The sequence below is a fragment of the Staphylococcus sp. AntiMn-1 genome (assembly GCF_001663395.1).
Classification (GTDB): Bacteria; Bacillota; Bacilli; order Staphylococcales; family Staphylococcaceae; genus Staphylococcus; species Staphylococcus equorum.
Genome location: NZ_CP012968.1, coordinates 980,414 through 1,038,084 on the forward strand (window position 1 = coordinate 980,414; position 57,671 = coordinate 1,038,084).

General features: G+C 32.6%; 54 protein-coding genes and 2 tRNA genes (2 of these 56 running past the window's edge). 15 read left to right on the forward strand and 41 right to left on the reverse strand.

All coding sequences use genetic code 11. From position 1 onward, the window contains the following. Positions 1-927: the 5' portion of an isochorismate synthase gene (locus AOB58_RS04815; protein ID WP_064783035.1), read on the reverse strand. It extends 426 nt beyond the left edge of the window; the window shows 927 of its 1,353 coding nt (coding positions 1-927); the start codon lies at positions 925-927; its stop codon lies off the left edge, out of view. Between the two features lie 189 nt (positions 928-1,116). Between AOB58_RS04815 and AOB58_RS04820 the strand changes: the two genes are divergently transcribed. Next, positions 1,117-2,055 carry a 1,4-dihydroxy-2-naphthoate polyprenyltransferase gene (locus AOB58_RS04820; protein WP_021339517.1) on the forward strand — a complete coding sequence of 313 codons (939 nt, stop codon included), beginning with the start codon at positions 1,117-1,119 and terminating at the stop codon, positions 2,053-2,055. A 111-nt stretch (positions 2,056-2,166) separates the two neighbouring features. Here AOB58_RS04820 and AOB58_RS04825 read toward each other — a convergent pair whose 3' ends face one another. Next, a complete protein-coding gene (locus tag AOB58_RS04825) occupies positions 2,167-2,724 on the reverse strand; it encodes a GNAT family N-acetyltransferase (protein ID WP_064783036.1) in 558 nt (185 codons plus the stop codon). A 174-nt stretch (positions 2,725-2,898) separates the two neighbouring features. Between AOB58_RS04825 and AOB58_RS04830 the strand changes: the two genes are divergently transcribed. Then, positions 2,899-3,111, forward strand: a complete 213-nt coding sequence (locus AOB58_RS04830; RefSeq protein WP_046465163.1) for a TM2 domain-containing protein — start codon at positions 2,899-2,901, stop codon at positions 3,109-3,111. Positions 3,112-3,461: 350 nt separating this feature from the next. On the opposite strand, the gene AOB58_RS04835 is transcribed toward AOB58_RS04830, so the two are convergent. The 7 genes from AOB58_RS04835 to AOB58_RS04865 form a co-directional block, all read right to left on the reverse strand. Continuing rightward, positions 3,462-3,716, reverse strand: coding sequence for a GlsB/YeaQ/YmgE family stress response membrane protein (locus AOB58_RS04835; protein ID WP_021339514.1), 255 nt, complete (start codon positions 3,714-3,716; stop codon positions 3,462-3,464). Between the two features lie 472 nt (positions 3,717-4,188). Continuing rightward, positions 4,189-4,584, reverse strand: a complete 396-nt coding sequence (arsC, locus tag AOB58_RS04840) for an arsenate reductase (thioredoxin) (protein WP_021339513.1) — start codon at positions 4,582-4,584, stop codon at positions 4,189-4,191. Positions 4,585-4,601: 17 nt separating this feature from the next. Next, positions 4,602-5,894 carry an arsenite efflux transporter membrane subunit ArsB gene (gene arsB, locus AOB58_RS04845; protein ID WP_021339512.1) on the reverse strand — a complete coding sequence of 431 codons (1,293 nt, stop codon included), beginning with the start codon at positions 5,892-5,894 and terminating at the stop codon, positions 4,602-4,604. Beyond that, positions 5,894-6,208, reverse strand: a complete 315-nt coding sequence (locus AOB58_RS04850; RefSeq protein WP_021339511.1) for an ArsR/SmtB family transcription factor — start codon at positions 6,206-6,208, stop codon at positions 5,894-5,896. The genes arsB and AOB58_RS04850 overlap by 1 nt, the downstream gene beginning before the upstream one ends. A 358-nt stretch (positions 6,209-6,566) precedes the next feature. Next, positions 6,567-6,655 (reverse strand) — tRNA-Ser (locus tag AOB58_RS04855). Positions 6,656-6,657: 2 nt separating this feature from the next. After that, positions 6,658-6,732: transfer RNA gene (locus tag AOB58_RS04860), tRNA-Asn, on the reverse strand. 153 nt (positions 6,733-6,885) lie between these two features. Then, on the reverse strand, positions 6,886-7,449 hold the full coding sequence (locus tag AOB58_RS04865; RefSeq protein WP_002508070.1) for a competence protein ComK: 564 nt from the start codon (positions 7,447-7,449) through the stop codon (positions 6,886-6,888). 252 nt (positions 7,450-7,701) lie between these two features. Here AOB58_RS04865 and AOB58_RS04870 point away from each other — a divergent pair, with 252 nt between their 5' ends. Beyond that, positions 7,702-7,920, forward strand: coding sequence for an IDEAL domain-containing protein (locus AOB58_RS04870; RefSeq protein WP_002508071.1), 219 nt, complete (start codon positions 7,702-7,704; stop codon positions 7,918-7,920). A gap of 100 nt (positions 7,921-8,020) precedes the next feature. On the opposite strand, the gene AOB58_RS04875 is transcribed toward AOB58_RS04870, so the two are convergent. Continuing rightward, positions 8,021-9,010 carry a lipoate--protein ligase gene (locus AOB58_RS04875; protein WP_002508072.1) on the reverse strand — a complete coding sequence of 330 codons (990 nt, stop codon included), beginning with the start codon at positions 9,008-9,010 and terminating at the stop codon, positions 8,021-8,023. Positions 9,011-9,210: 200 nt separating this feature from the next. On the opposite strand from AOB58_RS04875, the gene AOB58_RS04880 reads away from it, so the two are divergent. Continuing rightward, positions 9,211-9,396 (forward strand): YkvS family protein, encoded by a 186-nt coding sequence (locus tag AOB58_RS04880; RefSeq protein ID WP_002508073.1) that lies wholly within the window; start codon positions 9,211-9,213, stop codon positions 9,394-9,396. Positions 9,397-9,402: 6 nt separating this feature from the next. Continuing rightward, a complete protein-coding gene (locus tag AOB58_RS04885) occupies positions 9,403-10,005 on the forward strand; it encodes a CPBP family glutamic-type intramembrane protease (protein ID WP_002508074.1) in 603 nt (200 codons plus the stop codon). A 261-nt stretch (positions 10,006-10,266) separates the two neighbouring features. Here AOB58_RS04885 and AOB58_RS04890 read toward each other — a convergent pair whose 3' ends face one another. From AOB58_RS04890 to AOB58_RS04920, 7 genes are all read right to left on the reverse strand, one after another. Beyond that, entirely contained in the window at positions 10,267-11,775 is a 1,509-nt protein-coding gene (locus AOB58_RS04890) for a bifunctional metallophosphatase/5'-nucleotidase (RefSeq protein ID WP_021339510.1), read from the reverse strand. 245 nt (positions 11,776-12,020) lie between these two features. Further along, positions 12,021-13,379 carry a TrkH family potassium uptake protein gene (locus tag AOB58_RS04895; RefSeq protein ID WP_002508076.1) on the reverse strand — a complete coding sequence of 453 codons (1,359 nt, stop codon included), beginning with the start codon at positions 13,377-13,379 and terminating at the stop codon, positions 12,021-12,023. A gap of 18 nt (positions 13,380-13,397) precedes the next feature. Then, positions 13,398-15,179 carry a trypsin-like peptidase domain-containing protein gene (locus tag AOB58_RS04900; RefSeq protein ID WP_064783037.1) on the reverse strand — a complete coding sequence of 594 codons (1,782 nt, stop codon included), beginning with the start codon at positions 15,177-15,179 and terminating at the stop codon, positions 13,398-13,400. Positions 15,180-15,453: 274 nt separating this feature from the next. Then, the gene (locus tag AOB58_RS04905; RefSeq protein ID WP_002508078.1) at positions 15,454-16,257 is read right to left on the reverse strand and encodes a TerC family protein; all 804 of its coding nucleotides are present in this window, start codon (positions 16,255-16,257) and stop codon (positions 15,454-15,456) included. A gap of 353 nt (positions 16,258-16,610) precedes the next feature. Then, positions 16,611-18,173, reverse strand: coding sequence for a peptide chain release factor 3 (locus tag AOB58_RS04910; RefSeq protein WP_021339508.1), 1,563 nt, complete (start codon positions 18,171-18,173; stop codon positions 16,611-16,613). A 12-nt stretch (positions 18,174-18,185) separates the two neighbouring features. Next, complete coding sequence (locus AOB58_RS04915) at positions 18,186-18,425, reverse strand: YueH family protein (RefSeq protein WP_021339507.1); 240 nt, start codon at positions 18,423-18,425, stop codon at positions 18,186-18,188. Next, positions 18,415-19,899 (reverse strand): UDP-N-acetylmuramoyl-L-alanyl-D-glutamate--L-lysine ligase, encoded by a 1,485-nt coding sequence (locus tag AOB58_RS04920; RefSeq protein WP_064783583.1) that lies wholly within the window; start codon positions 19,897-19,899, stop codon positions 18,415-18,417. Before AOB58_RS04920 ends, AOB58_RS04915 begins: the two co-directional genes overlap by 11 nt. Before the next feature lie 431 nt (positions 19,900-20,330). On the opposite strand from AOB58_RS04920, the gene AOB58_RS04925 reads away from it, so the two are divergent. Beyond that, positions 20,331-21,506, forward strand: a complete 1,176-nt coding sequence (locus AOB58_RS04925; RefSeq protein ID WP_064783039.1) for a diglucosyl diacylglycerol synthase — start codon at positions 20,331-20,333, stop codon at positions 21,504-21,506. After that, positions 21,484-22,686: a lipoteichoic acid biosynthesis MFS flippase LtaA gene (gene ltaA, locus AOB58_RS04930; RefSeq protein WP_064783040.1), complete on the forward strand. Its 1,203-nt coding sequence runs from the start codon at positions 21,484-21,486 to the stop codon at positions 22,684-22,686. Before AOB58_RS04925 ends, ltaA begins: the two co-directional genes overlap by 23 nt. Positions 22,687-22,801: 115 nt before the next feature. Here ltaA and AOB58_RS04935 read toward each other — a convergent pair whose 3' ends face one another. From AOB58_RS04935 to AOB58_RS04945, 3 genes are all read right to left on the reverse strand, one after another. Beyond that, complete coding sequence (locus tag AOB58_RS04935) at positions 22,802-23,311, reverse strand: YjcG family protein (protein ID WP_002508084.1); 510 nt, start codon at positions 23,309-23,311, stop codon at positions 22,802-22,804. Positions 23,312-23,396: 85 nt separating this feature from the next. Beyond that, positions 23,397-24,143, reverse strand: coding sequence for an esterase family protein (locus AOB58_RS04940; RefSeq protein WP_021339503.1), 747 nt, complete (start codon positions 24,141-24,143; stop codon positions 23,397-23,399). A 95-nt stretch (positions 24,144-24,238) separates the two neighbouring features. After that, complete coding sequence (locus tag AOB58_RS04945) at positions 24,239-25,810, reverse strand: alanine/glycine:cation symporter family protein (RefSeq protein WP_046465157.1); 1,572 nt, start codon at positions 25,808-25,810, stop codon at positions 24,239-24,241. Between the two features lie 338 nt (positions 25,811-26,148). On the opposite strand from AOB58_RS04945, the gene cozEa reads away from it, so the two are divergent. Continuing rightward, the gene (gene cozEa, locus AOB58_RS04950) at positions 26,149-27,234 is read left to right on the forward strand and encodes a lipoteichoic acid biosynthesis protein CozEa (RefSeq protein ID WP_046465156.1); all 1,086 of its coding nucleotides are present in this window, start codon (positions 26,149-26,151) and stop codon (positions 27,232-27,234) included. 180 nt (positions 27,235-27,414) lie between these two features. Here the strand turns inward: cozEa and fabI are convergent, their stop codons facing one another. From fabI to AOB58_RS04985, 7 genes are all read right to left on the reverse strand, one after another. Then, complete coding sequence (gene fabI / locus AOB58_RS04955; protein WP_046465155.1) at positions 27,415-28,185, reverse strand: enoyl-ACP reductase FabI; 771 nt, start codon at positions 28,183-28,185, stop codon at positions 27,415-27,417. Positions 28,186-28,455: 270 nt separating this feature from the next. After that, a complete protein-coding gene (locus AOB58_RS04960) occupies positions 28,456-30,300 on the reverse strand; it encodes a monovalent cation:proton antiporter family protein (RefSeq protein WP_002508089.1) in 1,845 nt (614 codons plus the stop codon). Between the two features lie 9 nt (positions 30,301-30,309). Then, on the reverse strand, positions 30,310-31,695 hold the full coding sequence (gene mgtE / locus AOB58_RS04965) for a magnesium transporter (RefSeq protein WP_021339500.1): 1,386 nt from the start codon (positions 31,693-31,695) through the stop codon (positions 30,310-30,312). Between the two features lie 27 nt (positions 31,696-31,722). Then, positions 31,723-32,577, reverse strand: coding sequence for an RluA family pseudouridine synthase (locus AOB58_RS04970; RefSeq protein ID WP_064783041.1), 855 nt, complete (start codon positions 32,575-32,577; stop codon positions 31,723-31,725). Then, positions 32,577-33,386 (reverse strand): NAD kinase, encoded by an 810-nt coding sequence (locus tag AOB58_RS04975; protein WP_002508092.1) that lies wholly within the window; start codon positions 33,384-33,386, stop codon positions 32,577-32,579. The genes AOB58_RS04970 and AOB58_RS04975 overlap by 1 nt, the downstream gene beginning before the upstream one ends. Before the next feature lie 11 nt (positions 33,387-33,397). Continuing rightward, the gene (locus AOB58_RS04980; RefSeq protein ID WP_002508093.1) at positions 33,398-34,033 is read right to left on the reverse strand and encodes a GTP diphosphokinase; all 636 of its coding nucleotides are present in this window, start codon (positions 34,031-34,033) and stop codon (positions 33,398-33,400) included. Positions 34,034-34,049: 16 nt separating this feature from the next. Continuing rightward, complete coding sequence (locus AOB58_RS04985; RefSeq protein ID WP_021339499.1) at positions 34,050-34,397, reverse strand: UPF0738 family protein; 348 nt, start codon at positions 34,395-34,397, stop codon at positions 34,050-34,052. Between the two features lie 188 nt (positions 34,398-34,585). Here AOB58_RS04985 and AOB58_RS04990 point away from each other — a divergent pair, with 188 nt between their 5' ends. The 3 genes from AOB58_RS04990 to yjbH all read left to right on the forward strand — a co-directional run bounded on the left by AOB58_RS04990 (position 34,586) and on the right by yjbH (position 36,435). Then, complete coding sequence (locus AOB58_RS04990) at positions 34,586-35,170, forward strand: CYTH domain-containing protein (RefSeq protein WP_046465153.1); 585 nt, start codon at positions 34,586-34,588, stop codon at positions 35,168-35,170. Positions 35,171-35,257: 87 nt separating this feature from the next. Then, a complete protein-coding gene (locus AOB58_RS04995; RefSeq protein WP_002512240.1) occupies positions 35,258-35,629 on the forward strand; it encodes a truncated hemoglobin YjbI in 372 nt (123 codons plus the stop codon). 17 nt (positions 35,630-35,646) lie between these two features. Further along, the gene (gene yjbH, locus AOB58_RS05000; RefSeq protein WP_046465152.1) at positions 35,647-36,435 is read left to right on the forward strand and encodes a protease adaptor protein YjbH; all 789 of its coding nucleotides are present in this window, start codon (positions 35,647-35,649) and stop codon (positions 36,433-36,435) included. A 441-nt stretch (positions 36,436-36,876) separates the two neighbouring features. Here the strand turns inward: yjbH and AOB58_RS05005 are convergent, their stop codons facing one another. From AOB58_RS05005 to spxA, 5 genes are all read right to left on the reverse strand, one after another. Then, a complete protein-coding gene (locus AOB58_RS05005; protein ID WP_046465151.1) occupies positions 36,877-37,491 on the reverse strand; it encodes an NAD(P)-dependent oxidoreductase in 615 nt (204 codons plus the stop codon). Positions 37,492-37,805: 314 nt separating this feature from the next. Then, a complete protein-coding gene (gene pepF, locus AOB58_RS05010) occupies positions 37,806-39,614 on the reverse strand; it encodes an oligoendopeptidase F (protein WP_064783042.1) in 1,809 nt (602 codons plus the stop codon). A 184-nt stretch (positions 39,615-39,798) separates the two neighbouring features. After that, positions 39,799-40,662, reverse strand: coding sequence for a competence protein CoiA (locus AOB58_RS05015; protein ID WP_052730994.1), 864 nt, complete (start codon positions 40,660-40,662; stop codon positions 39,799-39,801). 181 nt (positions 40,663-40,843) lie between these two features. Further along, positions 40,844-41,563 carry an adaptor protein MecA gene (mecA, locus tag AOB58_RS05020; RefSeq protein ID WP_002508101.1) on the reverse strand — a complete coding sequence of 240 codons (720 nt, stop codon included), beginning with the start codon at positions 41,561-41,563 and terminating at the stop codon, positions 40,844-40,846. Between the two features lie 337 nt (positions 41,564-41,900). After that, the gene (spxA, locus tag AOB58_RS05025; protein WP_002483765.1) at positions 41,901-42,296 is read right to left on the reverse strand and encodes a transcriptional regulator SpxA; all 396 of its coding nucleotides are present in this window, start codon (positions 42,294-42,296) and stop codon (positions 41,901-41,903) included. A gap of 304 nt (positions 42,297-42,600) precedes the next feature. Between spxA and trpS the strand changes: the two genes are divergently transcribed. Then, positions 42,601-43,590: a tryptophan--tRNA ligase gene (trpS, locus tag AOB58_RS05030; protein WP_064783043.1), complete on the forward strand. Its 990-nt coding sequence runs from the start codon at positions 42,601-42,603 to the stop codon at positions 43,588-43,590. 276 nt (positions 43,591-43,866) lie between these two features. Here the strand turns inward: trpS and AOB58_RS05035 are convergent, their stop codons facing one another. From AOB58_RS05035 to opp3b, 5 genes are read right to left on the reverse strand one after another with little or no spacing between them, the layout of a single operon-like run. After that, complete coding sequence (locus tag AOB58_RS05035; RefSeq protein WP_046465150.1) at positions 43,867-45,519, reverse strand: peptide ABC transporter substrate-binding protein; 1,653 nt, start codon at positions 45,517-45,519, stop codon at positions 43,867-43,869. 20 nt (positions 45,520-45,539) lie between these two features. After that, complete coding sequence (locus tag AOB58_RS05040) at positions 45,540-46,484, reverse strand: ABC transporter ATP-binding protein (RefSeq protein ID WP_002508104.1); 945 nt, start codon at positions 46,482-46,484, stop codon at positions 45,540-45,542. Further along, entirely contained in the window at positions 46,474-47,556 is a 1,083-nt protein-coding gene (locus AOB58_RS05045) for an ABC transporter ATP-binding protein (protein WP_064783044.1), read from the reverse strand. The genes AOB58_RS05040 and AOB58_RS05045 overlap by 11 nt, the downstream gene beginning before the upstream one ends. A gap of 18 nt (positions 47,557-47,574) precedes the next feature. Continuing rightward, positions 47,575-48,642, reverse strand: a complete 1,068-nt coding sequence (opp3C, locus tag AOB58_RS05050; protein WP_021339490.1) for an oligopeptide ABC transporter permease — start codon at positions 48,640-48,642, stop codon at positions 47,575-47,577. Then, positions 48,642-49,568: an oligopeptide ABC transporter permease gene (gene opp3b, locus AOB58_RS05055; RefSeq protein WP_064783045.1), complete on the reverse strand. Its 927-nt coding sequence runs from the start codon at positions 49,566-49,568 to the stop codon at positions 48,642-48,644. Before opp3b ends, opp3C begins: the two co-directional genes overlap by 1 nt. 244 nt (positions 49,569-49,812) lie before the next feature. Between opp3b and AOB58_RS05060 the strand changes: the two genes are divergently transcribed. Beyond that, positions 49,813-50,187 (forward strand): DUF3899 domain-containing protein, encoded by a 375-nt coding sequence (locus AOB58_RS05060; protein WP_021339488.1) that lies wholly within the window; start codon positions 49,813-49,815, stop codon positions 50,185-50,187. 55 nt (positions 50,188-50,242) lie between these two features. Here AOB58_RS05060 and AOB58_RS05065 read toward each other — a convergent pair whose 3' ends face one another. The 3 genes from AOB58_RS05065 to AOB58_RS05075 form a co-directional block, all read right to left on the reverse strand. After that, a complete protein-coding gene (locus AOB58_RS05065; protein ID WP_021339487.1) occupies positions 50,243-51,475 on the reverse strand; it encodes an MFS transporter in 1,233 nt (410 codons plus the stop codon). A gap of 268 nt (positions 51,476-51,743) precedes the next feature. After that, positions 51,744-52,988: a beta-ketoacyl-ACP synthase II gene (gene fabF / locus AOB58_RS05070; RefSeq protein WP_064783046.1), complete on the reverse strand. Its 1,245-nt coding sequence runs from the start codon at positions 52,986-52,988 to the stop codon at positions 51,744-51,746. Positions 52,989-52,999: 11 nt separating this feature from the next. Further along, the gene (locus AOB58_RS05075; protein WP_002508111.1) at positions 53,000-53,941 is read right to left on the reverse strand and encodes a beta-ketoacyl-ACP synthase III; all 942 of its coding nucleotides are present in this window, start codon (positions 53,939-53,941) and stop codon (positions 53,000-53,002) included. Between the two features lie 227 nt (positions 53,942-54,168). Here AOB58_RS05075 and AOB58_RS05080 point away from each other — a divergent pair, with 227 nt between their 5' ends. After that, a complete protein-coding gene (locus AOB58_RS05080) occupies positions 54,169-54,363 on the forward strand; it encodes a DUF2929 family protein (RefSeq protein WP_002508112.1) in 195 nt (64 codons plus the stop codon). A 104-nt stretch (positions 54,364-54,467) separates the two neighbouring features. Here the strand turns inward: AOB58_RS05080 and clpB are convergent, their stop codons facing one another. Next, entirely contained in the window at positions 54,468-57,077 is a 2,610-nt protein-coding gene (gene clpB / locus AOB58_RS05085; RefSeq protein WP_046465148.1) for an ATP-dependent chaperone ClpB, read from the reverse strand. A gap of 289 nt (positions 57,078-57,366) precedes the next feature. Here clpB and AOB58_RS05090 point away from each other — a divergent pair, with 289 nt between their 5' ends. Further along, on the forward strand, positions 57,367-57,671 hold the 5' portion of the coding sequence (locus AOB58_RS05090) for a nuclear transport factor 2 family protein (protein WP_046465147.1). The gene runs 115 nt beyond the window's last position; 305 of the gene's 420 nt are visible here — the first part of the coding sequence; the start codon lies at positions 57,367-57,369; its stop codon lies beyond the right edge, outside the window.

Sequence of the window (57,671 nt, forward strand, 5' to 3'; positions counted from 1 at the left end):
GTCATTCAATATACTGTCTACGACAAAACGATGTTCATTTAAGTTTTTTTCATCGTTTAAAAATGCATTTATATTTTCATTATCTACATCATCTTGGTGGGTACGTTTAATCGTACCTGCAACTGCTTTGGTAGATAGTATTGCATCATTAATTTCCATTAACTGTTCAGGTGTTTGTGAAAAGAATACACTGTCTTGTGATTCTAATACAAATAAGTAACTATTATGTTCACCTTGTGTTGCTTGGTTTAAGATATAAGGGATGTTTATGTTTTTATCAAACATAATCAATCGTTTTCTTGCAAGCACAATTTTTTTATTTTCGTCTAATATATCTATTGTATCTTTAACTAAATCACGCCACTCATCTTTATAAATATCCTCAATGCGCTTAATTTCACCTTTTTCAAAATTTGGGCTAACATTCTCTTGAGTTAACTTATCTATAATCGATAAAAATGAGTCAATTTCAAATTGATCTGCTTTTACAGTATAGGTAATATACGTGTTTCCTTCTTCCATAGTTACCAATACTTCAGGTAATATAAAATGATTAATACCAAATTCACGCCACTCATCTCCAGATTTATGTGTTGAAAATTGGAATCCACCACATATCTTTAAATGATGTCGTTCTGAATTTGGATGAATTAAATCAATATCACTTTTATATTTTTCCCATTCTCGGAAAATAGATTGTTTACTTTCAAAGTCATTTTTAAATCTTTTAATAGCATGATAGCCAAAGAATGAAGTTTCGTTGTCATTTTTTTTAAAATAAAAACGGTCTCCTGCACTGTCTTCCGTAACATGGAATAATACAGTAGGATCTAATTCATAATTTAATTTTGCTTCTACAGAAACCCAAGTATGATTACTTTCGTATACCGCTTCGACAATTTCACTTTCCTTGACGTCCAAAGTCATCTATTTCACTTCTTTCATTTATCAGTTTGCACTCATTATAATATTGTACCACTTTTCACAATATGTGTATGGTATCTAGCCTATTTCATTTATATAATTTTCACGTTATTTGACCTTTACAAGTTCTTCCATTAAAATAAATTTGATAAAAAATATTTTAATATGAAAGAATTCGAGGTATAAAATTTTATGGCATCTCAATATCAACAATATTCTACTGTCAGAAAATACTGGCACTTAATGAGACCACATACTTTAACCGCTGCTGTGGTACCAGTACTTGTTGGTACTGCTACTGCAAAAATATTCCTACTTGGTAGTGAAGATCATCTAAGTCTTACTTTGCTTTTAGCCATGTTAATCGCTTGTTTATTAATTCAAGCTGCGACAAACATGTTTAATGAATACTATGATTTCAAAAAAGGGTTAGATGACCACACTTCTGTAGGAATCGGTGGTGCAATCGTTCGCAATGGCATGAGTCCTAAGTTAGTCATGAATATAGCCATTGCATTTTATGTCATTGCTGCTTTACTAGGATTATTTATAGCCATCAACAGTTCATTCTGGCTCATACCAATTGGACTCGTGTGTATGGCAATTGGTTATTTATACACGGGTGGACCATTCCCTATTTCTTGGACTCCTTTTGGTGAAGTATTCTCTGGAATTTTCATGGGTATGATTATTATTTTAATTGCATTCTTCATTCAAACAGGTAATTTACAAAGTCTAGTTGTTTGGATCAGTCTTCCGATTGTTATAACAATCGGTTTAATCAATATGGCTAATAACATTCGTGACCGTGTTAAAGATAAAGAAAGTGGTCGTAAGACATTACCTATTTTATTAGGTAAAAATAATTCAATACGCTTCTTAGCATTAATGTACATTGTCGCGTATGCATTAGTTATCTATATTACATTCTTCCAACCTGGTGGTTCAATTTTCTTTTTACTTGCATTACTGTCATTCCCGTTACCTATCAAGGCTGTACGTAGATTCAAAAAGAATGACACGCCAGCAACTATGATGCCAGCAATGGCTGCAACAGGAAAAACGAATACATTCTTCGGTCTACTGTATGCACTAGGTATTTATATTAGTGCTCTGCTCGGTGGTATTTAATATATTTCTCAATTAGCAAGTTTAACCCAGCAATCAAATAAAGTAAGTATTACTTTTTCGATCTTCATACTCATGAAGGTCGATTTTTTGTTTTTTAACAGAGATAAAAACTCAGTCTTTTATATGTACCATGTGGTAATGCATATGACCATATAAATCGAATTCACTTGTAGGTTGGAATCCTAATTTTTTATAAACATGTAACGCCCCATCATTGAGTAAATCACAATTTAAGCTCCATTTTTCATCTGGATACGTTTCTAATACATGTTTAATTAATTTAGTAGCGACACCCTGCCCTCTAAATTCTGGGAATGTAGCAACTGTTTCGATATACCATTCATCATCATTAGCCTCTTTCATTGGCATCGGCGTCCCATAAGCTCTAATGTCTTCATCTAATTCCATATCTAACCAAGCCTTTTCAAGCTCTAACTCTTTGTTACCAGGATATGCAATTAAGCAACCTGCAATGTTACCATCGACTTCGTATATCCAAGTGTTACTATAATGACCTCTATATGGTACATCCACCATACTTTGTTCCATGCTTTTTAGTAATCTTTCTTTATCGGTGTATTCCACTAAATCTATGTCTAATTGACTCCAGATGATATAACATAATTTTGCAATTTCATGCTTATCGGTAGGTTTAGCTTTTCTAATCATTTGTATTCTCCTTATTATGTTTATTTAACTATATTATATATGAATTAAATAAAAAATTCGAAGTAATAATTGGTTTTTACGAGAAATCGTTTTTCATTAATTGTTTTCGATTGTTGAATCGCTTAATATAAGAGATAATTAAGATAAGAACTTTAAAATGAAAGGACTAGACATATGAAAGTAAATAAAGTCATTTACGTTATACTTGCATTTTTACTCGGTTGGTGTGGCATTCATAAATTTTACTCAAATCAACTTTTACAAGGTATTATACATTTAGTGTTCTTTTGGACAGGCATTCCATACGTTATCGCTATCATTAGTGGCATCATTACGATTTTCTTTAACAAAGCAGACGAAAACGGTCTTATTTCTTTTGAAAAATAACCACTTTTTTATTAAAAGATAAAATATTTTCTATTTTCTCCAATATTTCATCTGAAATTGGGTAAAGAAACTATATAGCAAATTATGGAAAGTTGAATTGTAACTTAGGAGGACTAATAATGAAAAATATTATATCACGTGTTTTCAGATCTGTAGTAGTAGGCTTTATTATAAAAGGAATCAGAAATTTAATAAGTAAAAAATAGATTTCATATACATTGAAATTCACGAAAAAATTGAAAAGCTAATCGTTTCTAATTTTAGAAATGATTAGCTTTTATTTTTACAATTACCTTATAGAATTCTTATGATTAACAAAAAACACCCACCAAATGGTGAGTGTTTTTTAATTATTTTCTTTTTCTAATTGCTTTCATAATAAATGAAACAATTAAGATTAATACGATTGACCCGATTAGTGCTGGTAAGATTGGAACGCCACCTAAGACTGGTCCCCATGTACCTAATAATTTACTACCAATAGCTGAACCGATTAAACCTGCAATAATATTACCAATTATTCCACCTGGAATATCTTTACCTAAAATTGCGCCGGCTAACCAACCGATTAAACCGCCTACAATAATCATTATAATAAAGCCCATATATCTCTCTCCTATTTTCTTGATTTATCACAATGCATAGCTTACCACTTTTTTTATTTATATACAACATTGCGAACAATATTTATTTTAAAAACCAAAACAATTTCTTGGTTTTTCCTCAAGCCATCTCTATTTAAATTCGCTATAATAATATTTTATAATGAATTTCTTGTTTTTCATGCAATATCAAAATATATAGTCATACAAAATCTTGAAATAAAATCAAAAATTCATTACATTTATTGCATCATATTACCGATTAAGATTTACTCATATCTAATTATCATAATCTTGTTGTTTATAGTACATTTTTCCCTAACTAGTTATTTAAAATTTTACAAACTATAATTATTAATACACTTTTTCATTTTGGCGTGTAAAAAACCTTCAAAGTTTTCACTTTTAGTGTCTACTTTGAAGGTTTTTATTATTTTTCTGATTTAATTTATGCTCATTTTTAAAATTGAGATAATTATAGTTCTTTAAATCGTTTAATTGTATCGCCTATTTCATCTCTTACGCGTTGAAACTCTGACCATGCTTTACCTGCTGGGTCATCAAAGCCCCAATGTTCTTTTTTCACATTAGGCGGTATAACTGGACAATTATCATCAGCATCACTACAAAGTGTAACAACGAGATCAGACTGTTTTAAAATATTATTATCAATCATATCAGATGTATGATTTGAAATATCAATATTAACTTCTTTCATAGCTTCTATCGCCTTAGAGTTTACACCATGCGTTTCAATACCTGCTGAGTAAACATTCCATTCTTTGCCGAGTATTTCTCTTCCCCAGCCTTCAGCCATTTGACTACGACAAGAATTACCAGTACATATAAAGTAAATTGTTTTTTTATCCATTTATGATTACCTCTCATTTAAAAAATAATTAGTGTTAAATATAAACCTAATAAGGTTACAAATAAAACAGGGATGGTGATAATAACTCCCGTTTTGAAATACACACCCCAAGATATTTTCACTCCTTTTTGAGTTAGCACGTGTAACCAAAGAAGTGTGGCTAAAGAGCCAATGGGTGTTATTTTAGGTCCTAAATCAGACCCAATAACGTTAGCATAAATCATGCCTTCTTTTAATATTCCTGTGGCACTCGATTGACCAATTGCTATAGCATCTATTAATACAGTTGGCATGTTGTTCATAATAGATGAAAGAAATGCAGCTATAAAGCCCATGCCCATGATACTACTAAATAAGCCGTAACTTGAAATATTTGTTAGTACATCACCAAGAAGTGTTGTAATCCCCACATTTTTCAGGCCAAATACGACGAGATACATACCAATAGAGAATAAAACAATATTCCATGGCGCACCTTTAATTACTTGTTTCGTATGAACGGCTTTAGATTTACGCGCTAATAATACAAATATTAAAGCAATCATACCAGCAATAATAGATACTGGAATATTTATAAACTCACTTATTAAATAACCAACGAGTAAGATAGCAAGTACAATCCAAGAGATGTTAAAAAGCTTTTTATCTTTAATCGCTTCTCTTGGTTCTCTAATATTTACTTCGTTAAATTTACCTGGAATAGATTTTCTGAAATAAAGCCATAACACAAGAATACTTGCAATCAACGAAAATATATTAGGTATAATCATTTTACTAAAGTATTCAATAAAACCTATATCGAAATAATCTGCAGAAACTATATTAACTAAATTACTAACAATGAGTGGTAATGAAGTTGTATCTGCAATAAAGCCACTAGCAATGATAAATGGAAATATTGCTTTTTTATCAAAGCCTAAATTACGTACCATAGCTAATACAATAGGGGTAAGTATTAAAGCTGCACCATCATTTGCAAAGAAGGCTGCTACAACTGAACCCAAAAGCATGATAAAGATAAACATTTTCAAGCCATTACCCTTTGATGCTCTAACCATATGTATAGCAGACCACTCAAAGAACCCAATTTCATCTAATATAAGTGAAATAAGAATAACTGCAACAAACGTTAAAGTCGCATTCCAAACGATCCCAGTAACTTCCAGTACATCTGAAAAACTTACAACACCCGTAATTATAGCTACTACAGCACCAATTAATGCAGTAATTCCAATATCTAAACCTTTAGGTTGCCAGATAACAAAAATTAACGTTAATACAAAGATTGTGATTGCTAATATCGTCATCATTAACACTCACCTGACTTCATATTTTTACAAATACATAATTCATTTGTAGTATTTATTAGATTTAAACTTTGATTAATTTGTTCAAATACATCGTGGTTAAGCCGATACATGCGCTTATTCCCCTCTTTTCGTGTAGTAATTAACTCACACTCTACTAATGATTTCATATGATGACTTAAAGTTGGCTGAGAAAATTGAAAATGTTGCAATACATCACATGCACATAACTCACCACAAGAAAGTAAATCCATAATTTCTAATCTACTTGGGTTAGAAAGCACTTTTAATACGTTTGATAATTCTTTATATGACAAGTTCATCTCTCCTCTTATAACTAAATATAATACTATATATATAGACGAGTGTCTATGTACTATTGCTGATTACTTATAATTTTTTTATTAAAAAATTGAGTTTTGATATATTATAGTTGATTCACAGCACTTAACACTTGAGCAATATAAAACATGAAGTTATTACAGGATTAACGAAGCTCTATAACAAGTGGTATCAACTAGCAGTACTTGTAGCAATTCATTATACTTTTTAGCTTTTTGCGGTTACTTACTATCATGATTATTAATTGTGAATTTACAAATTATAAATTCACAAAACAAAAAAATACCGAAATCCTGTTAAGGACTTCGGTATTAAAAAGCTTGTTTTTATTAACGGAAACGGAGAGATTCGAACTCTCGCGCCGCTTGCGCGACCTACACCCTTAGCAGGGGCGCCTCTTCAGCCAACTTGAGTACGTTTCCAATGGCTCCACAGGTAGGACTCGAACCTACGACCGATCGGTTAACAGCCGATAGCTCTACCACTGAGCTACTGTGGAATAATTGATATCTCAATCAAGCACAAATACTATTATATCAACTTCAGAGAATTTTTCAAGTACCTTAATCAAAAAAAATGCGGAATATTTACACTAAATTAATATAATATTCCACATATGACATTTTTACATTTAAATTTCAGAAATGTTTTGCTATTTATTTTCAAATAGAGAATATTTTGCTAATGCTTCATAAATATTTAATTGTGGTTTCGTATAGTCTATAGGAGATTCAGGATCAAAAGTAGCCACCCTAGCTGCTCTATCCATCATATAGTAATAATATATACCATTTAAGTATTGATGATGCATACTGTGTGCTGAAATATTAACAACTATAGTCTGGTTATCGACAAATGTGATTTTACATTTTTTATCTTTTAAAGCTCTTATGGTTTGTACATAATGAATATTGATCCAAGTGTTTTCTTCTTTTCGGTCTGAATGTGTAGGAAAAAAATAAGTAGGAAATAATGGAGTGAATAATATCGGGGGTTTACTATTAATACCTGTAATTCTCATTGTGTCTTCTTTTTTAAATACATAACTGCTACCATAAAATCTACATGAACGATCTATAATCTTATGTGTCCGTTCCTTTACAATATCACGCTCCTCCTTATACTTTAATACACAAGTACCTTCATTTAGTCCTATAGATAAATTACAAGGTTGAAGAGCCATATCACCTTTTTTAATAATGTATTGTTGAATCATAGCTGACGCCTCCTTAAAGCTTATGGTGATACTCAAATAATATAACACAAAGATTTTAAAATCAACTTATTTAATAAAATATTTTATAAATTTTCTACAATTGATTTTTAGTTATTATACTTTTGCATTTTCTTATTTTTTGAAAAGTTGCAAATTACACTTATATTTTCGGAAAAGTCTGACTATTTATTGATTTCAAAAATAAAAGGCTGTATACTATATGTAAATATAGATAGAGGGGCTGTGTTGAAAATGAAAAACAATACAAATGTTAAATACAATTCATTAGAATCTTTTGTGTCAACGATTAATGATTTAGGTATTGAATTAATCATTGATGAGTCGTTAAGAAATGTCCGTAAACAGCAGTTAGAATACCTCATTGACCACGCGCTTAAGAATAAAAACGAGCAGGATTTCAAACGTTATACTGAAGAATACAGAAACCTGGAGGAATTTCTCGTTGGATAATTTAATAGCTTGTTATTTAAAAATAAGGTCTATTCCCTACTTACACCAATAAGTTAGAGAATAGACCTTTTTGAGTTTTATTTTTACTTATAACTCTTGTTTAAGACATTAATCTAATGAGTTCATGGCGATCGATATCACCAAAATAATGATAAATATCGTAGTTTGAAAATGCTTCTTCAATACTATCAAACTCGTGTAACGTACCTTCTAATGCATTTTCAAGTTCTGTTATGTCACCTTCACCGAAGAAATCTCCAAAAATTCTTGCGTGCTCAATACGACCTTGTTTAACATCTAATTTAATTTGAACGAAACCTTTTTCAAACTTCTCTTCTCTTTCAAAGTTATATTTTGGATTTCTACCATAATTCCAATCCCATGTACGATATTTCTCATTACTCAATGCTTCAATATTTTTCCAATCTTCATCAGTAAGTTGATATGTCTCAACTTGATTTGCTTCTCCAAAAATAGTTTTTAAAATAATATCTTTAAAGTTATCAATATTAATAGGTTCTTCAAGAAATTCTGAAATATTTGCGACTCTGCTTCGTACAGATTTAATCCCTTTAGATTTAATTTTTGCAGGATTAACTTTTAATGCGTTCTGAACTTCATCCAATTCACTATTTAACATTAATGTACCATGACTAAACATACGATCTTTCACTTTTACCATAGCATTACCTGAAATTTTGGCGTTACCTACTTGAATATCATTTCTACCAGTCATTTCAGCATCAACACCCAACGATTTTAATGCTTCAACAATTGGCTCTGTAAATTTTTTAAAATTATGGAAGCTGTTACCATCATCATCTGTTATAAAACTGAAATTTAAATTACCTTCATCATGGTAAACAGCACCTCCACCAGATATACGTCTCACAACATCAATATTATGTGCATCAATATATGGTTTGTTAACTTCTTCAATCGTATTTTGGTTTTTACCAATTATAATAGACGGTCTATTCACATAAAATAGAAAATAGCTGTCGTCTTTCGGCATATTTTTTAATACATATTCTTCCATTGCTAAATTTAATGTTGGATCTGTAATATCATTATTACTAATAAACTTCATCTATTGCACTCCTTTTCCCTAGAAATATACCCTTACCTTATTTATGCTATATTTTCTCTAAAAATGCCAATCATTTACATTAAATATGATAAAAAGTTTCAAAATCGGTTTATATCACACAATTTAATGGTTATTTGTTTATTTGTCTTAAGTTTTTTTGTATAATACTATCTAGTTAGCATTTCTAGGGAGGACTAAAAATGACTGTTGCAGAAGTTGGAAATATAGTAGAATTCTATGATGGTTTAAAAGGCCGTGTAGAGAAAATTAATGATAATTCAGTAATTGTAGATTTAACAATTATGGAGAATTTCAATGATTTAGACTTGCCTGAAAAAACTGTTATTAATCATAAGCGATATACAATCGTTGAACAAGAAGGATAGTAAAAAATGAATAGAATTTCAAAGGCTTTAATATGGTTTCTTTTAAGCTTTATTGTATTCCACATCATCCTCTTCATTATGTGGGGGGAAAAACAAGAGTATTGGTATTTATATACTGGCATTATGCTCATAGCTGGTATTAGTTATATCTTTTATCAAAGAGATATAGAATCTAAGAGATTACTTACTTCTTTAGGTGTTGGAATTGTTACTGGTATTGTATTAATTATTATTCAGCTGATTATTGCAGCAATTTCTTCGGATATAAAATATCTTGAATTAATTAAAGAATTAACAAGAACTGGCGTATATTTTAAATGGCAAATGTTAATAACATTAGTCTTTGTTATACCTTGTCATGAACTCTATATGAGAACAGTTTTACAAAAAGAATTGATTAAATTAAACATACCAAGTTGGCTTAGCATTATAATTACGGCGCTTTGCTCAGCTTCATTATTCTACTATCTAGATAATTTATGGATTGTTTTCTTCATCTTTATCGTACAAATTGCACTCTCAATAAGCTACTTTTATACGCGTAGAATTGCTACCACTGTAATAGCACAAATCGTTGCAGTAGTAATTCTATTAATATTCCATGCTTAACTTATTGCGGAACTTTATACGTTTTATTAAAAATTAAAAACTGGAAGGCGCTCATTAAAATAATGAGCGCCTTCCAGTTTTTTGTGCTATATAAAATAAATATATTATAATGCTCATTTTTCCAGTTATTACAACACTGTTGCATACGAGACACTTGACCAACTAGAATAGTCTAGCATGAATTGAAGGCTACATGCTGAGTCTATAGCCCTATCTTATGCAAACGAGGATATAGTAGTATTTATATTACAATCCTTTAGCCTATGTTATTACATTAAAGCTTTGTTTTTGATTTATTTTATACTGCTCATTTTTCAAATTTCTAGATATTAATTCTACCATCGTTATTTTGCCAGTTTCATGAATAACTGCATTTTCTAAATACTGTCTATAATTTCTATAACAATAATCTGTCATACTTACACGATACATATGATTCAGTCTTATGTTTTTTAAATTAACACGATTAAACGGTGCAGCATTCATATCAATTGTGTAATCCACGCCTTGCCAAAACGTACATAATGTTTCATCAATAATTGTTAAACTGAGTTCACCATGGCTAAATTCTATATGTGAATAGCCATACTCTAGAATATCTTTAATCTGCTGTCCTTTTAAAGTTAAATCAACTGGCACGTCAGGATGCGGATACGCTTTATATAATGCTTCATTGGTTATTGTTGCTTCTAAGCCTTCTTCTCCACTGGTAGGTAAATGTACACATGAAATATCATAATCAAACTCTGAGCGAATACCGTCATGTAAAAGTTGCGTGAAAGGATGGGGCTTCGTAATAACGTCTCCTAAACCATTTACTTGAGCAGAAACGGGCGTAACATTTAAAACTTCTTTCCCCCAATGTTCAACAGTTTTTCTATCATAAAATGTTAAGTTTAGTAAATCCTCATCTTCCTTATACTCATTTAAATCAACAATTTGTGACTCAACATCTTCTAATTCATATGAGGTAGTTCTTTGCTTAAAGTTAATTTTTACATGGACTAATTGTTCCGCATTTTGACCAGCTTGTACATACAATGTTTGATCATCTCTACCTATAAAAGTTTGATGTTGATGACCAGTAATCAGTAAATCAATCACGCCTAATGATTGCATAATTTTTTCCGCTTCATTCACGTTTTGTTCGCGTTCATTTGCGGATTTATTCAGTTGGTTTATACCACCATGATATATGACTATGAGAAAATCTGGCATTTCAGTTTCATGAATAAAGCGAATCCATCTTTTAGAAGCCACTAAAGTTTTATCAATTTGTAGCTCATTTTCCATTTCAAAGTGTTCGCGGTTCATCAATCCGTCTGAAGTTAATCCAACAATAGCTATCTTGACGCCTTCTACTTCTTTTATCGTATAAGGTGTAGAGAAATAAGGTTCTCTTGTACGCTTATATTCAATATTCGCCGATAACCATGGAAACCTGGATAAAGAGACCGCTCTTGAAAAGAAGGACAAACCGAATTTAAATTCATTAGGACTAATACCACTTGCATCATATTGCATAGCATTCATCAGCTTTATCATAGGATGACGCTTATATGGCGCAACAACAGCATAATAAAATGCAGCCAATGAACCAGCCAAACTACCGCCACTGTCCAACAAAATAACATGTTCATTTTCTTTTCTCTTCGTTTTAACGTAAGTACCTGCTCTATATATATTAGAACCATGATCTCCGTTTAGAAAATGACTGTGCATATCTGAAGTTGTGATAACATCTATTGTAATTCTCTCGCTTTTTTTCATATGCCTCTCCCCTCATTTCCTTCAGTTTAACATGTTTCTAAATACCCATGATAGCAAAAGGAAATATTACATTCTAAGAATTTTAATAATTTAAGAAGCCTTGCTTAAATCATTTAATTGCCTCTTTTTAGTGCTTTTACATTATTCTATAAAACATTGAAATTAAAAAACCCTCTCTTGCACTGTTTTCACAAGAAAGGGAATAACTTTATAATTAATCATCTTAAAACTATCAAAATGAAGTTTTAGCCAATTTGAATACGTTCTTTCGGATAATGGTATTTGTCTGGCTCTCTACGCCCACCAATCATAATAATAAAACTAATAAGTCCTACACGACCAATAAACATCAGTACCATCAATACGATCTTACTCATCCCACTAATGTCATCAGTAACACCTAATGATAGTCCACATGTACCAAACGCTGACATGACCTCGAAAAATGCTTGTAGAAATGATATTTTGCCATTTTCAACCACAAGTATTGTAATCGTACCTGCAAATGTGAGTATTCCTGCCATTGTAAAAACAGCAAATGAGCGTTGTACATCTGTTGTATGAATTTCACGATTAAATGCTTTAATCGAGGTTTTTTCATTATTATTGCTAAAGTTCAATAAGAATAAGATTAAGATTGCGAAAGTAGTCGTTCTAATACCACCACCTACTGAACTCGGTGAAGAACCTATAAACATTAAGACACTCATAATTACATTCGTACCTTCTCCAAAATTACTTACATCAATGGTTTGTAATCCGGCACTTCTTGTTGTTGCAGATTGGAACAGTGCGTAAAATAACGATTTATGCCACGTCATATTTTGAAAAGCATGGTTATGTTCAAATAATAAAATTATTATTGCGCCGAATACAAACAATACTAAGTAAGTCATTGTTGTAATTTTAGCAAATAATGAAAATCTAAAATTAGGTATTCTATTTTTAATGTATGCTTTTACTTCAATTAATACTGGAAAGCCAATAGATCCTAAAATAATTAAAAACATAACTATAGTCTGAACAAAATAGTCATTAGCATAAGGAATTAACGATTGTCCTGTTATGTCTAAACCGCCGTTTGTCGTTGCAGATACCGCTACAAACATGCCCTGCATAATTGCATATTGCAAATCTGGATTATCTCTATAAAAATAGAATGCTAATAATGACGCTCCAACAAGTTCTATAATTAAAATTGTACGTACAATATCTAGAATCAGTTTAACTGTACCACTCATGGTATCTTTATTATTATCAAGCATAATAAGCTGACGTTCACGCATGCCAATATGTTTTCCTAAAAACACCCATAGCATCGTACCAATGGCCATGACGCCAATACCACCGATATTTAGAATAATCATAATTATGATTTGTCCAAAAGTAGTATATGTCTCAACGATATTAACAGGTGATAAACCAGTCACACTCACGCCTGAAACTGCTACAAACAAAGAATCAATCGGGTCAACATTGATTCCAGATTTGTGAACAAATGGTAAATTAAGTAACAAAAATGCTACGATAATTGCAACAATATAATACATCACTATCCCTTGTTGAGGACTTGATTTTTTTAACAATTGATTGAAAATGGACAACGTTTATTCACCCCAACGCTACTTCAATTTAATCTTGATATCCTTAAGCTTACCATCTCTGTATATTTTAGCTGGTAATGTATCCAAATCATCTTTATGATTAAAAATAATTTGTCTATATCTTAGATTATCTTCTAATTCTTTACCATCTAATTCTACTATTACATCATCTTTTTGCAACCCAGATTTTTCACCTGTTGAATTTTCTTTAACTTCACCAATTAATACACCTGATTTCACATCTTCAGGTAGTTGTAATGATTGACGCATTTCATCATCGATATCGGCAACATTCATGATACGAATACCTGTATTAGGATATTTGACTTCACCTTTAGCTTCAAGTTCTTTTGCTATTGATTCAGCTTGATTTACTGGAATTGCAAATGCAATACCTTCTACATTATCCATATCTATCTTCAACGATGCAATGCCTATTAATTTACCATCTCTATTAACCACGCCACCACCAGAGTTACCAGGGTTTACTGGCGCATCGATTTGAAATGCATCCATTAATACATCATATTGTTCATCTTTATCAATATCTACAGGAATATGACGATTAAGACCTGATACGATTCCTTCTGAAACACTACCTTTAAAATCAACGCCTAGTGGATTCCCTACCACGATAATAGGTTCCCCTAATACTAAAGTGCTTGAATCACCCATTTCGATTGGTTTAACGTCGCTCCCAGACTTAACCTTTGCTTTAACCACTGCAATATCAGAGAATTTATCTGTACCAATAACTTTTCCTATTGAGTAGTCTCCATTACCATATGTAATCTTCTGTTCTTTCTTGTCTCCTACTACATGCGCATTTGTCATGATAAAAATAGAGTCGCCTACTTTTTTGTAGACGACACCTGATCCTAGCTCATTTTCTTTACCTGCTTCTTGTGTCTCTTTCTCTGCAGAAGAATCTTTGTTGCTTGTATCATTCTCAACCGTTACTACTGATTGCGTAGCACTATTAGCGCTCTTCATAGTTGTGGTATATGACTTTTCTTTACCCTTATTACTTTGGAAAATACTATCCTTGTCATTACCGTTTTGATCAACGTTAGCAAATATTGCATTCATCAATGTTAATAATAATATAACTGCAATAACAATAAGTACTTTAGGCCAATGTTCCTTAAAGAAATATTTAATCTTATCAACGTTGCTTAATTGTCCATTTTGATTGGTGTGATTTGGTCCTTGATGTTGAGATGCATGTTTGTTACGCGCTGTTGTTTGCGCTTTTTCTTCTTTTGCATCTACATCATTTTCTTCAACGTATGTTTCAACTCGAGATTGTTGTGCTTCTTCTGAATAAAAGTTATCTTCTTCATCAATTTTTGACGATTGATTTTTTGATAATGTGCTCTGCTCAGTAACCACTGTATCATTTTCTGTATTCTCTCGATGATCATCTGTTTCTTGCTCAGACTTACTTTGAGTATGATAATTAGCATTTTGCTTCTGTGGGTAACTTGAGGACTGTGTGGTATCTGATGACTGTTTATCGCTTGGTATATCTATATTTTCTTTAGAACCACTTTGTTTAGCCATCAAAGCCTGTTGTTGTTGTATCTCTTCTTGTGTTAGCTTTTCGATACGTGCTTTTCGTAAATTTTCTTTCACACGCTCTTCATTATTTTTGGCTAATTTTTGCGCTTTTTCTTTACGCTGTTCTCTGGCCTCATGCTCTAAATGTACACGTTGTTCACGTTCTTCATTATGAAAAAACTCACGTCGTTTACGTCCATATTTTTCTTTAGGAATGACGTGTTTTTTATTTTGAGTCACCTTAATCCCCCTAATCTTACATAAATCTTCACTATCTATTATGACATAATATAATAGATAATTCTTCTTTATTTTCTTTTATAAAAGTAGATACATTCTGATTATAATCACTTTCTTTCTAAATTTCTAACTTTAAATGATTTTCTCAAATATTTTGACACATCCTTGCTCAATTTTAGTAAACGACAATATTAAAATTTATAAATAATACCTTACATGTTTTTACATAAAAAAACTGGAAAACCTCTATGAGCTTTTCCAGTTACTTTAACATTTACTTTTGCTTTTCTTTTTTCTTGTTATTTCTTAATGAAGTTAACCAACCAATAACTACTAACAATATCATGACAGTCCAGAAAATAGATTGCCATAACGTACTATGTGGGAAGTGTTCAGGTAAAACAGCGATTTCTTCATGCGCAAGAACCATGACCACTAATTTAACACCTACCCAACCAACAATAGCAAACGCTGCGCCTTCTAAACCTGGGTATTTGTTTAATAAGTTTACAAACCATGTTGCAGCGAAACGCATAATTACAACGCCCAACATACCACCTATGAACATAACAGCAAACTGACCTAAGTCCATTCCGCCGAAGTGGATGCCAACTGCTGGTAATGTCACTGCAATTGCAAGAGCTGCAAGCATTGAATCAATAGCAAATGCAATATCTGCAAATTCAACTTTTAATACAGTGCCCCAAAATTCTTTAGGGCTTGCGTGAATCTCTCCACCATCTTCATCAAAGTGATGATCATCACCAGCTTCTTGTTCTTCCTTATCTTTCTCTTTAAAGAAGGATATCAAATTGGTTATGGACATATATAGTAGGTATAATGCACCAAGTGCTTGTATCCACCAAAGATTTGCGATAATACTGATTAAGAATAAAGAAATAAAACGGAATACTAATGCACCTAATAAACCATAAAACAAAGCTTTTTTTCGTTGTTCAGGCGGTAAATGTTTAACCATAACTGCCATAACTACGGCATTATCTGCAGCCAATAGTCCTTCTAAAAATACTAGAACAACGAGCACCCATAAATAAGGTAAAATCATACTTGGATCCATCTAGGACAACTCCTTAATTTTTTAAACATAAAAATAGAGACCTAAGCTAAGTTAGTGTATTGCCGCTATTTAATTTAGTTCATTTAGTTTTTATACACTAAAGAACAAATCAATCACGTTATTCACTATTAGCAAAGGTCTCACTCGACAGTTTGTATCTGCCCATTTTACCGGAAGCAATCAAGCTTCGTAATGACGATAAAATGACTATGTTAAAAATATATATAAAGTATTTTCTTTAAGCATATAAATGCATGCTTCATATATATTTTTAATAAAAGTTGAGTTACTCCCCTCTGACTACAAAGTCATAGGTATTCTATTAATATCGTTATTATACACAAAATATAGTTTTATAACAAACCATATAATTTAATTTCTGGAAACTTCTCTTCAAACCATCTCGTTGCAAATTCATTATCAAATAAAAACACATAATTTTCATAAATATCTTTAACTAAAATTGAACGCGAGGTACTCATCTTGTCTTTAACTTCTTCTTCATTTTCTATCCAACGTGCAATTTTCGGACCGACTGCCTCCATGACAACATCGACATTGTATTCATTTTTTAAGCGGTGTTCGAATACTTCAAATTGTAACTGTCCAACTGCCCCAATAAGAATTTGGTTTGTGTGTAGTGCTTTATAATATTGAATCGCACCTTCTTGAACTAATTGTTCAATACCTTTATGAAAGTGCTTTTGTTTCATAACGTTTTTAGCTGAAACTTTCATAAATAACTCTGGCGTAAATTGTGGTAATTCTTGGAAACTGAATTTTTGATTACCACCAACTAACGTGTCACCAATTTGGTAATTACCAGTATCATACAAACCAATAATATCTCCAGCCACCGCATGGTTTACTGTTTCTTTATCATCAGCCATGAATGATGTTGAACGTGTGATTTTTTGTTTTTTCTTGGTACGCTGTAACGTAACATCCATGCCACGTTCAAAGGCACCGCTTACTACACGCATAAAGGCAATACGGTCTCTATGTTTAGGGTCCATGTTCGCTTGGATTTTGAAAATAAATCCTGAAAAATCTAAATCATAAGGTTTTACTTCCACTTCTTCTTTTGTTTGACGACTATGAGGCATTGGTGCATGATCCACATAAGCGTTTAAGAAGTTTTGAACTCCAAAATTAGCTAATGCCGAACCGAAAAATACAGGCGTTAATTCACCATTTAGTAATGCTTCATTATCAAAGTCTTCGCCCGCTTCTTCTACTAGCATCAACTCTTCAATAGCTTGAGAAAACGCGCTATCATTTTTCATTTTATGATCTTCTTCTAATTCAAAATCATCATTTAAATGCAGCGTATTTTCTTCTTCTCTAAAAGGCTCAATTGTATGTGAGTCGCGATCGATAATACCAAAGAAATTTTGTCCCATTCCTATCGGCCAATTCATGGGATATGTTTCAATTTCTAAAGTAGATTCAATTTCATCTAATAATTCAAATGGTTCTTTACCAACACGATCAAGTTTATTAATAAAAGTAAAGATTGGAATACCTCTCATTTTACAAACTTTAAAAAGTTTTAGTGTTTGTGGTTCAATTCCTTTTGCACAGTCAATTACCATTACAGCACTATCTACTGCTAAAAGTGTTCTATATGTGTCTTCTGAAAAATCTTCGTGTCCTGGCGTATCTAGAATGTTGATTTTATAGTGATCATAATCAAATTGCATCACTGAACTTGTAACTGAAATACCACGCTCTTGTTCTACTTTCATCCAGTCACTAGTTGCAAATTTTCCACTTTTTTTACCTTTAACAGTTCCTGCTTCTCTAATCGCACCACCAAATAATAATAACTTTTCAGTTAATGTGGTTTTACCAGCATCAGGATGAGATATAATTGCAAAGGTTTTTCTTGATTCTACTTCTTCCTTTATACTCATTTTTAGTCTCCTTTAATCCTCAAGTATCAATTTGACAATGTCAGTGGCAATCTTAGTTGCTGTAGACTCGTCAAGTAACGTAAACAAGTGTATCACAAGTTCATCATTGATATCATCTTCATTTAATGTTGTATCTATTTCTAATGACCAATTTAATTCTGGCAACGCAATTAAGTATACTTCCGCTTCAGTATTTTCATAAATATATAAATTTGAATGCACATCATTACAATCTATATTGCTAATCTTCAACTGGCCCACCACCAAATTTTTTATATGCCGCTTCTAAACCAATCAAATCATCTCTATGAGGTACTTTTACATGGCCGGGCATAATCTGATACGGCTCCCGCCCTTTCGAAGCTAATACTACTGTATCTCCAGGTTCAGCGATATCAATCGCATGGCGAATTCCTTCTGCACGATCATCAAATTCAATGTAATTTTGATGTGTCGCACCTTGTGCTAGTGCCTGTGTTAACACTTTAGGCTCATCGTTTGCTGGATTATCTGGTGTGAAAACCACGTAGTCCGCACGGCATGCAATACGTCCCATTTCAGGTGCTTTGCTCATATCTCGTTCTCCTGCCAAACCACATAAGAAAATTAATTTTTGTGAAGTAAAGGGTTGAACTGCATCAATTAATTTATCCATACCATCTGCTGTATGTGCATAATCAATAATCAAATCAATTGGTAACGTTTCGTCTAATACTTCGAGTCTGCCTTCGACTGGTTCTAAATTTTCAACTGCTTTTACAATTTCACTTAGATTAACGCCCTTACTCCAAACAGCAATCATTGCTGCCATAATATTAGAAACATTAAAAAGCCCGACATATGGTGATTTCACATAAAAATTACCCTCTGGCGTTACAAAATTAAAACTCGCACCCTGTAATGATTCATTTATATTTTCAGCCATAAATTGTGCTTTGTTATTAATGCCGTAAGTAAATGCTTCAAATGGTGATACTGACGCAAGATATTCAGAAAATCCATCATCTTGATTTAACACAACAAACTTTTCTTGAGACAAATCTTGGCCAAGTTGGCTAAATAATAGTGATTTTGCATGGCCATATGCTTCCATCGTACCGTGAAAATCTAAATGGTCTTGTGTTAAATTTGAAAAAATTGCCACATCAAAGTTAACACCACTTAAGCGTCCCAATGATAACCCATGACTTGAAACTTCTAAAGTCATAGCTTCAGCTTTCTTTTCAACAGCTTCATTGATTTTTTTAGTTAAAGCTACAGTTTCTGGTGTAGTATTAGAGCCTTTTGATTTTTCTTCATTAATCTGAAAACCATTTGTTCCTAAGTAAGCACTACCTTTACCTAATTTTCTATAGATATGGTGTATCATTGTAGCAATTGACGTCTTACCATTTGTTCCTGTAACACCATAAGTGACAAGCTGTTTACTTGGATAATTAAATAACTTGTTTGCTAATAGACTTGCTACGCGTAAAGTATCAGGTACTATGATTTGTGTCACATTACCGTCTAATTCTTGCGCTTGACTTACGACGACGATTTGGCAGCCTTGGTTTACTACGTCTTGACAGAATTTGTGACTATCAACAGTATAACCTTTCGATGCTACAAAAACGCTACCTTGTTGTGCAGTACGAGAATCAGTTGTGATATCTGTTACATCTCTCTCTAACGTACCGACAACTTGTTTTACTCTTATTTTTTCAAATAACAAATTTGCATCCAACATTTATCGCTCCTTTATTTCCAATACTTCTATTATACACGTTTTTCTTTGATTTTATAGAATCTATTATCTAGATTATAATAATTTCTTCCTATTATATATGTGCTTTTATAACAGGAAAATCACATGATTTTTTTGAGTTTAAATTAGCTTTGAATTCCTTTGTTAAATTTATGTAACTAATTTGTTAATGCTTTCTATATATTCACTTAATTTTTACTTTTCAAGCATACATTTATATTAAGCGTGGTAATGTATTAATATACAATGACTTGATTTACTGCATACATATTTCTGAATTCAGTATGAATCATTTCATATCAGTATGTAAAATGATATAATCTTCAGTAATTATGTTTTTTCTTTCGCATGTCAAAGAAATGCGTTAAACTTAGCATGAGCTAAATTTATACTATTGGAGGGTGGCTTAAATGGTTACTCAAAATAAAAAAATACTAATCCTTACTGGATCCTTTGGTAATGGTCATTTACAGGTTACTCAAAGTGTAGTGAACCAGTTTAACGAAATGAATCTAGACAATTTAACAGTTATTGAACATGATTTGTTTTTAGAAGCTCACCCAATACTGACTTCTATATGTAAAAAGTGGTACATTAACAGTTTTAAATATTTCAGAAATATGTACAAAGCATTTTACTATAGTCGTCCCGACCAATTAGACAAATGTTTCTATAAATACTATGGACTTAATAAATTAATAAATTTACTGTTAAAGGAAAAGCCTGATTTAATCTTGCTTACTTTCCCAACACCAGTAATGTCTGTTTTAACAGAACAATTTGATATGAACATTCCTATTGCAACTGTGATGACAGATTATAGAATGCAAAAGAACTGGATAACTCCTCATTCTCAAAGATATTATCTAGCTACAGAAGATTTAAAAGATGAGTTTGCTAGCATAGGTATTCCTAAATCCCAAATAAAAGTTACAGGAATCCCTATCGCAGATAAATTCGAAGAGGAAATTGATAAAACATCGTGGCTACGCCAAAATAATTTAGCCCCTGACAAACCAACAATACTCATGTCTGCAGGTGCCTTTGGTGTATCAAAAGGTTTCGATCAAATGATACAAGAAATATTAAACCGAAGTCCTCACTCTCAAGTCGTAATGATTTGTGGTAAAAATAAAGAATTGAAACGTACGTTATCTGCACAATTTAAAAATTACGACAACGTACTTATCGTAGGCTATACTAAGCATATGAATGAATGGATGGCTTCAAGCCAATTGATGATTACTAAACCAGGCGGCATCACAATATCCGAAGCCTTGACACGTCAAACACCTATGATTTTCTTAAATCCTGCTCCAGGTCAAGAGTTAGAGAATGCAAATTACTTTGAAGAAAAAGGATTTGGTTTGATTGCTGATACACCTGAAGAAGCAATTCAACAGGTGGCAACATTAACAAATACACCATCAAAAATAGCAGAAATGACTCAGTCAATGAATGAATCTCGAATTCCATATTCAACCTACAAGTTGTGTAATGACTTGTTAAATTTACTAGATCATTCATCTCGCTATGAAGAAGTTTACGGAAAGGTTCCTTTATATGCAAAGCTCTTCGTTAAATAAAGATAATTATCATTCAAGTAAAAACTTTATAATATTGTTAGTAATTTTGTTCTTAATGGAATTTGCCCGAGGCATGTATATATTAAGTTACTTAGCATTACTTCCAACAGCAACCTCAATTGCGGTAGGTATTACATCTATCGCTATTTCTGCTCATTTTATAGCTGATGCAACAACCAACTTCGTGATTGGTTTTTTACTTAAACGATTAGGCACGAAACTCGTACTCACATTAGGCTTCCTACTTGCATTCGGAAGCTTGTTCTTAGTCATTTGGTTCCCGACTTCTCCGATTGTTCTAATTATCAGTGCAGTACTACTTGGTATAGCTGTTAGTCCTATTTGGGTTATTATGCTTGCAAGTGTCGATGAGAAAAATCGTGGCAAACAAATGGGATATGTTTATTTTTCATGGCTCCTCGGTTTACTTGTGGGTATGGTGGGCATGAATCTTATCTTCAAGTTCCATCCGACGAAATTTGCATTTATGATGGCGTTAGTAGTACTAATTGCTTGGATTTTATATTACTTCGTGAAGATAAGACTTACGAATTATAATACTCGACCAGTTAAACAACAATTAGGTCAAATCGTAGATGTGACAAAACGTCATTTAATTTTATTCCCAGGTATTTTATTACAAGGTGCTTCTATCACAGCATTAGTTCCTATCCTACCTACATATGCAACAAAAGTTGTCGGTGTATCTACAGTAGAATATACTATGGCACTTGTATTTGGCGGTATTGGTTGTGCAATCTCAATGCTCTTCTTATCAAAAGTCATTGATAAACATGGCACATTATTTATGTACTGCGTCATTTTTGGTGGTTTTATATTATATACGATAATGATATTTGGTCTATCACTGATTACAGATATTGCACTTGTATGGATATTGGCAATCTTTATTGGTCTGATGTATGGTATATTACTACCTGTATGGAACACATTTATGGCAAGCCATATACATATAGATGAACAAGAAGAGACTTGGGGCGTATTTAACAGTGTACAAGGATTTGGTTCAATGATTGGTCCGCTTGTCGGTGGCTTAATCACCCAATTCACAGCTTCTGTAAATAATACGTTTTATTTCTCAGCATTATTATTCTTATTCTTAGCTATATTCTATGGCATATACTTTATTAGAAATAAAAAATATCACCTTAACTCATAACATATTCACAAAGATTATAATCACAAAATAAGGAGTCACTAACAATTTGTTAGTGACTCCTCTTTAATTCCATTTTTTATCGTAAGCAATCATAGATGCTACTAATGGGCATTATTTAAGCTAAGTTAAAGTTATCTAATACTTTCCATTTTTCATCTTTCTCATCGTAATAAACTAAAGAAAGTTGTTCAATTGTTTCTTTATAATCAATACCCGCTAATTTCAATTGTCCATAAATATCTTCGAACTCTTGGCTTGTTAGTCCTTGCGCAATTGTGAAATGTGGTACAAATGAGTGATCTGGCACGCCATGAAAATCACCATTGTTAAATTTGTAGAATAATTTTTCTAAAGTTTCAGTTTTTTCAACTTTAAAATAAATGACATTGGTAATCGGCGCGAAGTTCGATGCTTTTGTTGCATGAACATCAACTGCTGGTATACCCTCAAGTCTAGATTTAATTGTCTCTTTGACAGATTCTAAATCGCTATCGTTTATTTTAAATTGCCCCTTAATCGTGATATGCGGCATAATTGACGCATAGTGAGCATCATAACGCTTACGATATGCATTCACTTCATCTTGAAACGCTTTTGACGGAATTAATGCTAATCCTAAAATCATTTAAATTCCTCCTTTGTTTAACATAACTACATTATATCAAATTTCTGAAAAATTCGTTACTTTAAACTAAATTTTATTCAGATTATTAAAATGAAATATTATCTGACAAAAAATACTTTAGCAAATCATCGAGTAAATGCTTCCATGATTTCCATCTATGGCCGCCTTCAAACTCTATGTAATGATGCGTGAAGTTATTTGCTTCAATAATGGATTTCAGTTCACGGTTAGGCGTTAGAAAATCTGCACGTTTACCGTTTGTTGGTAACTCAAAGTCTTCTTCTTCTAAACCAACAGCATGCCATATTGTTAACTGTTCTTGAAATTGACATCGTTCAATTAAAGTCTGAATCACTTCATCATGTTGTGGACTTAATAAACCGACTTGACTAAAAATTCTTGGATAAGATAAAGCAGTCATTAAGGCTACGCTTCCAGCTAAACTATCTCCAAGTAATATACGCGCATTACCTACTTTATATGTAGGAAACGTTCGATCAATGAAAGGTAAAATTTCGTTCGCTACCGCTTTAACTGTTAAATGCGTACGCGCTCCTTGTGGATGAAATTCAGCACGGCGTTTATCAACGTCTTCATAATGAAAGCCAACGAAGATTGCTTTTTCAATTTCATTCGTTTCACGTAGATTTTCATAACTTCTATGAATTCTTCCAAAACTAAAAAAATCTAAACCATCAAAACAAAATACAACTTTATACTTAAATAATTCTGAAAAATCTTTTGGTAAGTAAATAGATAGTGTGACATCTCTTTCTAATAATTCGCTAGGAAAACTAATTTTATTAATTCTTCCTGGTTGAAAATCATACATAAATAATGCGCCCCCTAGTAGTCTTAATGACATTGTACCAAGAGACGCATTATTTTAAAATATTTCAACTTAATTTTTATAAATTGAATACTGAGTTATTCCTCAAAATTTTCTTCTTTTAGGCGTTTAGGATAATCTTTGTGCCAGAAGACAGCATTAGGTAATTTCTTAGGATCTGGTTTATAAATTGCTTTTTTACCTGATCCAAGGTCGTTCTTCTGTTTCTCATAATCTTTCAAAGCGTTAATTGCAGGCTTATGCAATATCCAAATAGCAATGATATTTAGCCAAGCCATCATACCTACACCTAAATCACCCATCATCCACGCTAAGTCAGCAGTTTTAACTGCACCATACACTGTAGCTGCAATGAGAACAGTTCTAGTGATATTAATATAAACAAAAGTCATTTTTTTCGAACTTTTTCTAGTTAGATACGTAATATTGGTTTCAGCAATATAGTAATATGCCAATATTGTTGTAAAGGCAAAGAAGAATAGTGCAATCGCAATGAAGTATGACCCTATTCCTGAGAATGCAGGATCGAATTGATAACCACTTCCTTGGAAAGCTTTATCAATACCAGCTTGCGCGTACATTGCTGTACCAGAGTAATCTTTATCTCCATTCGACGTCTCTACAAAAACACCATTATCTTTAATCAAACTGGATTTACCGTCTGACATGTCAGCATTACCAGTGACATTATATGTACCTGAAAGTAAAATTATTAAACCTGTTGCCGTACACACAAAAAGTGTATCAATATATACTGAGAATGATTGTACTAGACCTTGTTTAGCTGGATGAGATACTTCTGCTGCAGACGCAGCATGTGGCCCCGTCCCTTGACCTGCTTCATTGGAATATAGACCTCTTTTAACACCAATTTCAATCATTGCCCCAACGATCCCACCAAATGCTGCTTCAAACCCAAACGCAGATTTGAATATTAAAGCAAATAGCGCAGGAACTTGTTCAATATTAATAAATATAATAACAACTGCCATTAAAATATATAAAATTGCCATAAACGGAACAACTGCTGTTGCAGCGTTTGCAATCCATTTAATACCACCGAAAATAATTAAAGCAATTAATACTGCCAAAATTGTTGCGACTATCCATGGATCAAAACTAAACGCATTTTTCATTGAACTAGAAATTGCGTTGGATTGAACACCTGGTAATAATAAACCTACTGAAATTACTGTTACTACAGCAAAGATTAAACCATAAATTTTACCGAGTTTACCTTTGATACCATATTCGATATAGAATGCTGGTCCACCTCGGTATTGCCCCTTTTCTTCCCTTTTATAAATCTGACCGAGTGTAGATTCAATAAATGCACTACCAGCTCCTAAAAATGCTGATGCCCACATCCAGAATATTGCACCAGGACCACCAATGAATATGGCAGTTGACACCCCTACAATATTACCAGTACCTACACGACCTGCTAATGATAGTGCAATCGCTTGGAAACTGGATATACCTGTAGGTGATTTCTCCCCTTGAAACATTAGACGTATCATTTCTTTAAAATGTCTAACTTGGAAAAAGCGTAACATAAATGAAAATAATACCCCCGTAAGTAACAAACCATAGACTAAAGGCTTGCTCCATACAATATCATACAACCACGTAAGTAAACTCTCTAACATAACGTATCCCCCTTGTTGTACCATTATGTATAATGATATTTTTTATCATTATACACATATAAAATATTCCGCGCAACGCATTTCATAAGTTATCTTTTTCACAAATTATATATTTTCGATTGTGAATTAATAATAAAAATTTTTAATGACTTAAATTCTCCATCGAAATAATTTTACACTATTTAATGCATTATGTGACTTTACTTAATATTCTATAAAGTTATTTGAATCGATTTAATTATTCATCGAATTGACATCAATTTTTATCTTTTGTTCTGTAGCTATTTGAGATATACTGAATAGTACTTCAAATACGATTTTTTAGGAGGAAAAGTCCTATGCTTAATAAGGTTTGGTTTAGAACAGGTGTTGCCTTGCTCATCCTGTTTTTACTTATCAAATTAGTAATGGAAGTCCATAGTGTATTCACACCATTTATTGTTATTATTCAATCGGTATTGTTACCACTGTTACTTAGCGGCTTCTTATTCTATGTCTGTTTACCTTTTCAAAAAATTCTTGAAAAATACAAAGTTCCACGTTGGGGTAGTATAACAATTATCTTGATTGCGTTAGTTATTATTATAAGCAGCTTTGTAGGTTATATTGCACCGCTGATAATAGATCAAATTTCAAAATTAATTAAACAAATCCCAGCTCTACAAAATGAAATTCAAAGCATTGTTAATTTTGCTTTAGATCAAATGGAAAGATTACCAGCAGATGTAACAGACAGAATTAATAATATGATTAAATCAATGAGCGATGGTGCTACTAGTATATTATCTAATTCATTAGGGTTTGTGACATCATTTATTTCTACTATGTTTCTACTTATCATGGTGCCATTCTTCCTAATTTATATGCTAAAAGACCACGAAAGATTCATTCCTTTTATTGCAAGATTATTTAAAGGGGATAGAAAAGTATTCGTAGTTGAATTATTAAAAGACTTAAATGAAACAGTTAAATCTTATATTCAAGGTCAAGTAACTGTAAGTATTATTTTAGGTATCATTTTATATATTGGTTATTCTATACTAGGACTTAACTATACATTATTACTTGTTATGTTTGCCTGTCTTGCCAATATGATTCCGTTCTTAGGCCCTTGGATGGCATTTGTACCAGCTGGAATCATTGGCATTATACAAAGTCCAACAATATTTATTTGGGTCTGTATCATTACACTGATTGCACAACAGCTAGAAGGAAATGTCATTACGCCAAATGTTATGGGTAAATCTTTAAACATCCATCCATTAACAGTCATTGTTGTAATTTTAGCAGCAGGTAACCTTGGTGGTTTTGTACTCATTCTTGTAGCAGTGCCACTATATGCTATTATTAAATCTATCGTCCGTAATGTATTCCGGTATAGACAACAACTTATTGAAGCAGCTAATAGTGATGTCAAAGATTAGCTCGTTTATAAAATCAAAAATCCATTATTATTTAACAAAAAAAGCTGAAAGATTCTTTTAATGTAAAAGACCTTTCAGCTTTTTAGTTTTCCATCAATGTACCATTTTCATAGTTTAAAAAAACACCTCTAACGTGCAATGTTAATTTCTACACATTGCATGTTAGAGGTGTTTTGATTATTATTTAACGATATGATAACCACTGTCAACATGAATGTTTTCACCAGTTACTCCACTAGAGAAATCACTTAATAAGTATGCTGCAGTTTTACCTACTTCTTCTTGATCAACATTACGTTTTAATGGTGCGCGTTCTTTTATCTCATTTAAAATCGTATTGAATCCGCCTACACCTTTTGCACTTAAAGTACGTATTGGTCCTGCTGAGATTGCATTTACACGAATATTGTCTTCACCTAAATCTAATGCTAAATAACGGACATTTGCTTCTAAACTTGCTTTAGCTACACCCATAACATTATAATTTTGAACAGCAAATTCTCCACCTAAGTAAGTTGTAGCTACGATACTACCACCTTCAGGCATCAATTTTTTAGCTTCACGTGACACGATTGTTAATGAGTACGAACTTATGTCTTGCGCTAATAAAAAACCATCGCGAGAAGTATCTATGAAACGACCACGTAAATCTTCCATGTTTGCAAAAGCGATTGAGTGATAAACACCATTAATGTTTCCGACTTCTTCGCCAATTTTCGCAAAACCGTCAACAACATCTTCATCTTTTTGAACATCAATTTGGTACATATGATGTGTTTCTTGATTCAGTTGTGCTACTAATTTTTCCAACTCTTTTTTACTTCTATCTTTACGATATGTAAATACTAAATTTGCACCTAATTCATCTAATACTTTAGCTACTCCAAATCCGATACTACGTTTATTAGCAATACCCATAATGACAAACGTTTTATTTTTTAAATTAAACATGAGAATAACTCCTTTATTTAAGTTTTCATTTTAAACCGATTCGAGAAATCATCAGAAAGCTTTGGCTCATTGGCTCGATTCCAATTCCAATATCCTTTATTTTAACATTGGTTTAATTGTTTAAACAGTTTTTTTGCTATATATAATTTATTTAATAAATATCTACACCTTCTAATGAATAAAAGATATTTTCAACCTATGTATAAAAGTAAGGCGTCAGAGGTATCAAAACATAAAAAACACTTTTTCAACTTAACGCTATACTCTTTACTAATAATAAAATTCTAATTCACGTTTCAATTCATCCACATATTCTTTAGACCCAGTTACAATCACTCTATCTCTATAACGTAATTGTGTATCACCATGAGGTACGATAGACTCATTATTTCTAATGATACGTACAAAGATAATATCACCATCGAATGGGAAATTACGTAATTGAATTTGGTCATATTGATGATTTAACATTGCAATTTCATATAATGAAGTTTCAACATTACTTAAAAGATTAAGCATGTTTGGTGTTTCAATTAGACCTTTCAGTAATATCTTGTTACTCAAATAGCTACTGAATACTTCTATGCCTTCTCTTTGTAGTTCAATATCACTAGAACTTGATTCTAACCTACAAATCACTCGTTTAACGCCACGTTCTTTAGCCATTAAAGCAACTTTTCGGTTTATATCATCATCATTAGTTGAACAGACTACAATATTTCTTTCAAATAATCCTAAACGTTCCAACAATTCTTCTTCATAATCTGCAATTTCAACCATAGAAATTGCATCAGAAAGCTTGCGTTTATCACTTAAATCATTTCTATAATAAAGTGAAACTTGATAAAGTTGTGAAGTTAAATTTTGAGCGATAGGTATTGTTAATTGATTTTTACCGATTAAGCTAACTTCAATTTGTCTTGTTGCTTCATCTGGCATTGGGAACATCTTTTTAAAGACAATAGGTACAAATACACATGTAATAACTGCACTTAGTATTAAAATACCTGATATTTCACTAGAAATAGTACCTAATTGTTCAGCAATTTTCGCCGATGCGATTACTAAAGACAATGTTGAAGTTAGTAGAAAGGCCGAAGAAATTGTAGTTTTCATATCAAACCATCTACGTATATAAAACACAGGAACTAATTTCGAAATTAAAAATGCTAATATTAAAAAGGGTATTATTAATAATAACGAAGGTTCTTTAATTAACTCTGGAATATTTAAATCTACCCCTACCATTATAAAAAATATAGGAATAAAGAAACCATAACCAAATGAGTCTAACTTCTCTACCATATCTTCATCTGGACCTAAGAGTGATACAACGACACCAGCTAAAAATGCCCCAAGTATATTTTCAGCTCCTACGCCTTCTGCTAAAGCTACTAACAAAATAATCAATGCAAAGACTGCACGTATTCCAATTTGTGTCGTACCATCCATCAACATTTGTAGGAACTGCGCTTTCTTGAAGATGCCTCCTAAGAAATAAAAGATTAGCGTAAATACTACTAAACTACCAATTAACCAAAGTGATGTACTACCAGAAGCATGTATCGCACCATAACCTGTAAGTAATATCATTGTCACTAAATCTGCTAATACAGCAACAAGTAAGATAAATTGTCCTATTGTAGTACGCATAATGTTCATTTCTTTTAAAGTTGGTACTACTACACCTAATGAAATTGTTGAAATAATAATTACCATAAGTAAGACATCATCAATTAAACCAAACCATTTAAACATATAAGCAAATACAATTGAAATAATCATAATAGCCATAAATACAATAACTGCTAATTGTAAATGCCCAGGTTCTTGTTTTTTAGATTTTTCTTCTTGTGCAGTCGAACTTTTATCTTTTTTAAATGCTTTAAAATCTATTTCTAAACCACTTAAAAACATTAAAAAGATAAATCCTAAAGTGGATAAAATATTAAGCATCGCATCGCGTTCTACTAAATTTAAAAATGAGTGACCAATGACGATCCCCATTAATATTTCAGCAACTACGACAGGTAAAAAACTAACACGTAGTCTATTGACTAAAATTGGTGTTAAAAATGCCGCTAATACAACGACAACAAGCGATAGAAATTCCATATAACCCTCCTACGTTAAATAAGCCATAAATGACGTTGCTAAACCAAAATAAATTAACATACTTACAATATCGTTAATTGTTGTAATAAAAGGTCCACTCGCCACTGCGGGGTCGATTTTCAGTTTATCCATAACTAACGGAATCATTGAGCCTACTAATGTACCGACTGTCATTGCTATCGTCAAACTAGCGCCAACAATCACTGCTAATATTGGTTGACCATAAAGTATTATTATAATTAAAAATAGCAATATTGAGCAAATTAAACCACTTAAAAATCCGCTTCCTGTTTCTCTCAATGCTACTTTGAATTTACTTTGCTCGTAAATTTCACCAGTTGAAATATTACGCACAGAAACGGCAAGCGATTGCGTTCCAGAATTACCTGACATCCCACTTATAATGGGAATAAAGGCAGCTAATAATGCCACTTGCGATAAAGTATCTTCAAAAGAGCCTAAAATTGTGGCAGTAATCATACCTAGAAATGTTAATATGATTAACCAAGGCAAGCGTTTTCTAGCTGTTTTTATAATGGAATCATTGGTTGCATCAACATCTGACACACCAGCTAAGCGTGAGTAGTCTTCGCTAGCTTCTTCATCCATAACATCTAAAATATCATCGATAGTAATAATACCAAGTAAATGATCTTGATAATCTACTACAGGCATAGCAATAAAATCATAATCTCGCATTTTTTGAGCAACATCTTCTTGATCATCTGCCGCATTTGCACTGATTACACGTTCACTCATAATATCTTCTATATATGCATCATTTTCAGCCACAATCAAGTCTCTTAACGAAAGTACACCAGCGAGTTGTTTATTATCATTCACTGTAAAAATAACATAAATTGTTTCGGCATCTGGTGCTTGTTCTTTTACATGCATCATTGCTTCTTTAACTGGCATTGTCGCTTTTAAAGAAATATACTCTGTCGTCATGATACCACCAGCAGTATCTTCTTCGTAGTGTAGTAATGCTTTGATTTCTTTAGCATCTTCACGTTTCATTAATGTGAGCAAGCTAACAATTTTTTGCTTAGATAACTTATTCATTATATCTACAGCATTATCATAAGACATGTCTTCTAGCACTTTACTCGCATATTCGGCATCCATAGTGTCAAAAAGTGATTCATATTCATCTTCGTCAATTTCTAATTGCTCAAAGAAATCAGCTACTTCTTCTGGTGATAATACTTCAAATATTCTTTGTCGAATTTCTTCATCACTGTCTTCAAAGTATTCACTTTGTTCATATGTATGCATCGCTAAGAATTCTTTTCTGAATTCATCGATATGATTTTCAAACAACAATTTATCTAGCAATGCTTGATCATATACTTGTTCATCTTCTAAAGTGATTGAATCCTTTTCATTAGCCAATGGCCCCACCTCCATGAATGTTAAAAATTATATCATATTAAATATAGATTCTATTGCGCTATAATCATCATTTATTTCAAGCTTTTTATACGTAATTGGATGAATAAAAGATACACGTACACAGCGTAATAATTGATGTGTATATATTGGATGCTTTTCTCCGTATAAATCATCGCCCACGATTGGATGTCCTATATGTTGAAAATGCACACGTATTTGATGTGTCCTACCAGTTAATAAATGTACTTCACTCAAACTATAATCTTCAGAATATTGAAGGCATTTAAAACGTGTTCTCGCTTCTTTACCCTTCACATTGACTTGGCGTTGAATAATACTAGATGGATCCCTTGCAATAGGTGCATCAATTAAGCCTTCACTTTTCAAATTACCATGGCATATACATAAATATCGCTTATCAACCTGTGTTTGAGACATTAGATGATGTATGAATCCATGTTTGGTAAAAACAACGATGCCAGATGTATTCCGATCTATCCGAGTAACGATATGAGGGGTAATTGAGAGGGATGACTGCTTAAAATATCCTAATACTTGTTCGACTAAACTCAAATGTTTATGATCTCTCGAGGGTGCACAATTTTGAAGTGCAGGTTTCGATACAACAAGTAAATATTCATCTTCATATAAGATATTCAATCTATCCGTAAATGGCAGCAAATTCGAACTTGGCGTTTCTTGCCCTAAATGAACTTGAAGCACATCGCCAATTTCCAACTGCTTTCTGACTGTAACTGGCTGTCCGTTAACAACTAAAGCGCCATTATGTTTAATGGCGCTTATAGTCCGCTTAGAATAGTGATTTTTTTGTAAAAATGTTCTTACCAATTCTGGAATTTCAATATCATATGTGAATTTCATTACTCATCTTCCTCACTAGAGATAAAGGAGTCATGTACTCTTTTCCAGAAAGGAAATGGTCTAAATCTAGCAAACCTTACTTTTTCATTTGCTACTCTAAATTGTATAGCATTAACATTTTTATGTTTAATACTCACATGATCAATAGTAGTTAATATCGTGTCATGGTTTACAGGTGTTATCAAACACGTATGGTGTTTCGGCAATACTAAAGGCGAACCTACAGTTCTAAACACTCTATTATTAATTGATGCAATTTCTGCAATTTGCATTGCTTCTAGAGATGGATGAATTAATGCGCCACCTAGGGCTTTGTTATATGCCGTTGAACCTGATGGTGTAGATACACATAAACCATCACCTCTAAATCGTTCAAATTGATTACCTCGTATATTCACATCGACCACTAAAGTAGATCCATTTTCTGTTTTCATAGTTGCTTCGTTTAAAGCTAAATATCTTGTTTCGTAACCATTATCGTTATAACGCACAATAATTTCTAACAAAGGATATTCTATGACTTGGAATTCTGAATTATTAATTTCAATAATTAACTTTTCTACTTCATGTGGTAACCAATCCGCATAAAATCCTAAATGACCAGTATGTACCCCTACAAACGCACAGCGAGATAACATGTGACTATATTGATGGAAAGCTTGTAACAATGTCCCATCACCACCCACTGATATAACTATCTCTGGGTTGTCTGGGTCTTCAACCATTTGAAAATCTTTCATATGGTTAATCATTTTATGTTTCAGTGCATTCGATTTTGAATCACCTTTAGATAATATCGTATAACGCATGATTACACCCCCTAGTCATTATTGTGTTTCTTAGAGCGTTTTTTAGAATAATATTTTTGGGCTTCTTGAATTTCTTCTTTGATTTCCGACATTTCTTCATCAAGTAAAAACGCTGCTTCTGCTGCCCGTTCAAGGCGATGTTGAATCTCAGGTGGGTAATCTCCATCATATTTATAACGTAATGTATGTTCAACAGTGGCCCAAAAGTTCATGGCTAGCGTTCTGATTTGAATTTCTGCTAATATTTTCTTTTCTCCCTTTAGTGTTTCAATAGGATATTCAATAATAACATGGAATGAACGGTAACCACTTTGTTTGGTATTACTAATGTAATCTCGTTCTTCCACAACTTTAAAATCTTCACGTTGTCTTAATAAATTAACTACTACTTCAATGTCATCAACAAATTGACACATTAAGCGTAATCCTGCGATATCATACATTTCTTCATGTAATCGATCAAACGAAATTTGACGCTTATTTGCTTTATCAATAATGCTAGTCATTGGTTTGACACGGCCGGTTACGAATTCAATTGGCGAAGCATTGTCTTCTACTTCGTATTGTTTTCTAAGGCCTTTTAATTTAATTTTCAATTCGTCCACTGCTTGTTTATATGGAGATAAAAATTGATCCCATTGATTCATAATGCCTCACTCCGCTTCACTCTAATTCGAAAGTATCTTCTACAACGGAAACAAACTCTTTACCATAATTTAAATTACCTTGTATGTTATCCAATATGTAATTAAATTCCCTTTCGAACTGCTGTAATTCTAATTTATCATTTATTATTATTTTCTTACCTTTATTTTCATGTAGCATAGACCAAGTTTCTTGAACAAAAATTAAATATGAATACGATTGTCCATCATCCAAGATGTATGCAAAACTATAATTATCACTGTCAACAAGCATTTGTCCTGCTTCTTCCAGACCTTCTGTAGACGCTTCTGTATAACAATTAATACTATCTTCTGTTACTTTAATTTCATTTACATAAATACGCATGCTTGTTCCTCCTTATTCTCCATCATTTTAACATAATTCTATCGTACATAACACGTTACAAGTCTAATGTTATGACAACAATTTAGCATAATACCTGAAGTATTTTTAATTTTAAAATGCAGTTCAATTTAAATTATGTCGTAAGTGTTTTAAAATAAATCATTATATGCTTAAAAGGAGTGTTTCTCGTGGCAACTAACAATGAAATTGAATTCAAACAATTATTATCTCAATCACAGTACCAATCTATATATAATAAGTATTTCCCAGAGATGCAACCCTTCAGTCAGACAAACTATTATATAGATACTGAGCAATTTGATTTACGCTCGCATAAGTCTGCATTGAGAATACGTGTAAAAGATGATTACTATGAAATGACCTTAAAGATACCTGCCGAAGTTGGCTTGATGGAATATAATTTTGAAACACATGTTATACCCGAACTAAATAAAGAATTAGTCGCGAATGATTTACCATTAGAAATCACCGAACAATTAAATAAAATGAATGTTGACGTTAATCAGCTTGTGATTCTTGGTGCTTTGACTACTTCACGTTTAGAAAAAGAAGTTCAAGGCAATTTACTCGTCTTAGATAAAAGTGACTATTTAAATTATCAAGACTATGAATTGGAATATGAAGTTGAAGATTATGATGATGGTTTAATTCAATTTAAAATGATTCTTGAAGCATTCGACATTAAACATGAAACACCCGAAAATAAAGTTCAAAGATTTTTCAATCGTAAATCAAATTTGAACAATAACTAATTGTACGCAAGTTTAAAAAGTCGAATTACTTCCAAATGTAAATATTCGTGTTATATTAGTTATATATTAAGAGAATATGGTGATAAAATGGCACAGACACCTTACGAAATCATTGGACATGACGCATTATATAAGATGATTGACCATTTCTATTTCTTAGTGGAAAAAGACGACAGAATTAACCATTTGTTTCCTGGAGATTTTCAAGAAACAAGTAGAAAACAAAAACAATTCTTGACTCAATTTTTAGGTGGACCAAGCCTTTATTCAGAAGAACATGGTCATCCAATGTTAAAAAGACGTCATATGGAGTTTATAATAACAAACAACGAACGCGACGCATGGCTTGAAAATATGTATAGTGCTATTCAGCATGCAGATTTCCAAGCGGGTGTCGGCGATTATTTGTATGAAAGATTACGTTTAACAGCGAATCATATGGTTAATACCGAAAACTAATTGTAGGTGAAATGTACATGACTGAAGAATTAAAATTAATACATGCTAATAGTCGTGAAGATGCGAATCTTTCACCTGTGAGTAAGATAGAAATTTATTCTTTTTTCGACCCATTCAGTAAAGATTGCTTTAAATTGTCAGCAATTCTCTCCAAATTGCGTATAGAGTATAAGCAATATATCAGTATAAGACATATATTAAATCCATCTTTACGTGTCTTAACTAAATGCCAAGCGCAAAGCACATCGGACTTAGATAATATTGCGCTCGCATATAAGGCTGCTGAACTTCAAGGACGCTTACGTGCAGAACGTTTTATACACCTTGTACAAAATGAAATTATACCAAAACGAGATATAATCACTGAATCAATGGTCAATAATTGCATAAGTAACGCAGGATTAGATTACGAAGTCTTTAAAGAAGATTTGCATAGTAGCTATTTAAAAGAAAGCTTACAAGTAGACTTGCATATTGCACGAGAAATGGAGATTGAAGAAGCACCTTCACTCGTATTCTTTAACGAAGACGTTCACGAAGAAGGTTTGAAAGTTGAAGGTCTATATCCTTATCACATCTATACGTATATCATAAATGAACTAATTGGAACACCTATTGAAAAAAAATTACCGCCTACACTAGAAGGTTATATACAACAACAGCAATTAGTTACTAAAGAAGAGTTACTTACCATTTATGAATGGCCTGAAAAATTAATGAATAAAGAGCTTAAAAAATTAGCAATGCAACAAAAGATAGAAAAACTTAAATCTCCAGATGGAAAATTTTGGAGATCTAAAATTTGAATGTGCAATAAACAGATAACCACATTTTTTAATAAATAAAAAGATAGCCTTTAGGGCTATCTCATAATGCCAACAAAGTCTCAGGCTTTGTTGGCATTTTTTTGTGCATGCTTTTCGCTAGCGCAGCTTTACTCTATAATCTTCTTCTAGTGCTTTTCCGCAAGTATCGGTCCAAATCACCATTTATATTTCAGGAGTGGGACATACCACATGTCTCGACCTCAATTTTTATATTGGCAGTGGTTGACTGAATTCAAAATGCGCTTATATCAAGCTTTTAAAGAACTGCTACTTCATTTTTGAAGACAAGTAGTTCTTATGCAAGAGATTAAGTTCTTTTATTCCATTTTCTAGTCAGCTGAGCGAGGCTGGGACAGAAATTTTATTAGAAAATTTAAATTTCTGTCCCACTCTCATCTCACTATAGTTTTCATTATTATTTTATTTCGCAAATACAGCAAAACGTTGTTGGATGTGTTGTGCTTCTAATACTTCATCTACCATTGCTTGAGCAAAATCTGCATAACTTACTTTTGAACCAATAACTTCGTCTGCACTCAATTTATATTCTCCAGTTTTCTCACCATCATATTGAAAATCTGGCGCTGGACAAACAAATGTCCATTTTACATCTTTTCGTTTTTGTATTTCTTCTAGTGTTTTGATTTGTGCTTGGCTAATCTTTTTAAATTGTTCAGGAAAATCCGGTGAGTCTATCAACTTCAGCGTATGTGCTTCATCTACATATAAACTACCTGCCCCGCCAATAATTAACAAACGCTTGTTGCTGTTGCTTACTAAATCACCTAGATGTTTCATTGATTTACTATGTTCATCTAATTTATTTTCATCAGATTGTCCAAAAGCATCGATAACTACGTCAAATTCTGCAATATCAGCCGTTGTTAAATCGAACAAATTTTTTTGAATCACTTGATCTGTTACTGTTTTATTTGAACTTCTTACAATAGCAGTAACATCTAATCCTCTATCGTAAGCTTCTTTCGTAATGAGTTGCCCTGCTTTACCATTTGCTGCTATAACTGCTAATTTCATATATTCAACCTCTTCCTTGTATTAATTTTAAGTACAAGTTAATTTTATAGTTTTACTTTTTTAAAGTCAAACGAATAGTTATTCATATTTTTGAATTTAATTAAAAAAGGGTATAAAAAAACGCCGTGTCTGATTACACGGCGCTAAACAAAGGGGATGGGAGAAATTTTCTCACTTCAAACAAAGGGGTATGTTTGTTATGTGATTAATTTCATGTTTATAATATAACACGCTAAAATGCGTCTTTCAACCTTTTAGATTAAATAAAATCACTTTGTCACAAACTTGTCATATTGAAAACGAATACATTCATACTAAGCTTTCATAAGCTTTTCAAAAGCGTCTAATTTTTGTTCAAATACTTGGCAAGCTTGTTCAATTGGTTCAGGAGTTGTCATATCTACACCTGCATTTTTAAGTATTTCAATTGGGTAATCTGAGCTGCCTTTTTTCAAGAATTCCTTAATATATCTATCTACTGCTGGTTGGCCTTCAGTCAAAATTTGACGACTTAAACTTTGAGCCGCACTATATCCTGTTGCATATTGATACACATAATAATTCATATAGAAGTGAGGTATTCTTGACCATTCTTTACTAATATCTTCATCTGTTTCAACAGAATCACCAAAATATTGTCTATTCAGTTCTGCGTATTCTTCATTCATACGGTTTGCTGTAAGTGGCTCTCCTGCTTCTTCGATTTGATGAATCTTATGCTCAAATTCAGCAAACATTGTTTGTCTAAATAACGTTGCACGGAAACGTTCAAGCTCTTGATTAAGTAATAATAGTCTACGTTCATCATCTAAATGTTTGTCCATATAGTCGCTTAACAATGCCTCATTACATGTAGAAGCTACTTCTGCTACAAATATTGTATAACCACTTGAATTGGCTGGTTGGTTTTGACGACTGAAATAACTATGTGCAGAGTGTCCAAATTCATGCACTAATGTATATAAATCGCTCACTGTATTAGACCAATTTAATAATATAAAAGGATTAGTTAAATGCGCACCTGAAGAATAACCACCTGAACGTTTCCCTTTATTTTCGTATACGTCTACCCAACGATGATTTAACCCTTCTTCAACAACTTTCATATACTCTTCTCCCATAGGTTGTAAAGCTTTTACCATCCAATCTTTAGCTTCTTCATATGGCATTTCAAATTTCACATCTTTAACTAAAGGTGTATAAAGATCGTACATCTTCATATCTTCTAATCCTAATAAGTCTTTACGTAATTTCGTATAGCGATGTAATAATGGTAAGTAGTTATGCACAGTTTTAACTAAATTATCATATACTTCTTCTGGTATATGATTATTACTTAATGCTGCTGCTCTTGCAGTTTCATAATTATGTGTTTTGGCATTAAACACATTCTTTTTCACTTCACCAGCTAAAGTTGCGCTTAATGTATTGTTATAAGCACCATAGGCTTTATATAAATTTTCAAATGCAGATTTACGTAAAATACGATCATCTGATTCTAAACATTTTATAAACGTGCCTTGAGTTAATGAATGATGATTACCATCTTTATCAATGGCATCCTCGAATTCTAAATCAGCGTTACTAAACATACCATATACATTATCTGCTGTTGATAAGGCATCTTGTGCTTCAGTAAGTAATTTTTCTTTATCTGCACTTAAAACATGAGGTCGTTTTTCATTAATCAATTTCAAATCAAATGCGTAACGTTTTAAATCATCATTAGATTCAATAAAATTTTGGATTTGTGCTTCATCAATTTGTAAAATTTCTGGAACTAAGAAACTCCATCCAGAACTAAATTTAATAATAAGTTGATGCGCACGTGATTCGTACCCAGTGTACTTATCATTTGCAGTGTCTTGATCTTGTTTTAGATGTGCATATACATATACTTTTTCTAATTGAGAACCTAGTTCATCTTCTAAAGCTAACGCGTTATAAAGTGTTTCTGCACTATCAGCTAAATGACCTCTAAATTGTTCTTCTTGTCCTATGTTATTTTCCACTTCTTTAAATGCTGCTTCAAAAGCTTCATCTGATTCGAAAATAGTAGTTAAGTCCCACGTATATTCAGGGTACTTACGTTCTTGTTCTTCTCTTGTTAATTGTTCAGTCATAATATTAAGTAAACCTCCTATAAAGTTCATTATTATAATTTTCTCACGTAACAATCATTTTTGCACGTTATTAAGTCCAATGCTATAATTCAATTGTTGAAATTTTCTAACCATTTCACTAGCAATTTCTTCCTTATTAATATCACCTATATAAAATTCATTATACTCAATTAGTTTTATAAAATCACTTAAATTGTAAATGCGCTAGCATAAATAGAAGTTGTAATTGCCAATATACCGGATGAGATTTCACATATAATTGCTCTGGGAAAATTATGCCAAGGTGTTTACTTATCCATGCTTCTGATAATTGTAATTGGTACATAACGCTAAGGCTCGGCTCGAGTACCGAACGCCTATTACGACAATGCTTCAAGTATTTAGTAATTGCAGTTTCACTTAATTTTAAAGTTAAATTGTTATGTTGAATATTTACGTGAGTCGAAGTATGTATCAAAGTATCATTTGAAACAACCTCCCTTATCGCAACATAACGTTTGCCTCCTAGATATTGTAAAATCTTATATCTGTACAGTTGTTGGGTGTAACTATTCCAAGCAAATAAATGGCGCTCTTTCAAATTAATATAAGTCCGTTCATAAGTTGTAAGCATTAAAATTTGTGTTACCTTATCATAACTTGGATTATTAATAATCCACACAACATCTAGTCCACATTTTTGTAAGGATATACTGCGTTTTTTTATATTTAATATCGTAATTCGTGAAAATTGTATTTCAATTGCTACACTGTGATTTATGATCAAATCAGGATATTGATAACATCTTGTTATATAAGGTTCTATGGCAACATCATAATTATATTTTTCAAACCATTGAGCAAGCTGGTATTTAAGTCGATAGTGTTCATAAGTTTCTCCTTTATTGCATGTAAGCCCCCTTTCACTTACATGGGCAAAATGAGGTGCAATGAACTGGCCCTTTTTAAATATAACCTTATTATGACAATGCGGACACGTATATTGATGCCCTTTATGAGCAATCTTTGCTGATATGATTTGGTTACTTTCATTTTTTGCACATAACAAAATTTTATCACCTCATTTTATTACACTGTTACTAACGCATAATTACTTTTAAAATATAGTAATAATAGAAACTTACTTATATACCTCTAACAATTGAACATTAAATAAAAAAGAGTACACAAAAAGACCTACTGAAAATTAAATTTCAATAGGCCTCAATTTTAAATTCAAAACATTTACATTATTCTGTCGCACTTGGGAAATAACGACGTACTTGTGACGCAACATTATGACTCATAATAATTTTTGCATAGTCGTTTAAATATACTTCTGATTTGTCAGTAGGATATGCGAATTCAAGTAATTGACTATAACTATCATTAATTGATTCTTGATCCACTGTTTCATCAAAATGAACAGCATAGTAGTATATATTATTAAAACTGTATAATAAATCTTCAAAGTCATCTATTGATTGATTATTGTGATGTGCATAATCAATCACTTCTTCTAAATCGTTAAATCTAACAATCACTGTACGTGTGCTTTGTTGTTTATGGTCGTTATTATCTTGGTTGTGGTTGCTTTCTTTTTGTTGTTGACGTTGTTCAAATAAATCTTCTAAACTATCATCTTGATCAAACGTCTGTGATAATAAATCATTTACTTGATAATCAAGTTGTTCGTTATCACCATTCTCTGACATATTAATAAGATCTTCATTTTTAGATTTAGATATTGTTACTTCAACACCTTTTTCAAAAGCATGTACTTGTATCCATAAAGGTCCTTCAACTACAAAATCTTCTTCTTCGTTGATTTCTTCCATCATGTTCCAAAAGAACTCTTCACCACGCTTACGATTTGTCCATAAATCCTCACGTTTAAAACCTCTAGCCTCTATATCACTATATGTTATAAATAATTTAACAGTAGTATCGTCAACACGCTCTATTCTCATATCATCTCACTCCTTACAGTCGATGAATAGTAATCATTATTGTATTAGAACGTAGTAATAATTACAATTGATTTGTTTCATTGATTTTTACTATTTCCTAATTGGTCTCTTATATTAACACATACCCTAACATAAGCCAAAAAAACAGCACTAATTACCAAGTGCTGTTTCGCATTTATCATTCTTTAATCAAATGACCAATTGTTTATAATAGTATTGAAATATAAAACAATCGGTTCGTTTGACTTCACTCTGAGTCTATTTGTTATGCTAAATATAATAAAGCCATAAAGCAACATCATAAACATGCTACTTTATGGCCAATATTGTAATTTTTTTAGTCAACCATACGTTGCGCTTCTTGTAATTGGAACGTACGTACTTTTCTTGGTAAGAAACGTCTGATTTCGTCTTCGTTATAACCAACTTGTAAACGTTTTTCGTCTAAAATAATTGGACGACGTAATAAACCAGGGTTATCTTGAATAATTGAATATAAATCTTGAAGCGGTAATGCGTCTATATCAACGTTTAACTTTTGGTAAGTCTTAGAACGTGTAGATATAATTTCATCTGTTCCGTCTTCAGTCATTTTTAAAATTTGTTTGATTTCGTCAATTGTTAAGTGTTCTGAAAAAATGTTACGCTCCGTATACGGAATGTCATGTTCTTGTAACCATGCTTTCGCTTTACGGCAAGATGTGCAACTTGGTGAAGTAAATAATGTTACCATACATCTCACTCTCCTATTTTTCATGAATTTAAATTCATTAGATTTCAATATTTATATGATTAAGAAACTTTTAAGTAAACTTCGTCTTCCTTAACCTTACAATCAAAGTATACCCTTTCAACATTAAAATTAAATGAGAATTCTTTAATTTTTATCAAAAAATTTAAAATAAAACCATTTCTCAATAAATTCAGGTAGAAATATTGATATGTCTATAGTTTAACATAAATTACAAATGATTGAAATACTGTTATAATGTAGGTAATATATATTAAATTAAATTTTAGAAGGTAGGCATCTAAAAATGGAAACATTATTTTCAGGTATCCAGCCCAGTGGTATTCCAACACTTGGTAATTACATTGGTGCATTGAAACAATTTAGTGAAGTCCAAGACGACTACAATTGTTTCTTCTGCATCGTGGATCAGCACGCAATTACTGTTCCACAAGATCGTTTGAAGTTACGTAAACAAACAAGACAGCTTGCAGCGATTTATTTAGCTTCTGGTATCGACCCAGATAAATCCACACTATTCATACAATCAGAAGTACCAGCGCATATACAGGCGAGTTGGATGCTCACTACGATCTCTTCTATTGGAGAATTGGAACGTATGACACAATTTAAAGATAAAGCTACTAAACAAACTGAAGGCGTTCCAGCAGGTTTACTTACATATCCACCGTTAATGGCTGCAGACATCATAATCTATAACACGAATATTGTCCCTGTGGGCGACGATCAAAAGCAACATATAGAATTAACTAGAAATTTAGTAGATAGATTTAATTCTCGCTTTAACGATATTTTAATCAAACCCGAAATACGCATACCAAAAGTTGGTGGCCGTGTCATGAGTTTACAGGATCCGACTAGAAAAATGAGTAAAAGTGATGACAATCAAAAGAACTTCATTTCCTTACTTGACCAACCAAATACTGCAGCTAAAAAAATCAAAAGTGCAGTAACTGATTCAGATGGTATTATAAAATTTGATAGAGATAACAAACCAGGTATTTCTAATTTATTATCCATTTATTCTAGTTTAACGGATGAATCTCTAGAATCATTACAACTTAAATATAAAGACTCTAATTATGGTGTGTTTAAATCAGATTTAGCAGAAATCGTAAAAACATTCTTAACAGATTTCCAAGAAAAATATGAGTACTATTTTAATTCAGATGAATTAGATACTATTTTAGATAATGGTAGAGATAAAGCACAAAAAGTTTCTTTCAAAACATTGAAGAAAATGGAAAAAGCTATGGGCTTAGGTCGTAAAAGATAATTATAACGGGCACATTCTATTTGATTAGAATATGTCATAATGCCAACAAAGTCAGTGACTTTGTTGGCATTATTTGTGCTTGCTATCCGCAATCACAATCTCATCCTGTAGTCTTCAGCTAATGCTTTAAATAAATGTATAACTAATGGAAATAGAAATGTTGCCTTGATTTCAAATAAGTACGTACTAGTAAACTTTTAGTTTAATATGAAAGCAAACAGCACACCAACCTTATGTTGATGTGCTGTTTATAATATTTATTTTATTGTTAAAATTCTATTCTTTCTTTTCACCAGTTTCTCTATCAATACTCTTATCTATTCTTACATTTTTCAGAGATGTATCTCCTCCAATTTGGTGATAGATTAAGCCTTTAACTTGTGGATTTGTTAAATGCGCTTCCCCTTTTTGATATATCGGTGCAACTGGTGCATCTTCCAACATCATTTCTTCTGCTTTCTTCATAGCAGCATTACGTTCTTCCGGTTTTTTCAATAATTTGCCATTAGCATCTTCAATTAATTGATCATATTCTTTACTACCCCAGCCAGTATTATTCTGAGCAGCACCTGTTGTCATAATACTTAAGAATGTTAATGGGTCTGGGTAGTCTGGTCCCCAACCAGATAATGAGGCTTCGTGTGTTTCAGAGGACTCTTGATTCAAACGTTGTTTAAATGGTAATTGTTTAATTTTCATTGTGACACCAGGCAACGTTTTTTCTACTTGAGCTTTAATATATTCTGCTGAAATTTTTGAACTTGGTGTATCTTCAGTATTCATCGTGAATGTCAGATCTTTTATACCTAAATCTTTTTTAGCTTTTTCATAATGTTCTTTAGCAGCTTCTGGGTTATATGATAATGGCGAATCAATCGTTTCCGCAAAATCTTTACCATCAGGTGTTTCTGCTGTTAATTTAGATGTGAAACCATCTGTTGCTTCCGAACCATCATTTTTAACAGCATTTACATAGCCTTCTTTATTAATTGCTTGTGAAATTGCAAGTCTCATATCTTTATTCTTAAATGCTGGTACAGTTTTTTGGTTTAATTTGATATAAAATGTACTTGCTAATAAGCGTTTTTTCAAACCTGCATTATCTTCATATTTATCAACCTGGTCAGCAGTAATGACAGTATCATCAACAGAGCCTGTATCATATAATGACGCCCCTGCTTGTTGGTCTTTCAATACTTTATAATTTACACGATCTAAATGAACCGCTTCTTTATCCCAATAATCTTCATTTTTTACCAGTTGAATTTTATCTTCAACCCTCCATTGTTCTATTTTGAAAGGTCCATTAAACACTGTTTTATCAGCTGTAGTACCATATTGCTGACCATGTTTTTTAACAACTTTTTCATTTTGTGGCATAAATGTACCAAAAGCGAACATTTCATTAATATACGGAATTGGTTTGTTTAATTCTACTTTTAATGTATGATCATCAACTGCTTTAACGCCTAATTCATCCACATCTTTTTTACCCATATTAATATCTTCCGCATTTTTCAAATCGTACATAATATAGGCATATTCAGATGCTGTTTCAGGATTAACTACTCGTTTCCATGCAAACTCGAAGTCATGCGCAGTAACTGGATCTCCATTTGACCATTTAGCATCTTTACGCAATTCAATCGTTAATGTTTTACCGCCATTGCTTTCTTTAGGCATTTCCTTTGCCACACCTGGTTGCGCTTTATCATCTTTATCTAATGTATACAGCCCTTCATAAATTTGGTTATACATATCAAATGACACTGTATCTGTTGCCAATGCTGAATCCAGTGACGTAATATCTTGAGATAACACTTTTCTAAATACTTGTCCTTTATCTGAATATATACCTTCAGCACTACCACAGCCTGCTAATACTACTGTCAGCGCAATGAGTATCGTAAATAACTTAAACTTTTTCATCATAATCCCCCTTTCCCCTTTTATACAGACGGTTCCTGTGTTTCAGATTGCAGTTTTTCCGCTTCTTCATCTGTTGTAAATACATAATGGTTTGGTCGTACTTCGTGCAATGAACGCTTGTCATTGTTCTCTGCATCTTCTTTAAAAACGGTTCTCTTTCTCACTCTTTCACTTTCAGGATCTGGCTGAGGTACAGCTGAAAGTAAAGATTTGGTATAAGGATGCATAGGATGATGATAAATCTCATCAGCACTACCTAACTCAACGATTTTTCCGAAATGCATCACTGCAATTCTGTCAGAAATGTATTTCACCATCGAAAGGTCATGGGCGATGAATAAGAATGTAATGCCACGCTCTTTCTGTAATTTTAATAACAAGTTTACAACTTGCGCTTGGATAGAAACGTCTAATGCAGAAATCGGTTCATCAGCAATAATAAACTCTGGTTGTACTGCTAATGCACGTGCAATGCCGATACGTTGGCGTTGTCCACCAGAAAATTCATGTGGGTAACGGTTCGCATGCTCTTTACTTAGACCTACTGTTTCCAATAAATCATAAACACGTTTCTTACGATCTTTAACCCCAGAAGCAAGTTTATGTATATCAATACCTTCAGCTACGATATCCATAACTTTTAAACGTGGATTTAATGATGCATAGGGATCTTGGAAAATCATTTGTATTTTTTTATTAAATTTCAATGAGTCTTTACGATTTTTTATCTTTTGAATATCTACGCCTTCATATAGTATTTCTCCATCTGTAATATCATTCAATTTAATAATGGCTTTACCTGTAGTTGATTTACCACAGCCTGATTCTCCTACTAAACCAAATGTTTCCCCTTTAAATACATCGAAGGAAATGTTTTCGATGGCTCTAACTTCATTTCGCTTACCTTCATTAAAATATTGTTTTAAGTTTTTCACTTGTAATAGCACATCTTTATTATTTTCCATCGAACGACACCCTTTCTACTTGTTGAGGTTTATCGTAATTATTTGGCATTTCACGTAAACGTTTCTGCACCATTTTTGGCGGCTCAATATAAGGTGAACGTTCGTCCAACAACCACGATTTCACAAAATGTGTAGGTGATACTTGAAACCAAGGTGGTGGCGTCTTAAAGTCTATATCTAATGCAAATTGGCTACGCTCTGCAAAAGCATCTCCTTTAGGTGGGTGTAATAAATCTGGCGGTGTCCCTGGTATAGCTAGCAATTCTGTTTCTGAACCTGTAGTTAAATCTGGCATTGATGATAATAATCCCCAAGTGTATGGATGTTTAGGATCATAGAATATTTCATCTACATCTCCTGTCTCTATCATCTGACCACCATACATTACTGCCACACGATCTGCGATATTCGCAACCACACCTAAATCATGTGTGATGAATATAATTGATGTACTAATTTTATCTTGAAGCTCTTTCATCAACTCTAATATTTGTGCCTGCATCGTTACATCTAAAGCGGTTGTTGGTTCATCGGCAATCAATACTTTCGGTTCACATGCTAGTGCTGTTGCAATAACGATTCTTTGTCTTTGTCCACCTGAAAATTGGTGTGGATAGGCAGTGAAACGTTTTTCTGCATTTGGTAAACCTACTAAATTTAGTATCTCTAAAGCACGTTTTTTCGCATCTGTTTTGTTATAATTTCTATGCTTCATCAAAGGTTCCATAACTTGCTTACCAATCTTCATCGTTGGATTTAAAGAAGTCATTGGATCTTGGAAGATCATAGATATATCTTTACCTCTAAGTTTGACTAATTCTTGTTCTGATTTCTTTGCTAAATCTTCTCCTAAGAAATTAATTTCACCTTTTTTAATTCTACCTGCATCACCTTGAAATAATTTGGTGATTGCTTTTGTTGTGACTGATTTCCCCGAACCAGATTCACCGACAATTGCGAGTGTTTCACCTTTATCGACAAAGAAATCAATACCTCTAACTGCTTGCACTTCCCCAGCATCGATATCAAAGGAAACATGCAAATTATTCACTTCTAATACTCGTTCTGACATAAATGTTGCCCCCTTTTATTATCTGCGCATTTTAGGATCAAATGCATCGCGTAATCCATCACTAAATAAGTAGAAGAATAAAATTAATAAACTTAATACTACTGCTGGTATAAATAATTCATGCGGGTGAATTAACAGCATTGCTCTACCTTCATTTACTAACGAACCTAACGACGTCTTAGGTGCCGGTACACCAATACCAATGAAGCTTAAGAACGCTTCGAAGAATATGGCATTAGGTACTGTAAACATAGAAGTTACTACGATAACGCCAAGTGTATTAGGTAAAATATGTTTGAATATTAATTTTAATTTTGATGCACCTAATGTTGTAGATGCTAAGACAAATTCTTGTGTTTTTAATTTTAAGAATTCACCACGTACTACACGACTCATACCAATCCAACCCGTAAGTGCCATGGCTAAAATGATGGTCCAAATAGATGGCTCGAAAATTAATACGAATAAGATAACCACGATCAGTGTAGGTATCGAAGCAACAACTTCTATAATACGCTGCATGACATTATCTATCCGTCCTCCAAAGAATCCAGATATTGCACCATAAACAACACCTATAAATATATCTAGCAAAGCTGCTACCACACCAATGAATAATGATACTTGCGCACCTTGCCAAGTTCTTGACCATAAATCTCTACCTAATTGATCTGTACCAAACCAAAAGTTTTCTGTAACGCCTGCTTCTTTATAAGCATCGACACCTTTTGCGCCTTCACCATCAAATGGCAAAAATGGTATTTGATCTAGCACAGGTATTTTAGCTGGTAAGTTACGTCTATCTACATCTTGTTCTGCATAATCATGTGAACTTAATAATGGCCCAATTAATGCTAGTAGTACGATAAGGATTAAGCCAATCATCCCAACTACGGCCAATTTATTTTGTTTCAATTGCTTCCATGCATCTTGCCAAAAGTTTTTACTTTCTCTTTGCATTTCCGGTTCTTTTTCAATATCATTCTTACTTCTAATAAAATCAGATGCCGGTATACCTTCTGAAGTATGCGTCATAACTGCATTTGAATGATCATCTGTTAATTTTTCGTCTCTTTTATCAGCCATTATTTTTTACCCCCTTGTATACGGATACGCGGATCAATTAAACCGTATAAAATATCTACAATGAAAATGGAGACAATAAACAATGTACTGAATAAAATTGTTGTCGCCATGATAACTGGGAAGTCATTCGTAGTGATTGATCTCACGAATTGATCCCCTAATCCTGGCACACCGAAAATATTTTCAATTGTCAAAGTACCAGTTAAGATACTTGCTAACATCGGTACAATAATCGTAATAACCGGTATCAATGCATTTCGTAATGCGTGACCAAATAGTACTCTCATTGTTGAATTACCTTTTGCACGTGCTAACAAGATATAATCCGAACTTAAAACTTCTATCATCTCTGCTCTTATGTATCTTGCCACTGTTGCTAATACTGCTGCCGATAGTGCTAATGATGGCAGTATCGCGGTCGATATTCCTTCCCAACCTGCAACTGGTAACCATTGTAATCTAACTGCAAATACGTATTGTAGCAATACTGCTAAAACGAATGATGGTACTGATACTGCAATAACCGAAATGACGGTGGCTGTATAGTCGACCCAACTGTTTTGCCGTACTGCTGCTATAACTCCTAAAATCAACCCTAATATCACACCAATAACCATAGCTGTCAGTCCCATTTCAAGCGATGGTAATAATCTTGGTTTTATTAAGTCCCATACAGGTTGGTTATCATATTGGAATGAGTTACCAAAATCCCCCGTAATGACATTCTTTAAATAACTTGCATACTGTACAGGTACAGGTTCATTCAAACCATACTTTTCATTTAAAATTTGCTTCTGCTCTTCATTTAATTTTTCATCATTAAATGGTGAACCTGGCATAAGCTTCATTAAGAAAAATGTAATCGTAATGATTATGAATAATGATAAAATCATATATCCCAAACGCTTTAAAACATACTTAAGCATATTTTATCCCCCTTTAAATTCAGAATTAACATTCCCTTTGAAATATTCAGAATATTTATTAACATTATACTTTTACTTTACGTGTAAAGCAATATTGTTTTGCTTTACATTATTAAAGAATTTATTAACAATTTATTTTATAATCTTATACAAGTGTTGATATAATTGAATTTATAGAAGTTTATATTCATTTTTTAGTTATATTAAGTTACAATAAATTTATTGTATAATTGGAGGAGTTAATATGAAACGCATAACAAGTTTACTGATTTGGATACTTTTTACACCTTTACTTACTTTGTTAGTTTGGCTATTTGCTTCACATACATTAGTCCTATACATCAATACCTTTTTCTATATTTCCATTTCATTAGCTATCTTCTTTTTCATTATTATTGTTGTCCAAGAAGGTATTTTAGATCCTACAAGCTATGGTTTTAGAAGATTAAAATACCAACTTACTAACAAAAAACATAAAGACACACTCGAAAATGACGAGTTTTTCAAACCTACGCAAGCAAAAAAAGAAAATTATTTTGTTACGCCATGGGTTAAAATTGCATTTGCTTGTAATTTATTTTATTTATTACTCTCTATCGTAATTTCTTTTGCAATATAAAAGACTGCATTAGATATTGTTTATTTTTCAACAATACTCTAATACAGTCTTTTTATTATCTTGTTTCTATATTGGGATTAAAGAATAATGCATAGTAAAGTAAGACGAAACCAATTAATACAACTGCAGCAACATAGACTGACATCATCCATGGCAGTAAAAATGCCCCCAAAATCAATCCGAATCTAGATAATACATTGGCTCCATAATAAGATACCATGCCAAATGTAGAATAGGTACTGCGCTTGTCATCAGGTATCATTAAAAAGCGCTGCGCATTTTGAATCGGTGAATAAATTAATTCTCCTAACGTGGCAATGATTGCAAATAAACACAATATCCAAAATGCACTGGCTGACGTCAATACACTATAACCTATCGTATATAACACTATACCGATGATAAAGACAGTTTTTTTAGAAGTTTGCGCTATAAGTCGATTCACTGTAAAAGTTAACGTCGCTACCACAATCGTATTGATAATCATAATGACAGTAAACATTCTGACACCATCTATGTAAAATCCTAAAAAATGAAAAGCTTCAAACTCATCTTTTAATCTAACTACGACATATGAATTTAAACTGAGTTCTGCCATAAAAACTAACATCATTCCTAAATTAAAAATCATATAGTATTTATCTTTAAGTACAACATGATAACTATTCACAAAATGTTTAAAGCGAGATGTTAGTTCTTCTTTCTTATTATAAATTTGTGCTACGTCATAATATTTTTCAAATAAATACCAACTCACTAACATAGCGAAGAAAAACATAATAAATAATAAATGCTTATGACCTAAGTATAGTAATGCACCTAACATCATCCCTATGGCCGTACTAATATTAAACATCCAATAATTGACTTGATATACATATTCCCTTACCTCTTCGTATATCGCATCCATGATGGCCGCATCAAAAATAGGTTGACTCGCCGCAAATAAAATTTCAAAAATAAATACTGTAGCACAAAAAATAATTAAACCGATACCATCCATAGTTACAGTTATACTTAATATAATTAAGCATATAGCATATAAGAAATGTATGTAATTAACGACTTTCTTCCTATTATAATTGTCGCCTAAGTATCCACCTAGAAAAGACACAAAAAAACTAACTACAATATTTGTGATTAAAAAAGCGCCAGCAAAAATTGCATTTGTTTTGCTCGTTAAATATAAAGCCATAAAGGGTAAAATCGCTTGACTCGCTACATTCAAGATGAAATCTGCTATTAATCTTGTTTTCAAAGTGGTTGATAACGTCATAAATTTTTTCAAATTTCATCCCTCCTGACTGCTAAATTATTCCCATTATACATGAATCGTTTGTTCTGTACACACAATTTTCAAAATTAATATTTTATCATTATAAAGTTAATAAAAATAAAATTGTAGTCTAAGTACAAACTTAGAATGTGTATTAACACTGAAAAAATAAAACCTCAACCTAAAAAACAGCCGAAATCTTAATTTCGGCTGTTTTCATTAATTTATATTCGTCTTAGACATATTCATTTTAAATCTTTTTAAATAAAAGTTTATAGATTTAGTCAGCGAACTTTTTTAATACGATTACAGCATTATGTCCACCGAAGCCTAAACTATTACTCATCGCATAATTAATTTCTAAGTCTTCCGCTTTATTTGGTACAATATCAAGATCACATTCTGGATCTGGAGAGTCTGCATGAATTGTTGGCGCAATACGACTATCTCTAATAGAAAGCGCAGAGAATATTGCTTCTAATCCACCTGTAGCACCTAGTAAATGACCTGTCATCGATTTCGTCGAACTTATCTTTAATGATGCAGCAGCTTCTCCAAACGTATTTTTAATTGCTTGGATTTCTGTTAAATCTCCAACTGGTGTACTTGTACCGTGTGCATTAAGATATTGTACTTCCTTAGCCTCTATACCAGCATCATCTAAAGCAGCCTGCATTGCACGCGAACCGCCTTCGCCTTCTGGTGAAGGTGCAGTAATATGATGTGCGTCGCCACTAGAACCATAACCTACAACTTCAGCATAGATTTCTGCCCCACGCGCTAGAGCGGAATCAAGAGATTCAAGAACTACGATACCAGCGCCTTCGCCCATAATAAAACCATCACGACCTTCTTGGAATGGTCTACAAGCTGTTTCTTTATCGTCATTTGTAGATAAAGCGCGACTTGCACTAAAACCTGCTAATGCCATATGCGTTATAGGTGCCTCAGCTCCGCCTGAAATCATTGCGTCTGCATCTCCACGTTGTATAACTTTGAATGCTTCACCAATTGAATTCGTACCTGTCGCACATGCAGTCACTGTCGCACCATTAGGGCCTTTAGCACCTAAATCAATTGATACTTGCCCTGCTGCCATATCTAGAATAAGCATTGGTACAAAGAAAGGACTCACGCGTCTAGGACCACGGTTTAATAATTGGCTATGTGAAATTTCAAATGTTTCCATACCGCCAATACCAGACCCAATCCATACACCTATTCTATTAGCAGTATTTTCGTTAATGACTAATTTAGCATCTTGTACTGCTTCTCTAGCTGCAACCACTGCGTATTGTGTAAAACGATCCATACGTCGCGCTTCTTTTTTAGGCATGTGGTCTTCAATATTAAAATCTTTTAGCTCACTCGCTAAATGAACATTATAATCTGTTGTATCTACACGTGTAATGGTATCAATACCGCTTACACCGTTTAGAGCATTATTCCATGATGTTTTTGCATCGTTACCAAGAGGTGATAATGCTCCAATTCCTGTAATTACAACACGTTGTTCTTTGGTCATATTTTATCCTCCTATTTTCCCCATCTTAATGTTACAGCGCCCCATGTAAGACCGCCGCCAAATCCTACTAGTACTAGGACATCATCATCTTTAATCTTGCCATTTTCTAATTCTTGAGAAATACTTAACGGAATAGAAGCCGCTGACGTATTACCATATTTATCTACTGAAACACTCATTTTTTCTTTTGGAATGCCTAAGCGTTCTCGCGCTGATTCCATAATTCTTATATTTGCTTGATGTGGTACAAACAAGTCTACATCTTCAGGTGTTAAATTTGCTTTAGCTACTGCATTGTTAGACGCTTCGCCCATGATTCTTACGGCAAACTTAAATACTTCACGTCCATTCATAGATATTTTTCCATTTTCAGGATTTAAATATAGATATTTACCACCTGAACCATCTGAACCTAATTCGTAGCTTAAAATACCACGGCCTTCAGATACTTCTCCAATGACAACTGCGCCAGCACCATCACCAAATAAAATTGCAGTTGAGCGGTCTGTAAAATCAGTGATTTTAGATAATTTATCTGCACCAACAACAAGTATGTTTTTGTAGTCGCCTGATTGAACAAATTGCTTGGCATTTATCATGGCATACATAAAACCACTACATGCTGCAAGTTGGTCCATTGATGCAACTTTACCAATGCCTAATTTTTCTTGTAATATGTTAGCAACTGTAGGAAACGGAAAATCTCCAGTTGATGTTGCAACGATAATCATATCAATTTCTGATGCTTCGATATTCGCATCTTCTATCGCTTTTAAACTTGCATGATAAGCTAAATCTGAAGTTTCTTCATCTTCATCCGCCCATCTTCTTTCTTTAATGCCAGTCATTTGTGAAATCCATTTATCTGAAGTTTCTAAAAATGATTCAAAATAGGTATTGTCTACAACATTTTTAGGTGTGTATGCACCAAAACCTTTAATACCCACGTCCATGGTTGTACACCTTCTTATTTTTAATTTTAATACCAGGTATTAATTTAACATAATACACATTTCAAATACAAGAACAACACCTAACATATAATATGTTTTACAGATTAATTATAATTTAAAGCTACTGTTATAACAATGTAAAACTATGAATCTAACTTTGCTACTATACAAATAGCGCTTTCTTATTTATAATGAACCTATATATATTATATTGGAGGCATTACATAATGAAATACCTCGCAACTTTATTTTGGTCTATTGTCTTATTGCAAATGATTAATTTTGTGCTTAATAGTTTAGCAGGCGGTGGCGAGCTTAATCTCATCACACCTATTGTAGGCGCGATATTTTTCACTATTATTATTGTATTATTTGAAATGGTTATTAAAGGCAATAATGATGATACAAAGGAACAACATTAGAACACGTCTATAATTAGACGCGAAAAAAAATGCCAACAAAGTCAGAGACTTTGTTGGCATTTTTTGTACTAATTTTTAAAATTAAGTGTTTACTTATCAAACTCTTATTCATTGTTTGGTTTGATTTCTTCAAATATCAAACCATCATCCATTAAGTCTATGTTTACTTTTGTACCTTCTGTTAAGTTTTCTTTAATCATTTTGCGTGCCAGTGGTGTTTCAATTTGTCTTTGCACAAAACGTTTCAATGGTCTAGCACCAAATTGTGGTTCATAAGCTTCTTCACCTAGCCATGCTTTTGCTTTATCAGACACATCAATTGAGAGTCTTTGTGACATAAGTCTGATGTTTAATTGCGTTAATATTTTATCTACAATTAAACTCATATCGCCAATTGTTAATGGTTTAAAGAGTACAATATCATCCATACGGTTGATAATTTCAGGTTTGAAATATTGATTCAAGCTATTCATTACAGCTTTTTCAGTTGCATCAGTAATGACACCTGCATCTTTAACATTTTCTAATAGTACTTGAGAACCTATATTACTTGTCATAATAATAATTGTATTTTTAAAATCAACTTCTCGACCTTTAGAATCCGTTAAACGACCTTCTTCTAATATTTGTAAAAGCACATTAAATACATCTGAATGTGCCTTTTCAATTTCATCTAACAATATCACTGAATATGGATTACGGCGAACTGCCTCTGTTAATTGTCCACCTTCATCATGGCCTACATAACCTGGAGGTGCACCGATTAAGCGTGAAACTGAGTGTTTTTCCATATATTCACTCATATCGATACGAATCATATGTTTTTCAGAATCAAATAACGTTGATGCTAATGATTTAGCAAGTTCTGTTTTACCTACACCTGTTGGACCTAAGAATAAGAAACTACCAATGGGTCTATTGGGATCTTTAATACCCGCACGTGCTCTTACAACAGCGTCTGCAACTAAATCTACCGCTTTATCTTGTCCTACTACACGCTCATGTAAAATATCAGATAGATTTAATAATTTTTCTCTTTCAGTTTCAACAAGTTTAGATACTGGTATACCTGTCCAAGAACTAACAATATCGCCAATTTCTTCATCTGTAACAATTTCGCGAATGATGCGATCATTATCACCATTTTGTTCGTTTTGGAACGCATCTTCAAGTTCACGTAATTCTTTTTCTAATTCTGGAATTTTACCATGTTGTAATTCCGCTGCTTTTTCTAAATCATAATTATTTTCAGCATCTTCTAATGCTTTTCTACTTTCATCTAATTCTGTACGTTTTTCTTGTAGTTTTGCTATTTTACCTTTTTCTTCTTCAACACGAGATTGTATTGCATTTTGTTTTTCTTTTTCATTAGATAATTCTTGTTGCAATTCTTGTAAACGCTGTTTACTTAAATTATCAGATTCATTTTTTAAGGCGCTTTCCTCAATTTCTAATTGCATTACACGTCTATTGACTTGATCTAGTTCAGTAGGATTGGAACCCATCTCAGTGCGGATCGTTGCACACGCTTGATCCACTAAATCAATCGCTTTATCAGGTAAGAAACGATCTGTAATATAGCGATCTGATAATTCTGCAGCAGCTACGATTGCTTTATCTTGTATACGGACACCATGATACACTTCGTAACGTTCTTTTAGTCCACGTAAAATTGAAATTGTGTCTTCTACATCAGGTTCAGATACATTTACTTTTTGGAAACGACGTTCTAATGCCGAATCTTTTTCAATATATTCTCTATATTCATTCAATGTTGTTGCACCAATACAATGTAATTCGCCACGTGCAAGCATAGGTTTCAACATATTCCCAGCGTCCATAGCACCTTCTGTTTTACCTGCACCAACAAGCATATGAATTTCATCAATAAATAATAAAATTCTGCCATCTGAATCTTTCACTTCTTTTAATACTGCTTTCAAACGTTCTTCAAATTCACCACGATATTTAGCACCTGCTACAAGTGCACTTAAATCTAATTCGAAAATTGTTTTATCTAGTAAAGATTCAGGTACGTCTTTACGCACAATACGTTGAGCTAGTCCTTCAACAATTGCTGTTTTACCAACGCCAGGTTCACCTATCAATACTGGATTATTTTTTGTTTTTCTACTTAAAATTCTGACTGTATTTCTAATTTCTTCGTCACGACCTATGACTGGATCCATATTCCCTTTACGTACTTCTTCAACTAGATCGCGACCATATTTTTCTAATGCTTCATAATTTGATTCTGGATTTTGTGACGTCACGTGATTACCTCCTCTTATTTTTTTAATAATTTCTTCGATGACTTCTTTTTTGTTACCGACAAACTGTTTTGTTGTTTCATCAATTTCCATGGCAGAAACTATAAGATGTTCCATAGATATATATTCATCTTCATAGGAATTCATATAAAATTCTGCTTTATTTAAAAGTTCGTTTGCTTTAGGGCTGATGTATTGCCCATATTGAATGTTTTCTCCTTGAACCGATGGATAATTTTTTAATTTTTCATTATATGCATTAACAAGTTGTTCTGTATTAATATTTGCTCTTTCTAGAACACTTTTAAATAGGCTTTCATTTTCTTCAAGTGCTGCTTTAAGCACAGCTTCAATTTCTATATTTTGGTTCTCATTTTCTTTTGCCAATTCAACTGCTTTTTGTAAAGCACCTTGAACTGCATAGGTCATTTGATTAATATCCAAAATGATTCACCTCACCATTAAAAGTTTGATCAAAATAAATCAAGTTTGACTTTGACTTTCTTTGACCTTAATTTAATTATAGTCTTTTCCATTTAAATAATCAACAAATTAGTCTACATTTTAAAATTTATTTCACCTATTTATAAGTCAATGTCTATCAGTCTTTTGCCCATTTTTCACTACGCTTAAACACTGTTTTTCCCGCTTTTAAATAGCGTGGTAAAAACTTGATTAAAAAGTATATTCTGCTAGACTTCTTGTAACTTTACAATAAAGGAAGTGTCCAAAAATGACTGAAGAAATCAAAGTGCCTGTCCCACCTTTCAATGCACAGAGCGCCTTACAAAAAGTGAAAATGGCAGAAACTACATGGAATACTAGAGATCCAGAAAAAGTATGCTTAGCATATACAGAAGATTCAGTTTGGCGAAACCGTAGTGAATTTTTCGAAGGTCGTGAGCAAATTAAAGCATTTCTTTATAGAAAATGGGATAAAGAACTAGATTATAAATTAATGAAAGAATTGTGGTGCTATACTGACAACCGTATATCTGTTAGATTTGAATACGAATGGCGAGATGCAAGTACAAATCA

What these genes read in the sequence shown, in the direction of transcription:
- AOB58_RS04820 (WP_021339517.1), top strand. Translation starts at nt 1,117, where the DNA reads ATGGCATCTCAATATCAACAATATTCTACTGTCAGAAAATACTGGCAC.
- AOB58_RS04825 (WP_064783036.1), bottom strand. Translation starts at nt 2,724, where the DNA reads ATGATTAGAAAAGCTAAACCTACCGATAAGCATGAAATTGCAAAATTA.
- AOB58_RS04830 (WP_046465163.1), top strand. Translation starts at nt 2,899, where the DNA reads ATGAAAGTAAATAAAGTCATTTACGTTATACTTGCATTTTTACTCGGT.
- AOB58_RS04835 (WP_021339514.1), bottom strand. Translation starts at nt 3,716, where the DNA reads ATGGGCTTTATTATAATGATTATTGTAGGCGGTTTAATCGGTTGGTTA.
- arsC (WP_021339513.1), bottom strand. Translation starts at nt 4,584, where the DNA reads ATGGATAAAAAAACAATTTACTTTATATGTACTGGTAATTCTTGTCGT.
- arsB (WP_021339512.1), bottom strand. Translation starts at nt 5,894, where the DNA reads ATGATGACGATATTAGCAATCACAATCTTTGTATTAACGTTAATTTTT.
- AOB58_RS04865 (WP_002508070.1), bottom strand. Translation starts at nt 7,449, where the DNA reads ATGATTCAACAATACATTATTAAAAAAGGTGATATGGCTCTTCAACCT.
- AOB58_RS04870 (WP_002508071.1), top strand. Translation starts at nt 7,702, where the DNA reads ATGAAAAACAATACAAATGTTAAATACAATTCATTAGAATCTTTTGTG.
- AOB58_RS04875 (WP_002508072.1), bottom strand. Translation starts at nt 9,010, where the DNA reads ATGAAGTTTATTAGTAATAATGATATTACAGATCCAACATTAAATTTA.
- AOB58_RS04880 (WP_002508073.1), top strand. Translation starts at nt 9,211, where the DNA reads ATGACTGTTGCAGAAGTTGGAAATATAGTAGAATTCTATGATGGTTTA.
- AOB58_RS04885 (WP_002508074.1), top strand. Translation starts at nt 9,403, where the DNA reads ATGAATAGAATTTCAAAGGCTTTAATATGGTTTCTTTTAAGCTTTATT.
- AOB58_RS04890 (WP_021339510.1), bottom strand. Translation starts at nt 11,775, where the DNA reads ATGAAAAAAAGCGAGAGAATTACAATAGATGTTATCACAACTTCAGAT.
- AOB58_RS04905 (WP_002508078.1), bottom strand. Translation starts at nt 16,257, where the DNA reads ATGGATCCAAGTATGATTTTACCTTATTTATGGGTGCTCGTTGTTCTA.
- AOB58_RS04910 (WP_021339508.1), bottom strand. Translation starts at nt 18,173, where the DNA reads ATGAGTATAAAGGAAGAAGTAGAATCAAGAAAAACCTTTGCAATTATA.
- AOB58_RS04925 (WP_064783039.1), top strand. Translation starts at nt 20,331, where the DNA reads ATGGTTACTCAAAATAAAAAAATACTAATCCTTACTGGATCCTTTGGT.
- ltaA (WP_064783040.1), top strand. Translation starts at nt 21,484, where the DNA reads ATGCAAAGCTCTTCGTTAAATAAAGATAATTATCATTCAAGTAAAAAC.
- AOB58_RS04935 (WP_002508084.1), bottom strand. Translation starts at nt 23,311, where the DNA reads ATGATTTTAGGATTAGCATTAATTCCGTCAAAAGCGTTTCAAGATGAA.
- AOB58_RS04940 (WP_021339503.1), bottom strand. Translation starts at nt 24,143, where the DNA reads ATGTATGATTTTCAACCAGGAAGAATTAATAAAATTAGTTTTCCTAGC.
- AOB58_RS04945 (WP_046465157.1), bottom strand. Translation starts at nt 25,810, where the DNA reads ATGTTAGAGAGTTTACTTACGTGGTTGTATGATATTGTATGGAGCAAG.
- cozEa (WP_046465156.1), top strand. Translation starts at nt 26,149, where the DNA reads ATGCTTAATAAGGTTTGGTTTAGAACAGGTGTTGCCTTGCTCATCCTG.
- fabI (WP_046465155.1), bottom strand. Translation starts at nt 28,185, where the DNA reads ATGTTTAATTTAAAAAATAAAACGTTTGTCATTATGGGTATTGCTAAT.
- AOB58_RS04960 (WP_002508089.1), bottom strand. Translation starts at nt 30,300, where the DNA reads ATGGAATTTCTATCGCTTGTTGTCGTTGTATTAGCGGCATTTTTAACA.
- AOB58_RS04970 (WP_064783041.1), bottom strand. Translation starts at nt 32,577, where the DNA reads ATGAAATTCACATATGATATTGAAATTCCAGAATTGGTAAGAACATTT.
- AOB58_RS04975 (WP_002508092.1), bottom strand. Translation starts at nt 33,386, where the DNA reads ATGCGTTATACGATATTATCTAAAGGTGATTCAAAATCGAATGCACTG.
- AOB58_RS04980 (WP_002508093.1), bottom strand. Translation starts at nt 34,033, where the DNA reads ATGAATCAATGGGATCAATTTTTATCTCCATATAAACAAGCAGTGGAC.
- AOB58_RS04985 (WP_021339499.1), bottom strand. Translation starts at nt 34,397, where the DNA reads ATGCGTATTTATGTAAATGAAATTAAAGTAACAGAAGATAGTATTAAT.
- AOB58_RS04995 (WP_002512240.1), top strand. Translation starts at nt 35,258, where the DNA reads ATGGCACAGACACCTTACGAAATCATTGGACATGACGCATTATATAAG.
- yjbH (WP_046465152.1), top strand. Translation starts at nt 35,647, where the DNA reads ATGACTGAAGAATTAAAATTAATACATGCTAATAGTCGTGAAGATGCG.
- AOB58_RS05005 (WP_046465151.1), bottom strand. Translation starts at nt 37,491, where the DNA reads ATGAAATTAGCAGTTATAGCAGCAAATGGTAAAGCAGGGCAACTCATT.
- pepF (WP_064783042.1), bottom strand. Translation starts at nt 39,614, where the DNA reads ATGACTGAACAATTAACAAGAGAAGAACAAGAACGTAAGTACCCTGAA.
- mecA (WP_002508101.1), bottom strand. Translation starts at nt 41,563, where the DNA reads ATGAGAATAGAGCGTGTTGACGATACTACTGTTAAATTATTTATAACA.
- spxA (WP_002483765.1), bottom strand. Translation starts at nt 42,296, where the DNA reads ATGGTAACATTATTTACTTCACCAAGTTGCACATCTTGCCGTAAAGCG.
- trpS (WP_064783043.1), top strand. Translation starts at nt 42,601, where the DNA reads ATGGAAACATTATTTTCAGGTATCCAGCCCAGTGGTATTCCAACACTT.
- AOB58_RS05035 (WP_046465150.1), bottom strand. Translation starts at nt 45,519, where the DNA reads ATGAAAAAGTTTAAGTTATTTACGATACTCATTGCGCTGACAGTAGTA.
- AOB58_RS05040 (WP_002508104.1), bottom strand. Translation starts at nt 46,484, where the DNA reads ATGGAAAATAATAAAGATGTGCTATTACAAGTGAAAAACTTAAAACAA.
- AOB58_RS05045 (WP_064783044.1), bottom strand. Translation starts at nt 47,556, where the DNA reads ATGTCAGAACGAGTATTAGAAGTGAATAATTTGCATGTTTCCTTTGAT.
- opp3C (WP_021339490.1), bottom strand. Translation starts at nt 48,642, where the DNA reads ATGGCTGATAAAAGAGACGAAAAATTAACAGATGATCATTCAAATGCA.
- opp3b (WP_064783045.1), bottom strand. Translation starts at nt 49,568, where the DNA reads ATGCTTAAGTATGTTTTAAAGCGTTTGGGATATATGATTTTATCATTA.
- AOB58_RS05060 (WP_021339488.1), top strand. Translation starts at nt 49,813, where the DNA reads ATGAAACGCATAACAAGTTTACTGATTTGGATACTTTTTACACCTTTA.
- fabF (WP_064783046.1), bottom strand. Translation starts at nt 52,988, where the DNA reads ATGACCAAAGAACAACGTGTTGTAATTACAGGAATTGGAGCATTATCA.
- AOB58_RS05075 (WP_002508111.1), bottom strand. Translation starts at nt 53,941, where the DNA reads ATGGACGTGGGTATTAAAGGTTTTGGTGCATACACACCTAAAAATGTT.
- AOB58_RS05080 (WP_002508112.1), top strand. Translation starts at nt 54,169, where the DNA reads ATGAAATACCTCGCAACTTTATTTTGGTCTATTGTCTTATTGCAAATG.